This is a genomic window from Pseudomonas sp. WJP1 (assembly GCF_028471945.1).
In the GTDB taxonomy this organism is placed as follows: domain Bacteria; phylum Pseudomonadota; class Gammaproteobacteria; order Pseudomonadales; family Pseudomonadaceae; genus Aquipseudomonas.
In genome coordinates this window covers 5,693,385-5,749,033 of sequence record NZ_CP110128.1, presented here as the reverse complement: position 1 = coordinate 5,749,033, position 55,649 = coordinate 5,693,385, and the positions used below count along the sequence as shown (strand labels likewise).

At 59.9% G+C, this 55,649-nt stretch carries 55 protein-coding genes, 1 tRNA gene and 1 pseudogene (2 of these 57 cut by a window edge); 31 read left to right on the top strand and 26 right to left on the bottom strand.

Annotation, left to right across the window (positions count from 1 at the left end):
• The 3 genes in view from OH720_RS25825 to OH720_RS25815 are tightly spaced (each overlapping or abutting the next) and all read right to left on the bottom strand, a layout consistent with a single transcriptional unit that may run on beyond the window.
• A protein-coding gene (locus OH720_RS25825) for a DUF4129 domain-containing protein (protein ID WP_272603385.1) crosses the window boundary here: on the bottom strand, positions 1-326 show its 5' portion. It extends 1,222 nt beyond the left edge of the window; 326 of the gene's 1,548 nt are visible here — the first part of the coding sequence; it begins with the start codon at positions 324-326; the stop codon falls past the left edge of the window.
• On the bottom strand, positions 313-1,290 hold the full coding sequence (locus tag OH720_RS25820) for a stage II sporulation protein M (RefSeq protein ID WP_272603384.1): 978 nt from the start codon (positions 1,288-1,290) through the stop codon (positions 313-315). Before OH720_RS25820 ends, OH720_RS25825 begins: the two co-directional genes overlap by 14 nt.
• On the bottom strand, positions 1,287-2,012 hold the full coding sequence (locus tag OH720_RS25815; protein WP_272603383.1) for an RDD family protein: 726 nt from the start codon (positions 2,010-2,012) through the stop codon (positions 1,287-1,289). Before OH720_RS25815 ends, OH720_RS25820 begins: the two co-directional genes overlap by 4 nt.
• A 184-nt stretch (positions 2,013-2,196) precedes the next feature.
• Here OH720_RS25815 and sbcB point away from each other — a divergent pair, with 184 nt between their 5' ends.
• Positions 2,197-3,627, top strand: coding sequence for an exodeoxyribonuclease I (sbcB, locus tag OH720_RS25810; protein WP_272603382.1), 1,431 nt, complete (start codon positions 2,197-2,199; stop codon positions 3,625-3,627).
• 98 nt (positions 3,628-3,725) lie between these two features.
• On the opposite strand, the gene mvaT is transcribed toward sbcB, so the two are convergent.
• The gene (gene mvaT / locus OH720_RS25805; protein ID WP_008058684.1) at positions 3,726-4,103 is read right to left on the bottom strand and encodes a histone-like nucleoid-structuring protein MvaT; all 378 of its coding nucleotides are present in this window, start codon (positions 4,101-4,103) and stop codon (positions 3,726-3,728) included.
• A 338-nt stretch (positions 4,104-4,441) separates the two neighbouring features.
• Here mvaT and purU point away from each other — a divergent pair, with 338 nt between their 5' ends.
• The gene (gene purU, locus OH720_RS25800) at positions 4,442-5,290 is read left to right on the top strand and encodes a formyltetrahydrofolate deformylase (RefSeq protein ID WP_008058682.1); all 849 of its coding nucleotides are present in this window, start codon (positions 4,442-4,444) and stop codon (positions 5,288-5,290) included.
• Positions 5,291-5,376: 86 nt separating this feature from the next.
• Positions 5,377-5,556, top strand: coding sequence for a hypothetical protein (locus tag OH720_RS25795; RefSeq protein ID WP_272603381.1), 180 nt, complete (start codon positions 5,377-5,379; stop codon positions 5,554-5,556).
• Here OH720_RS25795 and OH720_RS25790 read toward each other — a convergent pair.
• The 5 genes and pseudogenes from OH720_RS25790 to OH720_RS31930 all read right to left on the bottom strand — a co-directional run.
• Positions 5,534-6,529: a lysylphosphatidylglycerol synthase transmembrane domain-containing protein gene (locus OH720_RS25790; RefSeq protein WP_272603380.1), complete on the bottom strand. Its 996-nt coding sequence runs from the start codon at positions 6,527-6,529 to the stop codon at positions 5,534-5,536. The two genes, OH720_RS25795 and OH720_RS25790, sit on opposite strands and share 23 nt — an antisense overlap.
• Positions 6,526-7,302 (bottom strand): polysaccharide deacetylase family protein, encoded by a 777-nt coding sequence (locus OH720_RS25785; RefSeq protein ID WP_272603379.1) that lies wholly within the window; start codon positions 7,300-7,302, stop codon positions 6,526-6,528. The genes OH720_RS25790 and OH720_RS25785 overlap by 4 nt, the downstream gene beginning before the upstream one ends.
• Positions 7,295-8,416 (bottom strand): glycosyltransferase family 4 protein, encoded by a 1,122-nt coding sequence (locus tag OH720_RS25780; protein WP_272603378.1) that lies wholly within the window; start codon positions 8,414-8,416, stop codon positions 7,295-7,297. The genes OH720_RS25785 and OH720_RS25780 overlap by 8 nt, the downstream gene beginning before the upstream one ends.
• A 134-nt stretch (positions 8,417-8,550) precedes the next feature.
• On the bottom strand, positions 8,551-9,315 hold the full coding sequence (locus tag OH720_RS31935) for a methyl-accepting chemotaxis protein (RefSeq protein ID WP_401313163.1): 765 nt from the start codon (positions 9,313-9,315) through the stop codon (positions 8,551-8,553).
• A gap of 141 nt (positions 9,316-9,456) precedes the next feature.
• Positions 9,457-10,296 (bottom strand): annotated as a pseudogene (locus tag OH720_RS31930) (cache domain-containing protein); the annotation flags it as partial.
• A gap of 333 nt (positions 10,297-10,629) precedes the next feature.
• Between OH720_RS31930 and OH720_RS25770 the strand changes: the two are divergent.
• Positions 10,630-12,117, top strand: a complete 1,488-nt coding sequence (locus OH720_RS25770) for a helicase HerA-like domain-containing protein (RefSeq protein ID WP_272603376.1) — start codon at positions 10,630-10,632, stop codon at positions 12,115-12,117.
• A gap of 125 nt (positions 12,118-12,242) precedes the next feature.
• Here OH720_RS25770 and OH720_RS25765 read toward each other — a convergent pair whose 3' ends face one another.
• Positions 12,243-12,698: a DUF721 domain-containing protein gene (locus OH720_RS25765; RefSeq protein WP_180205193.1), complete on the bottom strand. Its 456-nt coding sequence runs from the start codon at positions 12,696-12,698 to the stop codon at positions 12,243-12,245.
• A gap of 307 nt (positions 12,699-13,005) precedes the next feature.
• Between OH720_RS25765 and secA the strand changes: the two genes are divergently transcribed.
• The 4 genes from secA to OH720_RS25745 all read left to right on the top strand — a co-directional run bounded on the left by secA (position 13,006) and on the right by OH720_RS25745 (position 18,798).
• Positions 13,006-15,741 carry a preprotein translocase subunit SecA gene (secA, locus tag OH720_RS25760; protein WP_272603375.1) on the top strand — a complete coding sequence of 912 codons (2,736 nt, stop codon included), beginning with the start codon at positions 13,006-13,008 and terminating at the stop codon, positions 15,739-15,741.
• Between the two features lie 121 nt (positions 15,742-15,862).
• Entirely contained in the window at positions 15,863-17,080 is a 1,218-nt protein-coding gene (gene argJ / locus OH720_RS25755; RefSeq protein ID WP_008065491.1) for a bifunctional glutamate N-acetyltransferase/amino-acid acetyltransferase ArgJ, read from the top strand.
• 144 nt (positions 17,081-17,224) lie between these two features.
• A complete protein-coding gene (locus OH720_RS25750; protein ID WP_272603374.1) occupies positions 17,225-17,857 on the top strand; it encodes a glutathione S-transferase family protein in 633 nt (210 codons plus the stop codon).
• Positions 17,854-18,798 carry a Nudix family hydrolase gene (locus OH720_RS25745; protein ID WP_272603373.1) on the top strand — a complete coding sequence of 315 codons (945 nt, stop codon included), beginning with the start codon at positions 17,854-17,856 and terminating at the stop codon, positions 18,796-18,798. Before OH720_RS25750 ends, OH720_RS25745 begins: the two co-directional genes overlap by 4 nt.
• Positions 18,799-18,931: 133 nt before the next feature.
• Here the strand turns inward: OH720_RS25745 and OH720_RS25740 are convergent, their stop codons facing one another.
• From OH720_RS25740 to OH720_RS25730, 3 genes are read right to left on the bottom strand one after another with little or no spacing between them, the layout of a single operon-like run.
• Complete coding sequence (locus tag OH720_RS25740) at positions 18,932-19,513, bottom strand: cob(I)yrinic acid a,c-diamide adenosyltransferase (RefSeq protein ID WP_272603372.1); 582 nt, start codon at positions 19,511-19,513, stop codon at positions 18,932-18,934.
• A gap of 2 nt (positions 19,514-19,515) precedes the next feature.
• Positions 19,516-21,552 (bottom strand): sensor histidine kinase, encoded by a 2,037-nt coding sequence (locus OH720_RS25735; RefSeq protein WP_272603371.1) that lies wholly within the window; start codon positions 21,550-21,552, stop codon positions 19,516-19,518.
• A gap of 45 nt (positions 21,553-21,597) precedes the next feature.
• Complete coding sequence (locus OH720_RS25730) at positions 21,598-22,515, bottom strand: putative 2-dehydropantoate 2-reductase (protein WP_272603370.1); 918 nt, start codon at positions 22,513-22,515, stop codon at positions 21,598-21,600.
• 142 nt (positions 22,516-22,657) lie between these two features.
• Between OH720_RS25730 and OH720_RS25725 the strand changes: the two genes are divergently transcribed.
• Entirely contained in the window at positions 22,658-23,143 is a 486-nt protein-coding gene (locus tag OH720_RS25725; protein ID WP_007977344.1) for a YajQ family cyclic di-GMP-binding protein, read from the top strand.
• A gap of 140 nt (positions 23,144-23,283) precedes the next feature.
• Complete coding sequence (locus OH720_RS25720; protein ID WP_272603369.1) at positions 23,284-24,126, top strand: mechanosensitive ion channel family protein; 843 nt, start codon at positions 23,284-23,286, stop codon at positions 24,124-24,126.
• Positions 24,127-24,334: 208 nt separating this feature from the next.
• On the opposite strand, the gene OH720_RS25715 is transcribed toward OH720_RS25720, so the two are convergent.
• Positions 24,335-25,675, bottom strand: a complete 1,341-nt coding sequence (locus tag OH720_RS25715; protein ID WP_272603368.1) for an OprD family porin — start codon at positions 25,673-25,675, stop codon at positions 24,335-24,337.
• Positions 25,676-26,577: 902 nt separating this feature from the next.
• On the opposite strand from OH720_RS25715, the gene OH720_RS25710 reads away from it, so the two are divergent.
• Positions 26,578-27,003, top strand: coding sequence for an HIT domain-containing protein (locus OH720_RS25710; RefSeq protein WP_272606521.1), 426 nt, complete (start codon positions 26,578-26,580; stop codon positions 27,001-27,003).
• A gap of 3 nt (positions 27,004-27,006) precedes the next feature.
• Positions 27,007-27,213, top strand: coding sequence for a SlyX family protein (locus OH720_RS25705; RefSeq protein WP_007977339.1), 207 nt, complete (start codon positions 27,007-27,009; stop codon positions 27,211-27,213).
• Between the two features lie 76 nt (positions 27,214-27,289).
• Here OH720_RS25705 and OH720_RS25700 read toward each other — a convergent pair whose 3' ends face one another.
• Positions 27,290-27,892 (bottom strand): cold-shock protein, encoded by a 603-nt coding sequence (locus tag OH720_RS25700; protein WP_272603367.1) that lies wholly within the window; start codon positions 27,890-27,892, stop codon positions 27,290-27,292.
• Between the two features lie 294 nt (positions 27,893-28,186).
• Here OH720_RS25700 and OH720_RS25695 point away from each other — a divergent pair, with 294 nt between their 5' ends.
• From OH720_RS25695 to nadA, 19 genes are all read left to right on the top strand, one after another.
• Complete coding sequence (locus tag OH720_RS25695) at positions 28,187-28,657, top strand: Dps family protein (RefSeq protein WP_272603366.1); 471 nt, start codon at positions 28,187-28,189, stop codon at positions 28,655-28,657.
• Positions 28,658-28,914: 257 nt separating this feature from the next.
• A complete protein-coding gene (locus tag OH720_RS25690) occupies positions 28,915-29,253 on the top strand; it encodes a ribbon-helix-helix domain-containing protein (protein ID WP_272603365.1) in 339 nt (112 codons plus the stop codon).
• 136 nt (positions 29,254-29,389) lie between these two features.
• The gene (locus OH720_RS25685; RefSeq protein ID WP_007977333.1) at positions 29,390-29,611 is read left to right on the top strand and encodes an FmdB family zinc ribbon protein; all 222 of its coding nucleotides are present in this window, start codon (positions 29,390-29,392) and stop codon (positions 29,609-29,611) included.
• A 109-nt stretch (positions 29,612-29,720) separates the two neighbouring features.
• A complete protein-coding gene (gene aspS, locus OH720_RS25680; protein ID WP_272603364.1) occupies positions 29,721-31,496 on the top strand; it encodes an aspartate--tRNA ligase in 1,776 nt (591 codons plus the stop codon).
• Between the two features lie 129 nt (positions 31,497-31,625).
• A complete protein-coding gene (locus tag OH720_RS25675; RefSeq protein ID WP_272603363.1) occupies positions 31,626-32,372 on the top strand; it encodes a YebC/PmpR family DNA-binding transcriptional regulator in 747 nt (248 codons plus the stop codon).
• 158 nt (positions 32,373-32,530) lie between these two features.
• Positions 32,531-33,055, top strand: a complete 525-nt coding sequence (gene ruvC / locus OH720_RS25670) for a crossover junction endodeoxyribonuclease RuvC (RefSeq protein WP_020798460.1) — start codon at positions 32,531-32,533, stop codon at positions 33,053-33,055.
• Positions 33,056-33,169: 114 nt separating this feature from the next.
• A complete protein-coding gene (gene ruvA, locus OH720_RS25665; protein ID WP_180205179.1) occupies positions 33,170-33,778 on the top strand; it encodes a Holliday junction branch migration protein RuvA in 609 nt (202 codons plus the stop codon).
• Positions 33,779-34,840, top strand: coding sequence for a Holliday junction branch migration DNA helicase RuvB (gene ruvB / locus OH720_RS25660; protein WP_272603362.1), 1,062 nt, complete (start codon positions 33,779-33,781; stop codon positions 34,838-34,840). It begins immediately after the preceding gene.
• A gap of 127 nt (positions 34,841-34,967) precedes the next feature.
• Positions 34,968-35,435 carry a tol-pal system-associated acyl-CoA thioesterase gene (ybgC, locus tag OH720_RS25655; protein WP_272603361.1) on the top strand — a complete coding sequence of 156 codons (468 nt, stop codon included), beginning with the start codon at positions 34,968-34,970 and terminating at the stop codon, positions 35,433-35,435.
• On the top strand, positions 35,425-36,120 hold the full coding sequence (tolQ, locus tag OH720_RS25650; protein WP_007995636.1) for a protein TolQ: 696 nt from the start codon (positions 35,425-35,427) through the stop codon (positions 36,118-36,120). Before ybgC ends, tolQ begins: the two co-directional genes overlap by 11 nt.
• Before the next feature lie 23 nt (positions 36,121-36,143).
• A complete protein-coding gene (tolR, locus tag OH720_RS25645) occupies positions 36,144-36,596 on the top strand; it encodes a protein TolR (protein ID WP_162276380.1) in 453 nt (150 codons plus the stop codon).
• Positions 36,596-37,693: a cell envelope integrity protein TolA gene (tolA, locus tag OH720_RS25640; protein ID WP_272603360.1), complete on the top strand. Its 1,098-nt coding sequence runs from the start codon at positions 36,596-36,598 to the stop codon at positions 37,691-37,693. The genes tolR and tolA overlap by 1 nt, the downstream gene beginning before the upstream one ends.
• Positions 37,694-37,710: 17 nt before the next feature.
• Positions 37,711-38,991, top strand: coding sequence for a Tol-Pal system beta propeller repeat protein TolB (gene tolB / locus OH720_RS25635; RefSeq protein ID WP_177325088.1), 1,281 nt, complete (start codon positions 37,711-37,713; stop codon positions 38,989-38,991).
• Positions 38,992-39,043: 52 nt separating this feature from the next.
• The gene (gene pal / locus OH720_RS25630; protein WP_003178634.1) at positions 39,044-39,541 is read left to right on the top strand and encodes a peptidoglycan-associated lipoprotein Pal; all 498 of its coding nucleotides are present in this window, start codon (positions 39,044-39,046) and stop codon (positions 39,539-39,541) included.
• Between the two features lie 6 nt (positions 39,542-39,547).
• Positions 39,548-40,393 carry a tol-pal system protein YbgF gene (gene ybgF / locus OH720_RS25625; protein ID WP_180205175.1) on the top strand — a complete coding sequence of 282 codons (846 nt, stop codon included), beginning with the start codon at positions 39,548-39,550 and terminating at the stop codon, positions 40,391-40,393.
• A gap of 167 nt (positions 40,394-40,560) precedes the next feature.
• A complete protein-coding gene (gene queE, locus OH720_RS25620) occupies positions 40,561-41,208 on the top strand; it encodes a 7-carboxy-7-deazaguanine synthase QueE (RefSeq protein ID WP_007995628.1) in 648 nt (215 codons plus the stop codon).
• Position 41,209: 1 nt separating this feature from the next.
• Positions 41,210-41,902: a 7-cyano-7-deazaguanine synthase QueC gene (queC, locus tag OH720_RS25615; protein WP_272603359.1), complete on the top strand. Its 693-nt coding sequence runs from the start codon at positions 41,210-41,212 to the stop codon at positions 41,900-41,902.
• Between the two features lie 63 nt (positions 41,903-41,965).
• Positions 41,966-42,041: transfer RNA gene (locus OH720_RS25610), tRNA-Lys, on the top strand.
• Between the two features lie 271 nt (positions 42,042-42,312).
• On the top strand, positions 42,313-43,371 hold the full coding sequence (gene nadA, locus OH720_RS25605; RefSeq protein WP_008054654.1) for a quinolinate synthase NadA: 1,059 nt from the start codon (positions 42,313-42,315) through the stop codon (positions 43,369-43,371).
• Between the two features lie 134 nt (positions 43,372-43,505).
• On the opposite strand, the gene OH720_RS25600 is transcribed toward nadA, so the two are convergent.
• The 11 genes from OH720_RS25600 to arcA form a co-directional block, all read right to left on the bottom strand.
• The gene (locus OH720_RS25600; RefSeq protein ID WP_180205173.1) at positions 43,506-43,994 is read right to left on the bottom strand and encodes an RDD family protein; all 489 of its coding nucleotides are present in this window, start codon (positions 43,992-43,994) and stop codon (positions 43,506-43,508) included.
• 94 nt (positions 43,995-44,088) lie between these two features.
• Positions 44,089-44,301, bottom strand: a complete 213-nt coding sequence (locus tag OH720_RS25595; protein WP_007931076.1) for a cold-shock protein — start codon at positions 44,299-44,301, stop codon at positions 44,089-44,091.
• Between the two features lie 402 nt (positions 44,302-44,703).
• Positions 44,704-45,828: a glycine cleavage system aminomethyltransferase GcvT gene (gene gcvT, locus OH720_RS25590; protein ID WP_272603358.1), complete on the bottom strand. Its 1,125-nt coding sequence runs from the start codon at positions 45,826-45,828 to the stop codon at positions 44,704-44,706.
• Positions 45,829-45,864: 36 nt separating this feature from the next.
• The gene (locus OH720_RS25585) at positions 45,865-47,241 is read right to left on the bottom strand and encodes an L-serine ammonia-lyase (protein WP_272603357.1); all 1,377 of its coding nucleotides are present in this window, start codon (positions 47,239-47,241) and stop codon (positions 45,865-45,867) included.
• Positions 47,242-47,441: 200 nt separating this feature from the next.
• Positions 47,442-50,291, bottom strand: coding sequence for an aminomethyl-transferring glycine dehydrogenase (gcvP, locus tag OH720_RS25580; protein ID WP_272603356.1), 2,850 nt, complete (start codon positions 50,289-50,291; stop codon positions 47,442-47,444).
• Between the two features lie 10 nt (positions 50,292-50,301).
• Positions 50,302-50,685, bottom strand: coding sequence for a glycine cleavage system protein GcvH (gcvH, locus tag OH720_RS25575; RefSeq protein ID WP_272603355.1), 384 nt, complete (start codon positions 50,683-50,685; stop codon positions 50,302-50,304).
• A 443-nt stretch (positions 50,686-51,128) separates the two neighbouring features.
• A complete protein-coding gene (locus tag OH720_RS25570) occupies positions 51,129-52,637 on the bottom strand; it encodes a sigma-54-dependent transcriptional regulator (RefSeq protein WP_272603354.1) in 1,509 nt (502 codons plus the stop codon).
• A gap of 213 nt (positions 52,638-52,850) precedes the next feature.
• Positions 52,851-53,213, bottom strand: a complete 363-nt coding sequence (locus OH720_RS25565) for a DUF5064 family protein (protein WP_272603353.1) — start codon at positions 53,211-53,213, stop codon at positions 52,851-52,853.
• A gap of 12 nt (positions 53,214-53,225) precedes the next feature.
• On the bottom strand, positions 53,226-54,155 hold the full coding sequence (gene arcC / locus OH720_RS25560) for a carbamate kinase (RefSeq protein ID WP_008057964.1): 930 nt from the start codon (positions 54,153-54,155) through the stop codon (positions 53,226-53,228).
• A 152-nt stretch (positions 54,156-54,307) separates the two neighbouring features.
• Complete coding sequence (locus OH720_RS25555) at positions 54,308-55,318, bottom strand: ornithine carbamoyltransferase (protein ID WP_008057963.1); 1,011 nt, start codon at positions 55,316-55,318, stop codon at positions 54,308-54,310.
• 69 nt (positions 55,319-55,387) lie between these two features.
• Positions 55,388-55,649 carry the 3' portion of an arginine deiminase gene (gene arcA, locus OH720_RS25550; RefSeq protein ID WP_008057962.1) on the bottom strand. The gene runs 995 nt beyond the window's last position, so the window shows 262 of its 1,257 coding nt (coding positions 996-1,257); its start codon lies beyond the right edge, outside the window — the gene reads right to left on this strand; it ends in the stop codon at positions 55,388-55,390.

Here is a 55,649-nt window from a genome sequence, read left to right as displayed (position 1 = left end):
GTCAGGCTGGCCAGCAGTTGCGGCTTGAGCAACCGGGGCCACTGGCAAAGCGCCTGCTTGAGGGTGGGTGTTTCGCCAAAAATGGCTTTGGAAAGGATGTACAACGGCAAGCGCTCGAAGACCGGTTTCAGCCACCAGAAGATGAACACGGCCAGGGTCGGCGAATCCCACAGCAACCAGGTGAGCAGGGCGAAAACCGGCAGGGTGACAATCGCCCAACTGCTCATCAGCAGGCGCCGGTGGCGCTGGCTCAACAGCACGCCGAGGTCCATGGCTTCCCAGGTCGGCCTTGGGCGAATGACCACGGTGGTGTCACTCAGGCGCATGATGTGTCCGTCCGGCCAACAGCAGGTAAGTCGCCACCAGCACCCAGAGCGCCGCACCGACCAGGTATTTGGTCAGGGGCGCCGGGGTCGTCATCGACGACCAGTAGGCTTCGATGAATGCCGCAATCAGCAGGAACAACATGACGCCGCAAATGAGCAGCACGCTCTTGCGAGCCGCCAGACGCAAGGCTTCGGCACGGGGCAGGCGTCCCGGTGCTATCAACGCCCAGCCCAGTTGCAGGCCCGCGGCACCTGCCAGGGCTATGGCGGTCAATTCAAAGGCACCGTGGCCGACCACGAATGACCAGAAGCTTTGCCCGTAGCCAATATGCGTCAGGTGCCCGGCCACCGCGCCGATCATCAAACCGTTGAAAACCAGGAAAAACGCGCTGCCCAGGCCAAACAGCAATCCACTGGCGTAAGTCTGAAAGGCGATCCCGATGTTGTGCATGATGTAGTAGCCAAACATCGCCCAGTCTTCACTGGCAGCGCGCTCCATCGAGCGCCCCAGGTGACCGGCGTCGGGGTCGTACATGCTTTGCATGTCGCTGACCTGATCGGCCGGAATCAGGTTGTAGACCAGGTCCGGGAACAGATACACCAGGCCTGCAATCACGAAAAGGCTACCGAAAAACATCAGGCTGGCGGCGAGCACGAAGCGCCATTGTTCGCGTACCAGCCGGGGGAAACCGGCCAGGATGAAACCCAGCGCATGGCCCGCGAGCTGACTGCGATGTCGATAAAGCTGCTGATGCCCGCGCAACACCTGTTGCTGCAACGAGTCGATCAGGAAACTGCTGTAACCGCGCTCGCGGGCCAGCGCCAGGTGTTGGCAGATGCGCCGATAATCGGCTGGGAAATTGCCGGTCCCTTTGGCTTTGCTGTCGTGCTCCAGCCTGTCCAGCATGAGGGAAAACTGCTCCCATTCGGCCATGTGCCGATGTTCGAAAAGGCTCTGTTTCATGGCGGGCCCAACAAGCCGTGGGCGATGCCGTTGAGTTCGGCCATGGCGCGGGGCGGCGGAACCTGCAAGGGGCGCGCGAGGATGGAGGCGAGCTCATTGACCCGAGCATCGGACAGTCCGGCCTGGCGTTCGGCAAACCCGAGGATGGCGCGTTGCTCGGTCAGTGTCAGGGCAAAGGCTGGGCGACGGGGTTGCGAGGGTGGAAGCTGTGGACGGGTGAGCGGCTGCTCGCGGTAGACCACCAGCGTGCCGGCGGCCAGGTCACCGAGGCGCTTGAAGTTAGGGTGTTGCAGGCAACTGATCGCGCCGAGAAAGTAGCCGAACGGCAACATGTCCACAAATCGCAGCAGGTTACGCAACAGTGACGAGGACCAGCCAACGGGCGTGCCATCGTCCTGAATGACCCGCAGGCCCATCCATTGCTTGCCTGGTGAACGCCCCTGGTTGAAGACTTCGAACAGCACCATGTACCACCAGCTCACACCGAAGAGCAGGATCGAACCCAGTCCCGCACCGAGTTTTCCGAGCATCGCCAGGGCAATGAACAGAAGGCCCAGGATCAACCCGCGCAACACCAGGTCGATGGAAAACGCCAATGCGCGCACGATCAATCCGGCCGGGCGCAGTGGCAAGTCTATGCCCTCGGGCGTTTCGACCTGATATCGCGTGTCCAGTGGTGGGGGCAGCGTTGCTTTCCGTGGCAGTGCTGTGGCGTCGAGCATGGGCAACCTGATGGCGTGGCCTGATCGGTTTGTCTCTTCACGGGATGCTAGCAGCCTCGCCGGGAAAAACGACATAAGTATGTATTGCACATTGCGTGGCCAAGGATGATTCAATGGCACGATCGCTGGCCGGAGCGGGACGGGAACGCCTAGACTTCGCCAATCTTCAGTTCAGGAATAGCCCGTGACCTCCATCTTCTGGTACGACTACGAAACGACGGGTATCAATCCCCGTTGCGACCGCCCGCTGCAAATGGCGGGGTTGCGTACAGACTTCGAGCTCAATGAAATCGACGAGCCGGTCAACCTCTTTTGCCGGCCCAGTGACGACATCCTGCCGCATCCCGCGGCCTGCGCAATTACTGGCATTACGCCCGCCAGACTGGCCGAGGACGGGTTGAGCGAAGCCGACTTCATGACCCGCGTCCATGCCCAACTGGCGGCTCCGGGTACCTGCGGTGCCGGGTACAACACGCTGCGCTTCGACGATGAGATGACCCGCTACAGTCTGTACCGCAATTTTTTCGACCCTTATGCGCGGGAGTGGCAGGGCGGTAACAGTCGGTGGGACCTGATCGATGTCGTGCGTGCGGCCTATGCCTTGCGCCCCGATGGCCTTGTCTGGCCGACAGACGATGAGGGGCGGGTGACGCTCAAGCTCGAACGCCTGACCGCCGCCAACGGCCTCGATCATGGCAACGCCCACGAAGCGCTGTCGGACGTTCGCGCCACGATCGCCCTGGCGCGCCTGATCCGGGAAAAACAGCCGAAGTTGTATGACTGGTTGTTTCAGCTTCGCAGTAAGCAAAAGGTTCTGGACCAGGTGCGCTTGCTGCAACCCATGGTGCATGTTTCGGGGCGCTTTTCTGCGGCGCGCAACTATGTCGGCGTGGTGTTGCCCCTGGCCTGGCACCCACGCAACAAGAACGCACTGATTGTTTGCGACCTGCACCTCGACCCGCAGGGTTTGTTCGATCTCGATGCCGAATCCTTGCGCCAGCGCTTGTATACCCGCCGCGAAGACTTGGCAGAAGGTGAGTTGCCAGTACCGCTCAAGCTTATCCACATCAATAAATGCCCCGTAGTGGCGCCGTTATCGGTTCTTCGTCCTGAAGATCAGCTGCGCCTGGGAATGGATGTTGCGCTCTATCAGCAACGTGCACTGCGGCTAAGTGACGCGCAGCAAGATTGGCAAGCTAAAGTTCTGGCGATTTATGCCCGGGAAGATTTCTCCTCAAGTGAGGATCCTGAACAACAGTTATACGATGGATTTATCGGCGACCGTGACCGGCGTCTATGCGAGCAAGTCAGAACAGTCGACCCGCTGCAATTGGCGCAAGAGCAATGGCCTTTCGATGACGAACGTTTGCCAGAGCTATTGTTTCGATATCGAGCACGTAACTTTCCCGATACCTTGAGTCTCGACGAGCAAGAACGCTGGCGAATATTCTGTCAGAAACGTCTGTCAGTGCCTGAGTGGGGCGCGCCCAATACCCTGGATAGTTTCGCAGAGGCCGCAGCCCAGTTGGCCCTTACAGCGACATCGTCGCAGCAGGCGGTACTCAATGATTGGCAGGAATATGTTCAGGATTTACGCAAACGTTTGAATCTTTGAAATCGAAAATGTCCCGGGACTAAACTCCGGGCATAAAAAAACGCCAGCGTGTGCTGGCGTTTTTTGTGTCGCAATCGATCCGCGACAGGCGCGCAAGCTTAGCCCAGCAGGGTAGCCCAGCCTTCAACCACGTCACCGCCCCACTTGGCTTTCCACTCTTTCAGAGTTTTGTGGTTGCCACCTTTGGTTTCGATGACTTCGCCGTTGTGCGGGTTTTTGTATTGTTTAACTTTGCGAGCACGCTTGGTGCCAGTAGTTTTTACTGCGCCGCCACGTGGTGCTTTGGTTTTGGCTTCTGGATCCAGCAGCGCGATGATGTCGCGCAGGGATTTGGAGTATTCGCCCATCAGGGTGCGCAGTTTGCCTTCGAATTCCAGCTCGGTCTGCAGTTTGTCGTCTTGGGACAGATTCTTCAAACGGGCTTGCAGCTCTTTGATAGCTTCTTCGGTGGCGCGATATTCGTTGATCAAGGACATGATTACTACCTTATGTAGGGCGCTGGATGGCAGGTGACAGTGCGGCAATAATAGTCAGGCTGTTTCATCAAGTAAACATTAAACCTGAGTTTATTTAATTAAATTCCAGTGAATTCAGCATGCATTGGAAACGTAGTTAAATAATGTGCAGCCCGGAGCTACAGATATTTACAAACCAATGCTGGTCGATGCCCAAGTACAGCGTGCCGGGCGTCTCTCTGGTGCTGCGCGGACCTTTGGCGCGGGCCATCGGGGAAGGCAGCGCTTCATCAATACTGCAGTTTTGCTGCGCAATCGCTAGAATGGCCGCCTTTGCGAAGTTCTGGAGTTTCCCCCTCATGCGCACTTTTCGGCTGGTGATTTCTTGCCCGGACCGCGTCGGCATCGTTGCCAAAGTCAGTAACTTTCTGGCGTCACATAACGGCTGGATCACTGAAGCGAGCCACCACTCGGACAATCTGAGTGGCTGGTTCTTCATGCGTCACGAAATTCGTGCCGACTCGCTGCCTTTCGGGATCGACGCCTTGCGCGAAGCCTTTGCGCCGATTGCCGAAGAGTTCTCGATGGACTGGCGCATCACCGATACCGAGCAGAAAAAGCGCGTGGTGCTGATGGCCAGCCGCGAGTCTCACTGCCTCGCCGACTTGCTGCATCGCTGGCACAGCGATGAGCTCGATTGTGAAATCGCCTGCGTGATTTCCAACCACGACGACCTGCGCAGCATGGTCGAATGGCACGGCATTCCCTACTACCACGTACCGGTCAATCCCCAGGACAAGGAACCGGCATTTGCCGAGGTCTCGCGCCTGGTCAAGCAGCATGATGCCGAAGTGGTGGTATTGGCCCGCTACATGCAAATCCTGCCGCCTGAGTTGTGTCGTGAATATGCGCACAAGGTCATCAACATCCACCACAGCTTCCTGCCGTCGTTCGTCGGCGCCAAGCCGTACCACCAGGCTTCCCTGCGCGGGGTAAAGCTGATCGGCGCTACTTGCCACTATGTGACCGAAGAGCTGGACGCCGGCCCGATCATCGAGCAGGACGTGGTGCGCGTCAGCCACAGCGACAGCATCGAAGACATGGTGCGCTTCGGTCGTGATGTCGAAAAAATGGTACTGGCCCGTGGTCTGCGCTACCACCTGGAAGACCGGGTCCTGGTACACGGCAACAAAACCGTGGTGTTCTGATCGCTGTACGACAGGGTTGAAATTCGAAGGGCCTGGGCGTTCAATCGCTGCAGGCCCTTCGCCGTTTCTGTACCGAGGATTTGAACATGGCCGATCCACTGGACAAAGCCACTTCCAAGGCGCCCGCCACCCTGGGTGAGGGTTGCTTGAGCCGTTACGATCCTGATGAGCTGAGCCCTGAAGATGGCACGGAGTTTCCGGGGGCTGCCGAGTTGTGGGAAGAGTTGCAGCACGAAACAGCGCCTACGGATACACGTTCTTCATGAGCTTCTTGAGCAATGGCCGGCCCAGCATCAGCAAAAACACCGGCCCTCCCACCAGCAAATAGAAGTAATAGGTCACCGCCCGCCAGATCAGTATGGCGGCCGCCGCCGTGGATTTACCCACCATGGGGGCCAGCAGTGCCGCTGAAGTCAATTCAGCCGCCCCGGCGCCGCCTGGCAAAAGGCTGAACTGCCCCGCACTCAATGAAACCATCTGGATCAGAAAGCTCCAGGCCCACTGCAAGTCGGCGCCGAGCCCACGCAGCGCCAGGTACAACACGCTGTAACGCAAGATCCAATGCACGCACGTCAAGCCAAACACTGTGATCAGTGTCTGCGGGGGTAACTTCAGGGTGTCGGTGAAGGCCGCCAGAAAGTGCAGGAGTTTGCGTGCCCAGCGCATGCGGGTCGATGATTCGACGTTGAGGCGTGCCAGCAGTCGGCCTCCCAGGCGAATCACCAGGCGGTGATAACGCGCCATCACCACGCAACTGACCAGCCCACCGAACATCGAGAGGGCGCTGACGATCAGCAACCACGCCATGTGCTGGCTGAGATGCTGGAACAGCGCGTAAATCAGAATTCCGGTCAATGCGCAGAGGAAAAACAGCAGATCGCTCAGTTGGTCCATGGCAAACACGGCACTGCCCCGGGCCGGTCGTACGCCGTTGCGCGCCAGCAAGGCCATGATGGTCAGTGGCCCGCCGCTGCCACCCGGCGTGGCGCAATAGGCAAATTCGGCGGCCATCACCACGCCCAGGCTCTTGACCGGGCTGACCTTGTTGCGCTGATCTCCCAGCAGCAGGCGTAATCGCAGGGTGTTGACCACCCAGCACAGCAAGATCATGCCGAACATGACCAGCAAGCTGCTCAGTGGAAAGTCCTTGAGCCGCGACCAGGTTTCGCTGCCACCCAGGAGCCAGGGAATCAGCACCGCGGCGAGCAGGCCGACGCATAGCAGGATCGAGCGACTCATGCCGCACGCCCCATGCGCTCGCTGTGCAAGGCCAGCCAACGGGACTTGGTCATGGGCGCGCGGCCCTCATCGAGCAGGCGCTTGAGGGTTTGCAGCCAGTATGTACGCGAGAACTCATGACGCATGTCCACCGGGTGCAGGCCCAATCGAATCACCGGCGCCGTTCGCCAGCGCTGTTCGAGTTGCTGGCTGACCAGCTTCGATAAACCGCGCCGCCAGGCACTGCGCGCACTCCAGACCAGGCCGGGAGCATCGATCGCCGTGAACTCGGGCAAGCGAAAAAGATGGCGGGCGTCGCTGGTGTAATTCAGCGGCAATTGGCGCAAGGCCTGGCGTGTGCCTTCGCTCATCAACCAGGCCGGCGCGACGAAACCCTGCAACGGCCAATCGTAGTGCTGGAACATCTCAATGCCGGCGTGCAGGCGGGTGAGGGCGGCCTCGCGAGACAAACTGTAGAACTCGCCTTCATGGGTGTAGATCCTGCGCATGAACCAGTCGCGGGGAGTGCTCGCCTTCGGCGCGTCATCGCAATGAAAATAACCGTGCAGCACCAGTTCATCGCCACGCTCGAGCCGTGCACTGAGCTGATGACGAAATTGCGGGTGGGCTCGCAGGTTGTAGTGTTTGTGGAAGTCCGGCACCACCAGCCAGGTGATCGGCACGCTGCCAAGCGCATCGACGGCCTCGACAAAGGGCTGGTAATCGGCCCAGGTGAGTGGCGCGACATCGTGAAGTACCAGCAGCAGGCCGGGCGTATCCGTGGGTTCAAGCATTGGCGGCTCGCGGCCATTGGCTGCCGAGGACGGCGTGATAATGGCCGAGCAGACTGTTGACCACCGCGTCCCAGGCGTAATAGCGCTCGACATGACGTCGGGCTTGCTGGCCGAGGGCTGCGCTGCCCCGGCTGAACAGTTCGCGCACGGCGTTGGCCATGGCCAACGAATCGTTGGGTGTACACAACAGGCCACATTGGTCGGTGATGATTTCCTCAAAGGCGCCAGCGGCCACCGCCACCACCGGGATGCCGCAAGCCATGGCTTCAAGAGTCACCAGGCCAAAGGTTTCCTGGTCGCCGGCATGCAGCAAGGCGTCGGCACTGGCCATCAGGCGGGCGACTTGGGGGGCAGGGCAGAACCCGTCGATGACCGTGACATTACCCGGTACAGTGGTCGGCATCGACGAACCGACCAGCAGCAAGTGATAACGTCGGCCCAGGCGCTTCATGCATTCGAGCAGCACCGGCAGGTTCTTCTCCTTGGAACCGCGCCCGGCGAAGATCAATAGATGCGTGTTTTCGTCGAGGCCCAATTCGGCCCGAAGGCGGGTATCCCGTGCATCGGGATGAAACATCTGGAGATCAACCCCCAGGGGCTGCACGAAAACGTTCTTCACCCCAAGGCCAATGAGTTTGTCGGCCATGACCCGGCTCGGCGCCAGTACCCGGTCGAAGTTGCCGTAGAGCTTGCTGACATAGGCCTCGACGTTTGGCGTGACCCAGTTGCCCATTCGATTGCTAGCCAGCAGTGGCAGGTCGGAGTGATAAAAGCCGATGACCGGCACATCCAGTTGGCGACGGGCGTCCAGGGCCGCCCAGGCGGTGAGGTAGGGGTCGCCGACTTCGATCAGCTCCGGTTGCAGATCCTGCAGGACATTGCGCCAGGGTGCCAGGCGCAGAGGGAAGCGATAACCTTTGCCGAAGGGCAGGGCGGGAGCCGGAACCGTGTAGATGCCATCCTGTTCGCTGAGAACGGCCCCAGGTATCAGCAGACTGTGGCGGATACCGGGCCTGGTGCACAGGCGATGATGCTTGGCATCCAGATAAGTGCGCACGCCACCGCTGGCAGGGGCGTAGAACATGGTTATGTCAGCGATATGCACGATGAACATCCCTCCGGTCCGTTGTTCTCCTTGATTGACCTATATGAAGAATAGATGTTCGGTTGGGGTTTGGAGGGAGGTGCCTGGGTGATCGTCTTCGCGGGCGTTTCAGATCGCTGCCCGCGAAGTGTCCAAATCAAACGCTAGATGCGGAAGCTGCCCACCAGTTGCTTCAGTCGTGCTGCCTGCTGCTCAAGGTCCGTACAGGCGCGCAACGTCGATTGCAGGTTTTCCACACCCTCCTGGTTCAGGGTATTGATTTCGGTGATATCGACGTTGATCGACTCGACCACCGCCGTCTGTTCCTCGGTGGCGGTTGCCACCGACTGGTTCATGCCATCGATTTCGCCGATGCGTTGCGTCACGCTGCTCAGGCGCTCGCCGGCCAGGTTGGCGATTTCCACGCTGTCCTGGCTGTGGCGCTGGCTGTCGCTCATGGTACTGACCGACTCGCGGGCGCCAACCTGCAATTCTTCGATCATGGTCTGAACCTGCTGCGCCGATTCCTGGGTGCGATGCGCCAGGTTGCGCACTTCATCGGCCACCACGGCAAATCCACGCCCGGCTTCACCGGCCCGCGCCGCTTCAATGGCGGCGTTGAGCGCCAGCAGGTTGGTTTGCTGGGAAATGCTGGTAATCACCTCAAGAATCTGCCCGATGTTCACGGTTTTGCTGTTGAGCGATTCGATGTTGCTGCTCGAAGCGCTGAGCATGTTCGACAGTTGATTCATGGCGGCAATGCTGCGATCCACCACTTGCTGGCCATCCTCGGCCAGGTTGCGGGCATCGCTGGCCTGGCTCGACGCTTGCGCGGCATTGCGGGCGATCTCCTGGGCGGCGGCACCGAGCTGGTTGATCGCCGCTGCCACGCTGTTGGTGCGCGACGCTTGCTGGTCGGAGTTGTACATCGACGAGTTCGAGGCGGCGACCACGCGCAACGCCACTTCGTTGACCTGGCCGGTGGCCGAGGACACTTCGCGGATCGAACCGTGGATGCGCTCAACAAAACGGTTGAACGCGGTGCCGAGGTTGCCGAACTCGTCGTTATTCTGGATCACCAGGCGCTTGGTCAGGTCGCCTTCACCGTCGGCGATGTCGGCCATGGCCCGGGTCATGACGTGCAGCGGCTGAATCAGCAGGCGGATCAACATGCCCAGCAGGGCGATGATGATGGCGACGGCGATCACCGTGGCAAACAACGCCGAGGCGCGGAACTCGCTGAGCATCGAGAAGGCTTTGTCCTTGTCCACCGAGAGGCCGATGTACCAATTGACCGACGGCAGGCCTTTGATCGGGGTAAAGGTGACGATGCGGGTCTTGCCATCGACCACGATTTCACTGAGGTCGTGGCTGATGCGCGGGGTATTTTGCGGGTACGCCTCGCCCAGGGACTTCATGACCAGGGCTTTGTCCGGGTGGACCAGGATCTTCCCGTCGGCGCTGACCAGGAAGGCATAGCCCATGCCGTTGAAATCCCGGGCGCTGAGGGTGTCGATCAAGGTTTGCAGGCTGAGGTCGCCGCCCACCACGCCAACGGCTTGCCCGGCTTTTGTCGAGGCCATGGCCAGGGAAATAATGGTTTGCCCGGTCGCTGCATCGACATAGGGTTCGGTCAGGGTTGGCGTGCTGCTGTTTTGCGCTCCCTTGTACCAAGGGCGAACCCGTGGGTCGAAACCGTCCGGCATCTTCGCATCCGGACGAATGGTGAAGTGCCCGGTGGCGTCACCCAGGTAGGACGCCATGAACGTCGACGTCAGGGCTTTCTGTTCCAGCAGGGCGGCGACGTTGGCCTGTTCCGGGTTGATGGCAATGTTTTGCGAAAGGTTCTCAATCAGCAGGATACGGCCGCTCAGCCAGGTCTGGATGTTGTTGGCGGTGACGTCGCCCATCTCGTTCAGATAGTTGTCCAAGTCTTCGCGGATGGCATTGCGCTGTAAATAGTCGTTATACAGGGTGAATGAGGCGAAAGTGGCAATGACGATGAGGGCGGCGGCAAGCAGGATTTTATGGCTGAAACGCAGATTTTTGTTCATGGCTTGGGGTTCCGCTAAGGTCTTAATGCCCAGCGCGTGCTTTTATAAAGGAACGCACGATGGGCAATGTTGAAAGCAAGAGATATTTCCGACGCTCCTTAAGGGAAATGTCCGACAAATTTGTGTCTGTCTGCTTTGTCGATATTTCTATCGGCCGTGTAGGACCAAAGATTAACCATGGGTGACCAAATGCCTGATTCATTGCAACTTGTTATCGGCGCCGATCTCGCGGGGCAGCCGATCGCCCAGGCCATGCGCCTGGCGAACCGCCACGGATTGATCGCGGGCGCTACCGGGACCGGCAAGACCGTCACGTTGCAGCGCATGGCCGAAGCCTTCAGCGATGCCGGGGTGGCGGTGTTTGCCGCCGACATCAAGGGTGACCTGTGCGGCCTGGGCGCTGCCGGCAACCCCCAGGGCAAGGTCGCCGAGCGGATTGCCGGCATGCCATGGCTGAACCACAAGCCTGCGGCGTATCCGGTGACCTTGTGGGACATTCACGGTCAGTCCGGTCATCCGTTGCGCACGACGTTGAGCGAAATGGGGCCGCTACTCCTGGGCAGCCTGCTGGAATTGACCGATAGCCAGCAGTCAGCGCTGTATGCCGCGTTCAAGGTAGCCGACCGCGAAGGCCTGTTGCTGCTGGATCTGAAGGATCTCAAGGCACTGCTCAATCACCTCAAGGACAACCCCGAACTGCTGGGTGATGACGCGGCGCTGATGACCACCGGCTCCAGCCAGGCCCTGCTACGGCGCCTGGCAACCCTGGAGCAGCAGGGCGCGGAAGCGCTGTTTGGCGAACCGGCGCTGCAACTGGAGGACATTCTGCAACCGACCGCCGATGGCCGCGGACGCATTCACCTGCTCGACGCCAGTCGTCTGGTGCATGAAGCGCCGAAGGTCTACGCGACCTTCCTGTTGTGGCTGCTGGCCGAGCTGTTCGAGCAGCTGCCGGAACGCGGCGATGCGGAAAAACCGCTGCTGGCGCTGTTTTTCGACGAGGCGCATCTGTTGTTCGCCGGCACCCCCAAGGCGCTGCAGGATCGACTGGAGCAAGTGGTGCGGCTGATTCGCTCCAAAGGCGTGGGGGTGTATTTCGTCACCCAGTCGCCGGGCGACTTGCCCGACGACGTGCTGGCACAGCTGGGCCTGCGCATCCAGCACGGCTTGCGCGCGTTCACCGCCAAAGAGCAGAAATCCCTGCGGGCGGTGGCCGATGGCTTTCGCCCGAACCCGGCGTTCGACGCCCTGTCGGTGCTGACCGAGCTGGGCATTGGCGAGGCGCTGGTGGGTACCTTGCAGGACAAGGGCACACCGGCAATGGTCCAGCGCGTGCTGGTGGCTCCACCGCAATCACGCATCGGGCCGCTGAGCGAAACGGAGCGCACGCTGCTGATAGCCGGTTCGCCGTGCAAGGGGCGGTATGACAAACCGATCGATCGCGAATCGGCCTATGAAGTGCTGATGGGGCGCAAGGGGCTGGCCCCTGAACCTGAGGCGGCGCCGGCGAAACCGGCGGCGCAGGAGCCGAGCTTCACCGAGCAGGCCGGAGAGTTTCTCGGCACGGCGGCGGGGCAGGCACTGAAGTCGGCGATGCGACAGGCGGCGAATCAGCTGGGGCGGCAATTGGTGCGCGGGTTGATGGGGTCATTGCTGGGTGGCAGCAAACGCCGCTAAAAAATCGAATGGATGCAATCTCTGTAGGAGCGAGCGGGCGGCGATCCGACTTGCCCGCGAAGAGGCCCTCAAGGACGCCAAAAGCTTCGCGGGCAAGCCTCGCTCCTACTAAGGGTGCGGGGGCGTCAGGCCTTGGATTTGGCGTGCGCCGCCAGGCGCTCCAGCGCCGCCCGCAGATTCGGATCGCTGATCCCGTCGGCCGTGGCCTGAATGGTCGCGGCCGCATCATTGGATAAATCCATGGTATGCCCCGCCGCACCTTGCTGGACGGTGGGCGGTTGCACCTTGAACAGGATGCGCGTGAGGTTGGCGAACTCGTCGAACATCTGCAGTTGCCGTTGCAGGCGTTTTTGCTGGTAGCGCAGGCGGGTGGCCCAGTGACCGTCGGTGACAATCAGCAACAAACTGCCTTCGCGCCAGGACGCCACGTGGCAATGCGCGCGCGCGGCGGGCTGCAACTGGCTTTCGAGCAAGCGTTGCAAATGGCCCAGGCGTTGAGCGTGGCCGAGAATGGCCTTGAGCGGCTTGGCTTCGCGAAGCAGAACGGCGGGTGCTCTGGCCGTAAGAGGGCGAAATGCCATGATCAGACACCTGAAGTAACAGAGCCGCCATGGTAGCAGAAAGCACCGGATGCGCCCGACCCATTGCTTTGCGCGCGCTTTACCCATTAAATCAACAAGTAACTTCTGCCGTGAATGGCTTGAAGTTCAGCGATTTGCCCTTATTTTAAGTGAGCCCCGTTACAACGCTGTGCCAGCATCGTGGAATAACGCCACTTTCCTCACCACCGTTTCCGGGTAGAATGCTCGTTCGCATGCGGCCATGAGGGCTGCTCGGGCGACTCACGGGGCCGCCCTCCATCCCTTTAGTGTGGAAGATCCTGCCGATATGTTTGCGCCTTTGTTAAAGAAACTTTTTGGAAGCAAGAACGAGCGTGAAGTCAAACGCATGCTCAAGACGGTGCAATTCGTCAATGCCTTCGAAGAGCAAATGGTGGCCCTTTCGGACGATCAATTGCGTGCCAAGACCGATGAGTTCAAGGCCCGCTTCGCCAAAGGGGAAACCCTCGACAAGCTGTTGCCGGAAGCCTTCGCGGTCGCCCGTGAAGCCGGCAAGCGCGTCATGGGCATGCGCCACTTCGATGTCCAGCTGATCGGCGGCATGACCTTGCATGAAGGCAAGATCGCCGAGATGCGTACCGGTGAAGGCAAGACCCTGGTGGCCACACTGGGCGTTTACCTCAACGCATTGTCCGGCAAGGGCGTGCACGTTGTGACGGTGAACGACTACCTGGCCCGTCGTGACGCCAACTGGATGCGCCCGCTCTACGAATTCCTCGGCCTGACGGTCGGCGTGGTCACGCCATTCCAGCCGCCGGAAGAGAAGCGCCTGGCCTATGCCGCCGACATCACCTACGGTACCAACAACGAATTCGGTTTCGACTACCTGCGCGACAACATGGCGTTCAGCGTGGAAGAAAAATTCCAGCGCGAACTCAATTTTGCCGTGATCGACGAAGTTGACTCCATCCTCATCGACGAAGCCCGTACGCCGCTGATCATTTCCGGTCAGGCCGAGGACAGCTCCAAGCTGTACATCGAGATCAACAAACTGATCCCGCAGCTGGAATTGCACATCGAAGAAGTCGAAGGCGAAGTCACCAAGGCTGGCCACTACACCGTCGACGAGAAGACCCGCCAGGTTGAACTCAACGAAGCCGGTCACCAGTTCGTCGAAGACGCGCTGACCCGTCTCGGCCTGCTGGCGGAAGGCGAGAGCCTGTACTCGGCACACAACCTGGCCCTGCTGACGCACGTTTATGCCGGTCTGCGCGCACACAAGCTGTTCCATCGCAACGTTGAATACATCGTGCAGGACGGTCAGGTCGTGCTGGTCGACGAACACACCGGTCGTACCATGCCGGGTCGTCGCTTGTCCGAAGGCCTGCACCAGGCCATCGAAGCCAAGGAAAACCTGAACATCCAGGCTGAAAGCCAGACCCTGGCATCGACCACCTTCCAGAACTACTTCCGTCTGTACAACAAACTGTCCGGCATGACCGGTACGGCCGACACCGAAGCGTTCGAGTTCCATCAGATCTATGGCCTGCAGGTCATCGTCATTCCGACGAACAAGCCGCTGGCCCGTAAAGACTACAACGACCTGGTGTTCCTGACCGCCGACGAGAAATACGCGGCAATCGTCACCGACATCAAGGAAAGCATGGCCGCGGGCCGTCCGGTGCTGGTGGGTACGGCGACCATCGAAACCTCCGAGCGCATGTCCGACCTGCTCAACAAGGAAGGCATCGAGCACAAGGTCCTGAACGCCAAGTTCCACGAAAAAGAAGCCGAGATCATTGCCCAGGCCGGTCGCCCGGGTGCACTGACCATCGCCACCAACATGGCCGGTCGCGGTACCGACATCCTGTTGGGCGGCAACTGGGAAGTGGAAGTGGCCTCGCTGGAAAACCCGACCCCTGAGCAGATTGCCCAGATCAAGGCCGACTGGCAGAAGCGTCACCAGCAAGTGCTCGAGTCGGGCGGTTTGCAGGTGATCGCGTCCGAGCGTCACGAATCGCGCCGTATCGACAACCAGTTGCGTGGTCGTGCCGGTCGCCAGGGCGACGCCGGTTCCAGCCGTTTCTACCTGTCGCTGGAAGACAGCCTGATGCGCATCTTCGCCTCTGACCGGGTGAAGAACTTCATGAAGGCCCTGGGCATGCAGCCTGGCGAAGCGATCGAGCACCGCATGGTGACCAACGCCATCGAAAAGGCCCAGCGTAAGGTCGAAGGCCGCAACTTCGATATTCGCAAGCAATTGCTCGAGTTCGACGACGTCAACAACGAACAGCGTAAAGTGATCTATCACATGCGTAACACGTTGCTGGCCGCTGACAACATTGGTGAAACCATCGCCGACTTCCGTCAGGACGTACTCAACGCGACCGTCAGCGCACACATTCCACCACAATCGTTGCCAGAGCAGTGGGACGTGGCGGGTCTGGAAGCAGCGCTGGAAAGCGATTTCGGCGTGAAGCTGCCGATCCAGCAGTGGCTCGACGAAGACGATCACCTGTACGAGGAAACCCTGCGCGAGAAGCTGATGCAGGAGCTGATCGCCGCGTACAACGAGAAAGAAGACCAGGCGGGCGCCGAAGCGCTGCGCACCTTCGAGAAGCAAATCGTCCTGCGCGTGCTGGATGACCTGTGGAAAGACCACCTGTCGACCATGGATCACCTGCGTCACGGCATCCACCTGCGTGGTTATGCGCAGAAGAACCCGAAGCAAGAGTACAAGCGCGAGTCGTTCACGCTGTTCTCCGAGCTGCTGGATTCGATCAAGCGCGACTCGATCCGTGTGTTGTCGCACGTTCAGGTGCGTCGCGAAGATCCGGCCGAGGAAGAGGCGCGCCTGCGCCAGGAAGCCGAGGCACTGGCGGCGCGCATGCAGTTCCTGCATGAAGAGGCCCCTGGCCTGGAGCAGCCGGAGCAGTTGGGTGAAGAGGTCGACGTGGCCCTCGCCACCGCCCCGGTCCGCAACGAGCAGAAGCTGGGCCGTAACGAACTGTGCTACTGCGGTTCGGGCAAGAAGTTCAAGCATTGCCACGGGCAGATCCAGTAACCCCCGTTTCATACGCTGAAATACCCGCGCCGCGACCGGCTTCTGCCGTCGCGGCGTTTTGCCATTTTTACCATCGCTTTTGCTGAAGCGGTGCAGACATCATCTATAAAGGAGCGCATTCATGGCTGTTGGTCTTGGTCCTTTGCCAACGTTGCACCCGGTTGCCGGTTTTGAACTCGGTATCGCCTCGGCCGGTATCAAGCGCCCGGGGCGCAAGGATGTTGTGGTCATGCGTTGTGCCGAAGGCTCGACGGTGGCGGGTGTGTTCACCTTGAACGCCTTTTGCGCCGCCCCGGTGATCCTGGCCAAGCAACGCGTGCAAGGCCCGGTGCGTTACCTGCTGACCAATACCGGCAATGCCAACGCCGGTACCGGTGAACCGGGCCTGGCCGCGGCCGAGCGTACTTGCGCGAAGCTGGCGGAGTTGACCGGCGTCGATGCCAGCCTGGTGCTGCCGTACTCCACCGGCGTGATCGGCGAGCCACTGCCAGTCGAGAAAATCGAGGGCGCACTGCAAGCCGCCCTCGACGATCTGTCGGAGAACAACTGGGAAGCTGCCGCCACTGGCATCATGACCACCGATACCCTGCCAAAGGGTGCCAGCCGCCAGTTCCAGCACGATGGCGTGACCATCACCGTCACTGGTATCAGCAAAGGCGCGGGCATGATTCGCCCGAACATGGCGACCATGTTGGGTTATATCGCCACCGACGCCAAGGTTGCCCGCGATGTGCTGCAGAACCTGATGCTGGACGGCGCCAACAAGTCGTTCAACCGTATCACCATCGACGGCGACACCTCGACCAACGACTGCTGCATGCTGATCGCCACCGGTCAGGCGGCGCTGCCGGAAATTACCCGTGCCGAGGGCGAGTTGTTCGCCAAGCTCAAGCAAGCGGTGTTCGAAGTGTGCATGGACGTAGCCCAGGCGATCGTGCGTGATGGCGAAGGCGCAACCAAATTCGTTACCGTTGAAGTCAACGGCGGCGGCACTCACCAGGAGTGCCTGGACGTCGGCTACACCGTGGCCCACTCGCCATTGATCAAGACTGCACTGTTCGCTTCCGACCCGAACTGGGGCCGCATCCTCGCGGCTGTCGGTCGTGCCGGCGTACCGAACCTGGACGTGAGCAAGATCGATGTGTTCCTCGGTGAAGTGTGCATCGCCAGCCGTGGCGCCCGCGCTGCGACCTACACCGAAGCCCAGGGCGCGGCGGTGATGCAGCAGGAAGAAATCACCATCCGTATCGAGCTGGGTCGCGGCGATTGCAGCGAAACCATCTGGACCACCGACCTGTCCCACGAATACGTGAAGATCAACGCCGAGTACCGTACGTAAGATCGAGTCGACCCCATCGCGAGCAGGCTCGCTCCCACATTTTGATTTGAGTACATCAATCCACTGTGGGAGCGAGCCTGCTCGCGATGGCGGTTTGTCAGTCATTTACTAGACTGGCTGTCCCTACATCAAAAGGTCCCGAACATGAGCCTCCACCTGATCATCGGCGACAAACTGCTTTCCTCCTGGTCCCTGCGCGGCGCCCTGGCCCTCGATCTGACCGGCGCCTCCTACACCGAAGAACTGATCAAGCTGAACCAGCCGGACACCCGCGAGCGTCTGCTCAAGCATTCGCCGACCGGCAAAGTCCCACTGCTGAAGACCGGGCACGGCACCATCGCCGACTCCCTGGCGATTGCCGAGTACCTGGCGGAACAGTTCCCCGAAGCGGGCCTGTGGCCCAAAGACACCGCTGCCCGTGCCCAGGCCCGTTCGGCGTGCGCGCAGATGCACAGCGGATTCTTCGCCATGCGCGGCAACATGCCATTCGACCTGAGCCATGACGCGCCACTGGCGCCACTTCCGGCGGATGTACAGGCGGACATCGAGCGCATGTCGGCGTTGTGGGCTGAATGCCGCGCTGTCGCGGCCGAGCCTGGCCCGTACCTGTTCGGTCGCATAAGCCTTGCCGATGTGTTTTTCGCACCCATCGCCGTGCGCCTGCGGACCTATCAGGTCAAGCTGTCGGCAGCGGACGAAGCCTATGTTGAAACCCTCTACCAATGGCCTGCATTCAAGGCCTGGCAGAAGGCCGGCCTGGAGGAGATCGAGCGGTGAAACGAGTACACGTAGCGGCTGCCGTCATCCGTGACAGCAGTGGCAAGATCCTTATCGCCCGCCGTGCCGACACTCAGCACCAGGGCGGTCTTTGGGAGTTTCCCGGTGGCAAGGTCGAGGTCGACGAGTCGGTCGAAAGCGCCTTGGCCCGTGAGCTGCAGGAAGAGTTGGGTATCTTGGTCGGCGCGGCGCGCCCGTTGATCAAGGTCCGCCACGACTACCCAGACAAGCAGGTGTTGCTGGATGTCTGGGAAGTCTCGACGTTTACCGGCGAGCCTCATGGCGCCGAAGGTCAGCCATTGGCCTGGGTGACGGCGCGTGAGCTGTCGGGTTACGAGTTCCCCGAGGCCAACCGGCCAATCGTGGCGGCCGCGCGCTTACCCGAGCAGTACCTGATCACGCCTGAAGACCTGGAAACCCCGGCCCTGTTGCGAGGGATCCAGAAAGCCATTGCGGGCGGTATCAAGCTGATCCAGTTGCGCGCGCCAAACGGTTACGACCCCAAGTACCGCGATCTGGCAGTGGATGCAGTGGGCCTGTGTGCCGGCAAGGCGCAGTTGATGATCAAGGGACCGTTCGAGTGGCTGGGGGACTTCCCCTCCGCCGGTTGGCACATCACCTCGGCACAATTGCGCAAATACGCGGCTGCCGGTCGGCCGTTGCCAGCATCGCGCTGGTTGGCGGCGTCCTGCCATAACGCCGAGGAGTTGGCGCTGGCAGAGGAGATGGGCGTGGACTTCGTGACCTTGTCGCCCGTGCAGCCGACCCTGACACATCCGGGGGCTGAGCCGCTGGGTTGGGAGCAGGCTTCGACCTTGATCGAGGGGTTCAGCAGGCCGGTGTTTTTGCTCGGTGGCGTGGGGCCGGCAGAGGTTCAGAAAGCTTGGGCGGCGGGTGCTCAAGGTGTGGCAGGGATTCGGGCGTTTTGGCCTGAGGCATGATTGCGCGGTGATGCGTCTGACCTCATCGCGGGCAAGCCCGCTCCCACAGGTTCAGTGGCGTACACAAGCGTTGCGCTCGACGCGATCACTGTGGGAGCGGGCTTGCCCGCGATGAGGGCCTGACAGGCGCCGACTAGACTTCTGGTTTCGCCGCCGGCTGCCAAAGAATCTCGGCAATCCCTTGGCGCCGGGCAATCAACCTTGCCACCACAAACAACAAATCCGACAACCGATTGATATAAGCCAACCCCACCCCGGCCAGCGGCTCCACCGCATTCAAATGCTGGCAGCGGCGCTCCGCACTGCGGGCCAGGCTACGGCAGACATGGGCCTGGGCAATCAACGCCGAACCGCCCGGCAGTATGAAATTCTCCAGCGGCCCCAGCTCTTCATTCCACACATCGATTGCCGCTTCCAGGCGTTCAATCTCTGCGGCGTTCAACGCCTGATACTCCGGCATCGCCAGTTCGCCGCCCAGGTCAAACAACCTGTGCTGGCAAGGTGCCAAGACCTCGATCACCTCATTCAAACCTGAATACCGGGCACTTTCTGCCTCCAGTCCAGCCAGTAACACGCCGACCTGACTGTTCAACGCATCGACCTCGCCAATAGCCTCGATCCGTGGGTGGTCCTTGGGCACACGGCGACCGTCGCCCAGGCCGGTTTCGCCCTTGTCGCCGGTACGTGTGTAAATCTTCGACAGGCGAAAGCCCATGGTTACCTCGATAGCTGGTTGAGTTCTTGGGAGACGAGCGGGGTGCTCGCCAATGGCAGGCGCAGGGTGAAGCAAGTGCCTTGGCCGAGGGTCGATTGCACTTCCATCTGACCTTTGTGGTTGTTGGTAATGATGAAGTACGAGACCGACAGGCCAAGACCGGTGCCCTGGCCGATTTCCTTGGTGGTGAAAAACGGTTCGAAGGTACGCTTGCGCACGCTTTCGCTCATGCCGATGCCGTTGTCTTCGACCTGAATCTCCGCCCACGGCGGATTCAGTCTGGTACGCAGAATTATCCGCCCTGGTTCGCTGTCGTCTTCGCGCTGGTGAATGGCTTGCGCGGCGTTTTTCAGCAGGTTGAGCAGCACCTGTTCCAGCTCGTTGGCGGTGCCGGGTACCGGCCCCAGGGCCGGGTCGAACTGGCGAATGATCGCCTGGCCCTTGAAGTCGAAACCGATCGCCAGGTCGAAGTCGTTTCCGGCGATTTCCACCGCCTGGTCGATCAGCGCAGGCAGATCACACGGGGCCATCTGGCGGGTGCTGCGACGACTGAAACTGAGCATGTGCGTGACGATCTTCGCCGCCCGGGCGCCGGCCTGCTGGATGCCGTCGAGCAGCTGTGGCACTTCGCGCGCCTGCAGGTATTGGTTGACGGTCGACAGCTCGATGCCGATCTGCTCGGCCTGCTCCAGGTTCTTCGGCAGTTCGGGGGACAGCCGACGGCGGATATTCTGCACGTTGTGCAGGATCGCGCCGAGCGGGTTGTTGATTTCGTGGGCCATGCCCGCGGCGAGGCCACCGACAGAAAGCATTTTCTCCGACTGCACCATCATTTCTTCAAGGGACAGGCGCTGGGTGATGTCGTCGATGCGGATCACCACGCCACGCCCGGCGCCGCCCATCAGCGGATAGAAGGTCAGGGCATAGTGGCGGGGTTCATCGTCCTTGACCCAGGTCACGCGCTCGATCTTGGCCACCGTGTGCTGCTCGACGGTTTGCTTGAGCTGCGGCAGAAAGGGCTTGAGCGGTTCGAAGGCGAGGAAGATCGGCTGGTTCAGGGCTTCGTCCAGGCGCGTGCCGGAAAGGGCGCTGGCTTCCTGGTTCCACTGCGTCACGTAAAGCTGCTCGTCGAGGGCGATCAGCGCCGATGGCATGGAGTCGATGATGCTGTTGAGGTAATTCTGAAAACCCGTGAGTTTTTTCTCGATCTTGCTCCGCACCTGGACTTCGAGTTCCAGCTTGCGATTGGTGTGGCGGGTTTCTTCGGCCAGGCCCTGGGCCTGGGCGTACGCGGCCTGGGAGTCGTCACGGGCGCGCTTGAGTTGCTGCTCCCGGGCCTCGATCCGCGAGAGCATGGTGTTGAACGCTTCGGCCAGGCTGCCGATTTCATCGTGATTGCCCCGGGAGGCGCGCAGGGCATAGTTCTCCTCCCGGGTCACCTGCCGGGACAGTTCCTCCAGCTGATGAATTGGCCGGGTGATCAGGCGTTTGATCTGTCGTGCGATGACCAGCCACAGCAACACGCTGAAAATCAGGATCCCGAGGCTCGCGGTCAGGGTCCCGGTATAGAACGCCATGGGCAGCTCGCTGCTGGCCACCAGCAGCAGGTGGCCGGGGGCGGTGCCGGGGCGGGGCAGGGTGATGACCTGGTTGCTGCGAAATTCGGTGACTTGCCAGGATTCGATTCGCCGGTAGCGCTTGGGCAGGCTCAGGTGATCACCATGTTGCAACTGCGCCAGGCGCTCGCCCTTGCCGTCATACAGAGCCGCAGCGCGTAGCGGTGAATAACTGTCGAGCTCATCGAGCAAGCGTTGGGCGCTTTGCGGCGACTGCAGCGCCTCGGCCACCAGGCTCGGGTTGGAGATCAGTCGGCCGATGGTCTGCAGGGCCTGAGGCGCCATGCTTTCCTGGGAGATGTAGTAGGCGGCGCTGATGAAGGTCAGGTTGGCAACCAGCAGTACAGTGGTCAACAGCACCAACAGGGCGGCCAGCAGTTTCTGGCCGACAGGGAGGTTTTCAAGACGCTGGCGCAATGGCATCAGGTTTATCGCTGCAAAGGAACAAGTGGCCAGCGTAGCCGCTGCTCAGTCGCTGGGCAATCCAAGGCTGTGCAGGCGCGCGATCAACCTCGACTCAAGCTGATTGAGGTGCGGCAGGTTCAGTTGATGCCGTGCGGCGACTTTACAGGCATGGCCCAGCAGGTAACTGATTTCGGTGCGGCGCCGGTTGTTGACGTCCTGGTACATCGAGGAGTAGTTGGCAGCGGTGGCGTGGATCACCCGTTCAACTTCATGTTGCAGGTTTTGCGCAGCCGCCGGCTGGCCGCAACGTTCAAGCAGTTCGCTCAGTTCACCGCACAGCGTGGCGACTTCGCAGTGGTGCTCCTGCAGCCCGCCATTGCGGCAATCGTGCAGCACTGTCAACGGATTGATCGCGCAGTTGAGTGCCAGCTTGCGCCACAACCGGGTGAGGATGTCGGTGCTCCACTCATGGGGAATGCCCGCGGCATCGAGGTCGTCCAGCCAGATCGGTGCGACGGGGTGGCTGGCATCCCCCAGCCAGGTAAACCCGTGCCCGGCAAAGACGACACGCCAGTCACCGTCGCGAAAGGCGCCTTCAGTGCTTGACGCATAAATGCAGCGCGCCTGCGGTACTTGCGCCGCCACGGCGTCCTGGCTACCCAGGCCGTTCTGCAGCAGGATCAGTTCGGCGCCGGGCGACATTCGGTGCGCGAGCTGTGCCACGGCCTGTTCTGCATCGTAGGCCTTGCAGGCGACCAGTAGACGATGGATGGGCTCTTGGCTGTCGGGTGTTTCGGCGGGCACCGGGAAACGCAGTTCTGCACCCTGTTCGACCAGCGTCAGACCGCCAGCCGCCTGATACGCCTGCAGTCGCGTGGTATCGCGCAGGATCAGTCGCACTGGCACTGCGGCCCGCGCCAGGCGGGTGGCCCACAACGTGCCGAGGCTGCCGGCGCCGAGAACATGCCAGGTGGTGGACATCAGCTTTTTGCTCTGTTTAAGGCGCGCATGGGAGGCTCGCAGTGAATGATCGGAAAGACCCGTTATAATCAGCGCGGATTTTAACCGCAAGCCAGGCGTGCTCCATCGTGATCGAGCGCGCCCTATTTATTGGAGAGATTACATGCCGTCGTTCGACGTGGTATCCGAACTGGACAAACACGAAGTCACCAACGCGGTCGAGAACGCCGTCAAGGAGCTCGATCGTCGTTATGACCTGAAAGGCAAAGGCAGCTTCGAGTTCAAGGAAAAGGACCTGACCGTCAACCTGACCGCTGAAGCGGATTTCCAGCTCGAGGCGATGATCGAGATCCTCAAGCTGGCCCTGGTCAAGCGCAAGATCGATGTGCAGTGCCTTGAGGTCAAGGATGCATTCGCATCGGGCAAGCTGATGAAGCAGGAAGCCGTCCTCAAGGAAGGCATCGACAAAGAGCTGGCGAAGAAAATCGTCGCTCACGTCAAGGACGCCAAGCTGAAGGTGCAAGCCGCCATTCAGGGTGAGCAAGTGCGTATCACCGGCAAGAAACGTGACGACCTGCAGGAAGCCATTGCAGTGCTGCGTGCCAAGGAATTCGGCATGCCGCTGCAGTTCAACAACTTCCGCGATTAACGTATACGGCGGGAACCTCCAGGCGTTTTCGGCGTCCGAGGCCCAAGCAACGGCAGAAACGATCGATCCGGACAGGGTTGGTCTTTCTGCCGCTTTATTTTTCGCGTGCCGGGTAGCCGGAAAAATGCAGGAGAAAGCAGATGGACTTAAATGCTGAAGTAGACAACCTGGTCAGGGTGTCCCAATCCTGGATCCCGATGATAATGGAATATGGCAGCCGTGTGCTGTTGGCGGTCATCACCCTGGCTATCGGCTGGTGGTTGATCAACAAGGTCACGCAAAAGCTCGGTGGCCTGATTGCCCTGCGTAACGCCGACCTTGCGCTGCAAGGCTTTATCAGCAGCCTGGCGAACATCATTCTCAAGATCCTGCTGGTCGTCAGCGTGGCGTCGATGATCGGTGTGGAAACCACGTCGTTCGTGGCGGCGATCGGTGCGGCAGGCCTGGCCATCGGCCTGGCCTTGCAGGGCAGCCTGGCGAACTTCGCCGGCGGCGTGCTGATTCTGTTGTTCCGTCCGTTCCGTATCGGTGACTGGATCGAAGCCCAGGGTGTGGCGGGTACCGTCGACAGCATCCAGATTTTCCACACGGTGCTGCGCACCGGCGACAACAAAACCATCATCGTGCCTAACGGCAATCTGTCGAACGGCATCATCACCAACACCAACCGTCAACCGACCCGCAAGGTGGTGTTCGATGTGGGTGTCGATTACGAAGCGGACCTGCAAAAGGCCCGTGAAGTCTTGCTGGAACTGGCCAAGGATCCGCGCGTGCTGCTCGACCCGGCGCCGCAGGCAGTCATTTCGACCTTGGGTGACAGTTCGATCACTGTTTCCCTGCGTGTCTGGGTGAAGACAGCGGATTACTGGGACGTGATGTTCATGTTTAACGAACAGTCCCGTGACCGGTTGAAAACGGCAGGTATTGACATTCCATTTCCTCAGCGTGTAGTTCGCGTGGTTCAGGAAGCGGCAATACAGTAAGCCTGTTTGTTAGTTGTTACATGAACCCAGGAGGCGGATAGTCTCTTGGGTTTTTTTGTGACTGTTGATGAGTTCATTGAAAAAAGTATTAACGTTATGCGCGCAAGTTGCTTGCGGCAGTGTTTGCTGTGTGGCAGGCATAAAAAAACCGCCCACCTGAAGAGGTGGGCGGTTTCTTGATCTACAGACTACCAGTCTTACACCCTGATTACAGGATGTTCAGTGGGTACTCGATGATCAGACGGGTGTCGTAGTTGTCACGCGAATAAGCGGCGTACGCGCCGTTCGCGCGGTAGTTGGCGAAACGAGCACGGAAAGACAGGTCTTTGGCCGGGCCTTCTTGCACAACGTACTTGGACTCAATGTTCCACTCGTTTTCTTTACCTTCGCCAGCGTTTTCAACCTTGATGTTGTTACCCATTACGTAACGGGTCATGAAGCTCAAGCCCGGTACACCGTAGGTAGCCATGTTCAGGTCATAGCGAGCTTGATAGGATTTCTCCTCGCGGCCCACGAAGTCGGAGATCTGGATGGAGTTGGAAACGAAGATGGTGCTGTTGCCGTCAACGCCGTAGTAGTAAGCGTTGTCACCGCTGGACTGCTGGTAAGCCAGGGTGAATTTGTGGGCACCGATGCTGTAAGCAGCAGCCAGGGACCACAGGTTGTTGTCTACGCCTTGGTGGCCGTCGCCGCCGTCTTCGACAGAGCCGAGGGCCATAAACGAGTCACCACGTTTATCGCCGTTGGTTTTATAACCGTTCAGGTCGAAGTTCAGGGACTGCTCGTCATTGATCGGCAGGGTCCAGTTCAGGTTGACGTAGTACTTCTTGAAGTACTCTTCAGCATCCGACGCAGCGACGGCACCGGTGAAGTTGTCGGTGAAAGCGTAGCTGGCGCCGAAGATGTTGATGCCGCCGCTTATGCCTTCGCCGTGGTTTCCATTTTCATCTGAAATACCGCCAACGGTGTCATGACCCATACCGGTTTGGGCGCTCAGTGCGGTGAAGCGACCGGCGCTCAGTTCCAAGCCTTTGATTTCCTTGCTGGTCAGCAAGGTGCCTTCAGCAACTTCTGGCAGCATGCGGCTGTCATCGGTAGCGAACACAGGGCTGGCAACGAATTGGCGACCGTATTTCAGAACAGTGTCGGAGAGACGCAGTTTGACTGCACCGCCAACCTTGCCCTGGGATTTTTCAGGGTTGTTGTCGCTGTCGACTGCGAACAGGCCGTTACCACGGTGACCAGTACCGCCGTCGAGTTTGACCGAGCCCATCGCCATTGCGTCGAGGCCGAAACCTACGATGCCTTGAGTGAAGCCCGACTCGTAAGTCAGCAGTTGGCTGAGACCGGAGTCCTGGCGATAGCCGGAGGTTGCGTTGTTACTTGCACCGTTCTTGTAGTCGCGGTTCATGTACTCAAAACGGGTTTTGAGTTTCAGGCTCGAATCATCGATGAAACCCTTGGACTCGTCCTGGGACGACGCCACTGCGAACTGCGAGGTACCAGCTGCAACAGCCAGTGCGATCATGCTCCACTTCATCACGCGCATCGTGATTTGCTCCTTTGGTTTTTAGAAGAGTACTGCCGTCCCACCTGTTTTATTATCTGGGCGGCTCTTTCTTTTTGTGTCGGCGCAAACTTATATCACGCCGGCAATGTTGGCGATACTTGCGCATCTATCCTTTCAGCTTCTTTACGACCCTGTCGTAAACGGCTAGCTAGATGTCGCAAATTTACAGCCCCGATGCAACCGGACTGACAACTTTAGTGCTGTTTTTCTGGGCTGGCGCATCGATAAAAAGAGTCCCTGGTGAAACGTTTGAATCTCCATCGGGCTACCCTGCCACTGTTTTTGTTGGTCTTGAGACTGCCTGCTTCCCGCGGTGCCTCATAGACGATGTGGGTAACAATGCAACAAACGTGCACAAATCAGAACTCCACCGATTTTTTTTCTGTCTGGCTGCCTGGTGCGGTAAAAACCTCATAAAACCGGGGGTTCATGCTTCTTTACTTCGGGCTTGACGCCGTGGTTGGCATCGTGTCTCAGCCTCCTGCCTGTCCGCGTGACATGTAAAAGCGTTACCGGTTCACCCGCCATTGAGTAAATGGCGGATATGCGAAGCACTCAGCGTAGACGTACTGTGCGGTTTTGGTGCAAAAAATTTCAATGACTGTCTGATTTCAAACAGTCGGGCGTTTTTGCATTGCGTGAACAAGCTGTGGTTTTCTGGTCATTTCGGCGTTTTTTACCCTGCGCTGGTTTGGTATTGGTGCGTTTTCGCAGGAACTGTCTCATCTCGGGGCGCGCTTGTGCCATTTGTAGACCCCGACGGGCGCATGCAGTGGTTCGCTGTGAAGCTGGCAGGGTATGCTGCCGTTCAGTGGCCTGGCGTACGATCTATCCGGATGGACGCTAAGCTGAAAAATGAAGACCTGGCGGGAGTATGCGCAGTGTTCGCTTTAGATCCACGACTTCAACAAGACACACTACAGATCGGCGATTTCCCACTTTGTCGGTTGCTGTTGTCCAATGATTCGAACTACCCCTGGTTCATCCTTGTGCCACGCAGGGACGATATCAGCGAGATATTTCAGTTAAGTGGCGCCGATCAGCTGCAGCTATGGCAGGAAACGACTGCGTTGGCAGAGTTGCTCAAGGACTCGTTCGATGCCGACAAGCTGAACGTCGCTGCCCTGGGTAACGTGGTCAGTCAGTTGCACATGCATGTGATCGTGCGCAAGCATGAAGACGCGGCCTGGCCGGCACCGATCTGGGGCAAGCATCCGGCCAAGCCGTACAGTGCAGAGCAGGTCTCGGCGATTCGCGAACGGCTGCGCCTGGTGTTGACCGATGATTTCAAGTTTGTGGAGGGTTGAGCCATGAGCCTCGAAGAGCGCGTAACCGATCTTGAAAGCCGGCTGGCATTTCAGGATGACACCATCCAGGCGTTGAACGATGTCCTGGTGGCGCAGCAGCGGGTCGTCGAGCGCCTGCAGCTGCAAATGGCCGCGCTGCTCAAGCGGCAAGAGGAAATGGTCGGCCAGTTCGAGTCTTTCGAAGAAGAAGCGCCGCCACCGCATTACTAGTAGAAGCGCTTGTAAAAAAAAGTGCAGGCATAAAAAAACCGCGAACATGTTCGCGGTTTTTTTTTATTGCCTTTGATCAGCGTCGCGGCAGGGCGGCGATGACGTCTTCGGCTTGCAGGCCTTTGTCACGATTCATGACGGAGAACTCGACGCGCTGGCCTTCGACCAGGACGCGATGACCTTCACCGCGAATGGCCCGGAAGTGCACGAAAATATCGTCGCCGGAGTCGCGGGAAATAAAGCCGAAGCCTTTGGAGGTGTTGAACCACTTGACGGTCCCGGTATCGCGGTTGCTCATGTCGTAGCTAGGCGAAGCGGTGGCCGGTGACGATTTGTAGAAGCTGATGGCCAGGTGCAGGGCGACTGCGACCAGGGCTGCAACCAGGCTGAACAGCACGGCAGGCTGGCCGGCAATCACTGGCATTGGCGCGATCAGTGTCAGGGTTTGCAGGACGACAGCCAGCACCAGCAGGGCGCTGACCAGATTCTGCAGTTGATGGCGCGGGCCTTTGTTCCAGTAAGGGATAACCGGGGCAAGCGTCAGGTTGAGCAGGCCAAAAAAGGCCAGGTACAAGGCGTCGGGTTGTTGCAGGTAAGGCAGGGCTTCGGATCGCAGGCTAGGGATGAAGGACAGCAGCAAGGCCGCTGCGCCTATCAGCAGGTGGACGATTTTCAACATTTTGATTAACTCACGTTAAGACAGCTCACAAGGAAGAGCTGATGGCGCACGGTTCGCTTCGGGATAAATAGAGGCGTTGGACACGTACCCGGTATCAGCCTATGCGCAGCGCCCGAAAAAATAGGCACTGACGACACGCTGCCTATTTAACAGCAAAGCTGCAGCCTACTCAAATCAAGGAGTCCAGCGGTCTTGCGAGCGCCCGGCGGGGCGTCCGGGCTGCAGCCTGGCGGCAGGCTTGCTAGAGTGGTCCTGCACCTGTTGGATGAACTTCATCACCTTTAGGGGAAAAACATGGCAATCGATATCGGTATCAGTGAAGAGGACCGCAAGTCCATCGTCGAAGGACTTTCGCGCCTGCTGTCGGACACCTATGTGCTCTACCTGAAAACCCATAACTTCCATTGGAACGTCACCGGCCCGATGTTCCGCACCCTGCATTTGATGTTCGAGGAGCAATATAACGAGTTGGCCTTGGCGGTCGATTCGATTGCCGAGCGAATTCGCGCACTCGGATTCCCGGCGCCCGGCGCCTATTCCATTTACGCGCGGCTGTCGTCAATCAAGGAAGAAGAAGGCGTGCCGGCTGCCGAAGACATGATCAGGCAACTGGTGGCGGGGCAGGAGGCAGTCACGCGCACCGCCCGGGGGATTTTCCCGTTGCTCGATAAAGTCAGCGACGAACCTACGGCTGACTTGCTGACCCAGCGCATGCAGGTTCATGAGAAAACCGCGTGGATGCTCCGCGCGCTGCTGGACCAATGATAAGTCGGCGCGTGGATGACATTGCTGTTCGCGCGCCCCCCTTCCGTCAGAAGGGCGGCCTGTTGCTTGAGCGAATTTTCGCGCGTTGCTGTGGGGAAAGTGCCGGACTAGGACGCTCTCCCTGATCCGCCTTCCGTTGTTGGCTTATCCTACGCGGATGGTCATAAAGTCATCTGGCTATAACTTTGCCCTGGCGTTTTTATAAGCATTCAAATTGCTTTTATAGAAACCGCAAATGGCAAAGGAGTGTCAGCGATATGGAATATGAAGGCAGGAGAGATGAGGGGCGGGGCGGACAGGCCAGGGATATAAGGGTCGATCCATTTGTCAGTGAGTTCGACATGGGGCTGGCCCGGCCGTTGTCCCGATCGGTGCGATTGAATGGCTTTGCCACCTGCTTGCGGCTTGAGCAGGTGTATTGGGATATTTTGGCCGACATGGCCAGGGTCAATAGCTGTTCGGTCAGCGCGTTGCTGTCCCATGTCGATCGCCAGGTGCATTTGCGCCATGGCGGGGTGAGAAATTTCAGCGGGCTGGTGCGGGTGGTCTGTGTTGTCCACAGTCTCAAGGAGGGGCGTTGCCAGGTGGTGGCTTGAACCTGATGAATCAAAGGGCAGCGTGTCGATCTGTGCAGTCTTACGGCTGCACAGGCTGCATTTAATGGATATAATCCCGCTCTTTGCCGCAAAACCCAGCGTGCGCGGTAGCAATCTGATCGCCGAGACAACCCCCATGCCGATGTACGATTACCAATGTGCTTCCTGTGGTCATCAGTTGGAAGCCATTCAAAAGATCAGCGATGCACCGTTGGTCGACTGCCCTGCGTGCCAGGCGCCAGAGCTTAAGAAGATGCTGTCCATGCCAGGCTTCCGCCTCAGCGGCACCGGCTGGTACGAGACCGATTTCAAGACCGGTTCCAAGAAGAACCTGGCCGGCGGCGACAAAGCTGACTAGGGTCCGGGACCTGAGTTGAACCACACGCGCGAGCTCTTGCGTCATCCATCAGTGGAGCGACGCAAGGTCTGCAACCGAATGTCGAATTACGAGAAGTGAAACCACTACCATGATGCGCAGCCATTATTGCGGCCAACTGAACGAAAGCCTGGAAGGCCAGGAAGTTACCCTTTGCGGATGGGTCCACCGTCGCCGTGACCACGGTGGGGTGATTTTCCTCGATATCCGTGATCGTGACGGTCTGGCCCAGGTGGTGTTCGACCCGGACCGCGCTGAAACCTTCGCCGTTGCCGACCGTGTGCGCAGCGAATACGTGGTTAAGGTCACCGGCAAGGTTCGCCTGCGTCCGGCCGGCGCCACCAACGCCAACATGGCGTCGGGCATGATCGAAATCCTGGGCTATGAATTGGAAGTGCTGAACGAGTCGGAAACCCCGCCGTTCCCGCTGAACGAGTTCTCCGACGTTGGCGAAGAAACCCGCCTGCGCTATCGCTTCCTGGATCTGCGTCGTCCGGAAATGGCCGAGAAGCTGCGTCTGCGTTCGCGCATGACCACCAGCATCCGCCGCTTCCTCGACGAGAACGGCTTCCTCGACGTCGAAACGCCGATCCTGACTCGCGCCACCCCGGAAGGTGCGCGTGATTACCTGGTGCCAAGCCGTACCCACGCCGGTTCGTTCTTCGCCCTGCCGCAATCGCCACAGCTGTTCAAGCAACTGCTGATGGTGGCCGGCTTCGACCGCTACTACCAGATCGCCAAGTGCTTCCGTGACGAAGACCTGCGTGCTGACCGCCAGCCGGAATTCACCCAGATCGACATCGAGACCAGCTTCCTCGATGAAAAAGAGATCATGGGCCTGACCGAACAAATGATCCGCAACCTGTTCAAGGAAGTGCTGGGTCTGGAATTCGGCGAGTTCCCGCACATGACTTTCGAAGAAGCCATGCGCCGCTACGGTTCCGACAAGCCAGACCTGCGTAACCCGCTGGAACTGGTGGACGTTGCCGACCAGCTCAAGGAAGTCGACTTCAAGGTGTTCAGCGGCCCGGCCAACGACCCTAAATGCCGCATTGCCGCGCTGCGCGTTCCAGGCGGGGCAAGCATGCCGCGCAAGCAGATCGACGATTACACCAAGTTTGTCGGTATCTACGGTGCCAAGGGCCTGGCGTACATCAAGGTCAACGAGCGCGCCAAAGGCGTCGAAGGCCTGCAGTCGCCAATCGTGAAGAACATTCCTGAAGCCAACCTCAACGTGATCCTCGATCGCGTCGGTGCGGTCGATGGCGATATCGTGTTCTTCGGTGCCGATAAAGCCAAGATCGTCAGCGAAGCCCTGGGCGCGCTGCGGATCAAGCTCGGCCACGACCTGGAGCTGCTGACCTGCAAGTGGGCGCCGATGTGGGTCGTCGACTTCCCGATGTTCGAAGAGAACGACGACGGCAGCTTCACCGCGTTGCACCACCCGTTCACCGCGCCGAAATGCACCCCGGCAGAGCTGGAAGCCAACCCGGCTGGCGCCCTGTCCCGTGCCTACGACATGGTATTGAACGGTACCGAGCTGGGTGGCGGTTCGATCCGTATCCACCGTAAAGAGATGCAACAGTCGGTGTTCCGTCTGCTGGGTATCAACGAAGCGGAACAGGAAGAGAAGTTCGGCTTCCTGCTCGACGCCCTGAAATACGGCGCGCCGCCGCACGGTGGCCTGGCCTTCGGTCTGGACCGTCTGGTGATGTTGATGACCGGCGCCCAGTCGATCCGTGAAGTGATCGCCTTCCCGAAAACCCAGAGCGCGGCGGACGTCATGACTCAGGCACCGGGTCAGGTCGATGCCAAGGCATTGCGCGAACTGCACATTCGTCTGCGCGAAACGCCCAAGGCAGAGTAAGGCTCACCTGAAGGGCGCATCTTCGGATGCGCCCTTTCTGTATACGTAGAGCACCTCAAGATTTTTTGTTTGTCGGCCGGCGCGATGCAGCGTGGCGGGCAATGTGTCAAAGAGAATTCGGAGCGAGTTATGGCAGGTCATTCCAAGTGGGCGAACATCAAGCACCGCAAAGAACGTCAGGATGCCAAAAAGGGCAAGATATTCACCAAGTGGATTCGTGAGCTGACCGTCGCGGCCCGTCAAGGTGGTGGCGATCCAGGCTCCAACCCGCGCCTGCGCCTGGCGCTGGACAAGGCCCTTGGGGCGAACATGAGTCGCGACATCATCGACCGGGCGGTAGCCCGTGGTGCCGGTGCTGCCGATACCGACGACATGGTCGAGCTGACCTACGAAGGCTACGGCCCGGGTGGCGTGGCGGTGATGGTCGAGTGCATGACCGACAACCGCAATCGCACCGCGGCCGCGGTTCGTCACGCGTTCAGCAAGTGCGGCGGCAACCTCGGCACCGATGGTTCGGTGGCCTACCTGTTCGAGCGCAAGGGGCAGATTTCCTTCGCCCAGGGCGTCGACGAAGACGCACTGATGGAAGCGGCCATGGAAGCCGATGCCGATGACGTGGTGACCAATGAAGACGGTTCCATCGATGTCTTCACCTCGTTTGCCGGGTTCTATTCCGTGCGTAATGCGCTTGAAGCGGCCGGTTTCAAGGGTGATGACGCAGAAATCGTCATGCTGCCGACCACCAGTGCCGAACTGGACCTGGAAGGGGCGGAGAAAGTCCTCAAGCTGATCGATATGCTCGAAGACCTGGATGACGTGCAGAACGTCTACTCCAACGCGGACATTCCGGAGTCGGTCGCCGCACAGCTCGGTTAAGGGCAACCAGGATCCTTTGTGGGAGCGAGCCTGCTCGCGAATGCGGATTTTCAGGCAACATCGTTGCTGAATATGAAACCGCTTTCGCGAGCAGGCTCGCTCCCACATTTGTTATTCACTGTATTGAATATCGTGCTTTTACTGAATCCACAGGCGTTATGACTTTAATTCTTGGTATCGACCCCGGTTCGCGCATTACCGGCTATGGCGTGGTGCGCGATACCGGTCGTGGCTGTGAGTACGTGGCCTCCGGTTGCATCCGCACCGGTGCGGGCGAGCTGCATGAGCGCCTGCAGATCGTTTATCGCGGCGTACGGGAAATCATCCAGACCTACGGTCCCGTCACCATGGGCATCGAAAAAGTGTTCATGGCCCGTAATGCCGATTCCGCCCTGAAGCTGGGGCAGGCCCGTGGGGCGGCCATTGTGGCTGGCGCGGAAGAAAACCTGGAAATCGCCGAATACACGGCCACCCAGGTCAAGCAAGCTGTGGTCGGCACCGGTGCGGCGAATAAAGAGCAGGTGCAGATGATGGTCATGCACATGTTGAAGCTGACCAGTAAACCGCAAATCGACGCCTCCGATGCCCTGGCCATTGCGATTTGCCATGCGCACACCCGCTCCAGCCTGTTGCCCCATGGCCTGGGTGCGGCACGCAGTCGTGGCGGGCGCCTGCGTCTCTGATAGCATCAGCAATCAATTTTCTGGAATGAGGGGCATGCGCCTGGGTTGTCGGCGCAAAACCCTTGTTCTGTCAGTCGCTGGCCCAGGGCTGGCCAACGCTCAAGGATCTGTAACGTGATTGGACGCTTGCGCGGCACACTGGCTGAAAAACAGCCGCCGCACCTGATTCTGGATGTAAATGGCCTGGGGTATGAGCTTGAAGTGCCCATGACCACGCTTTATCGCCTGCCGCCGGTCGGTGAACCGCTGACACTGCACACCCATCTGGTCGTACGCGAAGACGCGCAGTTACTCTATGGCTTCGTCGGCAAGCGTGAGCGAGACTTTTTTCGCGAACTGATCCGTCTCAATGGTGTAGGGCCGAAACTGGCCCTGGCCTTGATGTCGAGCCTGGAAGTCGACGAGCTGGTGCGTTGCGTGCAGTCCCAGGACACCTCGGCCCTGACCAAGGTGCCGGGCGTGGGCAAGAAAACCGCCGAACGCCTGTTGGTGGAGCTCAAGGATCGCTTCAAGGCCTGGGAAACCGTACCGGCCATGTTTGCCCTGGTACCCAACCAGCCGGATGCCCCTGCGCCGGTCAATACTGCCGAAAACGACGCGGTCAGCGCGCTGATCTCCCTGGGCTACAAGCCGCAGGAAGCCAGCAAGGCGATTTCCGCGATCAAGGAGAAAGGCTTGAGCAGCGAAGACCTGATTCGTCGTGCCCTGAAGGGAATGATCTAAGTGATTGAAGCTGATCGTCTGATCGCCGCCACGGGTGCCCCCCGTGATCGCGAGGAAATCCAGGACCGGGCGATTCGCCCCGTCAGCCTGGCCGAGTACATTGGCCAGCCGACCGTTCGCGAGCAAATGGAGCTGTTCATCCAGGCTGCCCGCGGGCGTAGCGAGTCCCTGGACCACACCTTGATCTTCGGCCCGCCGGGTCTGGGCAAGACCACCCTGGCCAATATCATCGCCCAGGAAATGGGCGTGTCGATCAAGAGCACATCGGGGCCGGTCCTCGAGCGTCCGGGCGACCTGGCGGCGCTGCTGACCAACCTCGAGCCACACGACGTGCTGTTCATCGATGAAATCCATCGCTTGTCGCCGATTGTCGAGGAAGTGCTGTACCCGGCCATGGAGGACTTCCAGCTCGACATCATGATCGGCGAAGGGCCAGCCGCGCGGTCGATCAAGCTGGATCTGCCGCCGTTCACCCTGGTCGGCGCGACCACGCGGGCGGGGATGCTGACCAACCCGTTGCGTGACCGTTTCGGCATCGTCCAGCGCCTGGAGTTCTACAGCAACGCCGACCTGTCGACGATTGTCAGTCGCTCGGCGAACATCCTCGGCTTGCCACTGGACCCGGAGGGCGCCTTCGAAATCGCCCGGCGTGCCCGCGGTACGCCGCGTATCGCCAACCGCTTGCTGCGCCGGGTGCGGGACTTCGCGCAAGTGCGTGCCAAGGGCCATATCACCAAGCCGATCGCCGACCTGGCCCTGAACCTGCTGGACGTCGATGAACGTGGCTTCGATCACCAGGATCGACGCCTGCTGCTGACCATGATCGAGAAGTTCGATGGCGGGCCGGTGGGGGTGGACAGCCTGGCGGCGGCCATCAGCGAAGAGCGTCACACCATTGAAGACGTGCTGGAACCCTACCTGATCCAGCAGGGCTACATCATGCGTACACCGCGGGGGCGGGTGGTGACCCGGCATGCGTACCTGCACTTCGGCTTAAACATTCCGTCACGATTGGGCGAAATGCCCGTGGTAGACGAGTTCCTTGATGCCGTGGACGATTAATTAACATTGCGAGCTGATTTTTTCGGGCAAAGTGTGGTCCCAGCACCGTACTTTTGCGCGAAAGCCGCAGAACATTGAAAAACAGTTGCCTGGCCGGATTGGCAACCCGAGGAGTAAGCACTAGAGTATGCGCGCGCAAAACGGGCTTGAGCCTTTCGCACATCGTTGTCGCGTTTATTACGAGGACACCGATGCGGGCGGCATCGTGTATTACGTCAATTACCTCAAGTTTATGGAACGGGCTCGAACCGAGCGGCTACGAGAGCTGGGCTTTGCCCAATCGCAGCTTGCCGGAGAGGACCTGTTGTTCGTCGTGCATTCCAGCGAAGCGCGCTACCACGCGCCGGCGCGACTGGATGACGAGCTGCTGGTAAGCGCTGAAGTAGTCGAATTGAACCGTGCCAGCTTGCGCTTCAAGCAGCAGGTCAGGCGGGCCACGGATGATGTACTGCTCTGTGAGGGGCAGTTTCTGGTGGCCTGTGTGCGCACTGAAAGTTTAAAACCCCGGGCCATTCCCGAAGCTCTGCGAGCGGCCTTTGCCGCCGTGAGCGGCGCGGGTACACACTCAAAGCAGGAGATAAAGCGTGGAAGCTAACGTCGTCGACCATTCCTCCATGTGGAGCCTGGTCAGCAATGCCAGTATCGTGGTGCAACTGGTAATGCTGACCCTGGTAGCCGCATCGGTGACCTCATGGATCATGATCTTTCAGCGCAGCAACCTGCTGCGCGCCGGTCGACGCGCCCTGGAGAGCTTCGAAGAGCGCTTCTGGTCGGGTATCGACCTGTCCAAACTCTACCGTCAGGCGGGCAGCAACCCGGACCCGGATTCCGGTGTCGAGCAGATCTTCCGTGCCGGCTTCAAGGAATTCTCCCGTCTGCGCCAGCAGCCAGGCGTTGACCCGGAAGCGGTCATGGAAGGCGTGGCCCGTGCCATGCGCGTTGCCATTTCCCGCGAAGAAGAAAAGCTCGAGCAGAGCCTGCCGTTCCTCGCCACCGTCGGCTCCGTGAGCCCGTACATCGGTCTGTTCGGTACCGTCTGGGGCATCATGAACTCCTTCCGTGGCCTGGCGACTGCCCAGCAAGCCACCCTGGCCACCGTGGCACCCGGTATCGCCGAAGCCCTGATCGCCACCGCGATCGGTCTGTTCGCCGCCATTCCAGCCGTTATCGCTTACAACCGTTTTGCTGCCCGCAGCGAAACCTTGCTGGGCCGTTACTACACCTTCGCCGACGAATTCCAGGCGATCCTGCACCGCAAAGTGCACACCAGCGAAGAATAAGCAGGTAATTTCCAATGGCTTTAATCGCTCGAGCTCGCAAAAAGCGCAAGCCGGTCGCCGAGATGAACGTGGTGCCCTACATCGACGTGATGTTGGTGCTGCTGGTCATCTTCATGGTGACCGCGCCAATGCTCAATCAGGGCGTGAAAGTTGATCTGCCCAAGGTTTCCAGCGAAGCCTTGCCGCAGGACAACAACACCCAGGTCCTGACCATTTCGATCAAGGCTGACAAGACCTACTACTGGAACCTTGGCAGCGAAGTCGACACAGAGAAGCAACAAGACCGCGCCATGACCCTGCCGCAGATGACTGACGCGGTGACCAAGATCATTCGCGTCGGCAACGAAGGCGGCAAGCGTACCCAGGTCTTCATTCGTGGCGACAAGAGCGTCGACTACGGGTCTGTCATGGGCGCGATGGGCGGGTTGCAGAAAGCCGGCGTCGGTAATGTTGGCTTGATTACCGAGGCGCCCTGATGCAGCAACAGCGAGAGCCGTCCGCCTCGGAAAGCTACTTCTGGCCTAGTGTCTGGGCGATTGGCTTGCACGTGCTGGTGTTCGGCATGCTGTTTGTCAGTTTTGCCTTCACTCCGGAGTTGCCGCCGGCCAAGCCGATTGTCCAGGCGACCCTGTACCAGCTGAAATCGAAAAGTCAGGCAACCACCCAGACCAATCAGAAGATTGCGGGTGAGGCGAAGAAATCCGCCGCGCGCCAGACCGAAGTCGAGCAGCTGGAACAGAAGAAGGTCGAACAGGAAGCGGTGAAAGCTGCGGAACAAAAGAAAGAAGAAGCGGCTCAAAAGGCCGAGGAAGCCAAGAAGGCCGACGAGTCGAAGAAAGCGGAAGAGGCGAAAAAGGCTGACGAGGCCAAGAAGGCCGACGAAGCCAAGAAAGCCGATGAAGCGAAGAAGACCGCCGAAGCCAAGAAGGCAGAAGAGAAACAATTGGCTGATATAGCCAAGAAGAAAGCGGAAGAGGAAGCCAAGAAGGCTGCTGAAGAAGAGGCCAAGAAAGCGGCCGCTGAAGAAGCGAAGAAAAAGATCGTCGAAGACGCGAAGAAGAAAGCCGCCGAAGACGCCAAGAAGAAAGCTGAAGCTGAAGAGGCGAAGAAGAAAGTCGCCGAAGAAGCGAAGAAGAAAGCTGCTGCCGATGCTGCGAAGAAGAAAGCGCAGGATGCGGCGCGTAAATCCGCCGAAGACAAGAAGGCTCAGGCCTTGGCAGATTTGCTTTCCGACACGCCGCAGCGTCAGCAGGCCTTGGCCGATGAGCAGGGCGACGAAGTCGCCGGCAGCTTCGATGACCTGATTCGATTGCGTGCAGCGGAAGGCTGGGCTCGTCCACCTTCGGCCCGCAAAGGCATGACGGTTCAGCTGCAAATCGGCATGTTGCCGGACGGTACGGTGACCTCGGTCAAGGTGCTCAAGTCCAGTGGCGACGGTCCGTTTGACGCTTCAGCCGTAGCGGCAGTGAAGAATATTGGACGTTTGACAGAAATGCAGGGAATGAAGCCGAGCGATTTTGCTCCGTATCGTTCATTCAAGATGACATTCACACCTGAGGATCTAGCCCCGTGAGAAACCTCCTTCGAGGAATGCTCGTCGTGATCTGCTGCATGGCAGGGATCGCGATGGCAGATGAGAAAAACATCCTAGTCACCAGCGGCACCGATCGGGCTACCCCGATCGCCGTCGTGCCGTTCGGCAACCAGGGCGGCAGCGTGCTGCCGGACGACATGGCGGAAATCATCGGTAACGACCTGCGCAACTCGGGTTACTACTCGCCGATTCCAAAACAGAACATGATCAGCCAGCCGAGCCAGGCGAGCGAAATCATCTTCCGTGACTTCAAGGCGCTGGGCGCCCAGTACGTCATGGTCGGCAGCATTGCGCCAGCGGGCGGTCGCCTGCAGGTTCAGTACGCCCTGTTCAACGTCGCCACCGAGCAACAAGTGCTCACCGGCAGCGTGTCGGGCAGTGTCGATCAGTTGCGCGACATGTCGCACTACATCGCCGACCAGTCGTTCGAAAAACTCACCGGCATCAAGGGTGCGTTCTCGACTCGCCTGCTGTACGTGACGGCCGAGCGCTTCTCCGAAAAGAACACGCGTTACACGCTGCAACGTTCGGACTATGACGGTGCCCGTGCCGTGACCCTGCTGCAATCGCGCGAGCCGATCCTGTCGCCGCGTTTCGCTCCCGATGGCAAGCGTATCGCCTACGTCTCGTTCGAGCAGAAGCGTCCGCGCATCTTCATGCAGAACATCGACACCGGTCGCCGTGAGCAGATCACCAACTTCGAAGGCCTGAACGGCGCGCCAGCCTGGTCGCCGGATGGCAATCGCCTGGCATTCGTACTGTCGAAAGACGGTAACCCGGACATCTACGTGATGAACCTGGGTTCGCGCTCGATCAGTCGCGTCACCAACGGTCAGGGCATCAACACCGAACCGTTCTGGGGCAAGGATGGTTCGACCATCTACTTCACCTCCGACCGTGGCGGCAAGCCGCAGATCTACAAGACCAGCGCTGGTGGCGGTGGTGCCGAGCGCGTGACTTTCGTGGGTAACTACAACGCCAACCCTAAACTGTCGGCCGATGAAAAGACCCTGGTGATGATCCATCGTCAGGAAGGTTTCACCAATTTCAAGGTGGCGGCCCAGGATTTGCAGCGCGGTAGCGTAAAAATCCTCACTGATAGCACTCTGGACGAGTCGCCTACTGTCGCGCCCAACGGCACCATGGTAATCTACGCCACCCGCCAGCAGGGCCGGGGAGTCTTGATGCTCGTGTCTATCAATGGACGCGTAAGGCTCCCGCTTCCTACCGCTCAAGGCGAAGTCAGAGAACCTTCCTGGTCCCCTTACCTGAACTGACGCGGCGCTATACGTTGTACTTAACACACTGGGGTTCATTAGGAGTTTCACGATGGAAATGCTGAAGTTTGGTAAATTTGCTGCGCTGGCACTGGCCATGGCTGTAGCTGTAGGTTGCTCGTCCAAAGGCGGCGACAATGCCGGTGAAGGCGCGGTAGATCCAAACGCTGGTTACGGCGCAAACACTGGTGCAGTTGACGGCTCCCTGAGCGAAGAAGCTGCACTGCGCGCTATCACCACTTTCTACTTCGAATACGACAGTTCGGACCTGAAGCCAGAAGCCATGCGCGCTCTGGACGTTCACGCCAAAGACCTGAAAGCAAACGGCGCTCGCGTTGTTCTGGAAGGCAACACCGACGAACGTGGTACTCGTGAGTACAACATGGCACTGGGCGAGCGTCGTGCGAAAGCCGTTCAGCGCTACCTGGTACTGCAAGGTGTTTCCCCAGCTCAGCTGGAACTGGTTTCCTACGGCGAAGAGCGTCCAGTTGCTACCGGCAACGACGAGCAGTCCTGGGCTCAAAACCGTCGCGTCGAACTGCGTAAGTAATTCGTCATGCGAACGTGCCGTCGTGCTGTAACTGTTCTGGCTCTCAGCCTTGCGCCGCTTGCGGCGTGGGCTGCGGTTCCTGTGGTCGAAAATGACTCCGGCTATAACAATAGCGGGACCAGTTATCCGCCTGCAGGTTACGGTACGAACGGCGCCTATGCCGGGGGAGGGGTTTCGGCCCCTGTCTCGGCACAGGGCGAGCTGTTCAACCAACTGCAATCCATGCAGCAACAGATCGAGCGCCAGCAAGGTGCGATCGAGGTTCTGCAAAATGATGTAGCGCGCATGAAGCAGGAAAGCCTGGAGCGATACCAGGATCTTGATCGGCGCATAGGTAGCGGTGTTGCACCTGCCGCGACGCCTGAAAATTCTTCCACCGGTGGCGATTTGAATGCCCCCGGTGCAGCAGCTGGCGCAGCTGCAGGTGCAGGAGCGGCAGCCGCTCAAGCACCCGCCGCGGGTAGCGAGCCGGCGGATCCGGCGAAGGAAAAGCTCTATTACGATGCTGCCTTCGACCTGATCAAGGCCAAGGATTTCGACAAGGCCAGCCAGGCTTTTGCCGCTTTCCTGCGCAAATACCCGAACAGCCAGTACGCGGGCAATGCCCAGTACTGGTTGGGCGAAGTGAACCTGGCCAAAGGCGATCTGCAAGGTGCAGGTCAGGCATTTGCCAAGGTTTCGCAGCTGTACCCCAAGCACGCCAAAGTGCCTGACTCGCTGTACAAGCTCGCTGATGTAGAGCGCCGCCTGGGTCATCCCGACAAGGTAAAAGGCATTCTGCAACAGGTGGTGGCCCAGTATCCGGGCACTTCCGCCGCTCAGCTGGCCCAGCGTGACCTGCAGAAAATGTAAGGGCTGCTTGACCCGCTTTGAAGAAACCCGCGCTTGCCGCGGGTTTTTTCGTTAGAATTCACGCCCATTTTATGAAACACGCTTTTTGGGGCCTGCGCATTGCCGGGGTTCCTTGAAGTGCCTGACGGAGGCGGACAGCCTGTTTAGCTGTTACGCCCGTGGCGACTATGCAAGACACATTGAGAATTACCGAAGTTTTTTACTCGTTGCAGGGTGAAACGCGGACTGCTGGCCTGCCCACTGTTTTTGTGCGCCTGACCGGTTGCCCTCTGCGTTGCCAATACTGCGACAGCGCCTACGCATTCACCGGTGGGACGATTCGCACCCTCGACGATATTCTCGAGCAGGTAGCCGGCTTTCGGCCGCGTTACGTCTGCGTCACGGGTGGCGAACCCCTGGCCCAGCCCAATGCCATTCCATTGCTCAAGCGCTTGTGCGATGCCGGTTACGAAGTGTCACTGGAAACCAGTGGCTCTATCGATATCTCGGCGGTAGATTCCCGGGTCAGTCGCGTTGTCGACCTGAAAACCCCGGGTTCGAAGGAAGCGCACCGCAACCGCTACGAAAACATCGAGCTGCTGACGCCCAACGATCAGGTGAAGTTTGTCATCTGCTCGCGGGAAGACTACGACTGGTCCGTGTCCAAGCTGATCCAGTACGGTCTGGACCAGCGCGCCGGTGAAGTCCTGTTCTCGCCAAGCCATCACGATCTCAATGCTCGAGACCTGGCGGACTGGGTGGTGGCGGACAACCTGCCAGTGCGTTTGCAATTGCAGCTGCATAAATATCTTTGGAACGACGAGCCGGGGCGCTGAAATGACTGAACCACTGAACACTGCTGAAAAACGTGCGGTCATCCTGTTGTCCGGCGGCCTCGATTCGGCCACCGTCGTGGCCATGGCGCGTGCCGAAGGCTACAGCTGCTACACCATGAGCTTCGACTACGGCCAGCGCTCTCACTCTGAGCTGTACGCCGCCGAACGCGTCGCCCGCGACCTGGGTGTGGTCGAGCACAAGGTCATTGGCCTTAACCTGAACGGTATGGGTGGCTCGGCGCTGACCGACAGCAGCATCGATATTCCGGAAGAGTTGGGCGAAGGCATTCCGGTGACTTACGTGCCGGCGCGTAACACGGTGTTCCTGTCCCTGGCGCTGGGCTGGGCAGAAGTGCTCGGTGCGCGGGACATCTTCATCGGCGTCAACGCGGTGGATTACTCCGGTTACCCGGATTGCCGTCCCGAGTTCATCGAGTCTTTCGAGCGCATGGCCAATCTGGCGACCAAGGCCGGCGTGGAAGGCAATGGCTTCCGCATTCAGGCACCGCTGCAGAACCTCAGCAAGGCACAAATTGTCCAGGCAGGTGTAAAGCTTGGTGTGAACTACGGCCTGACCGTTTCCTGCTATCAGGCCGACGATGACGGCCGTGCCTGCGGCAAATGCGACAGCTGCCGTCTGCGTGCAGAAGGCTTTGCGGCGGCCGGAATCAGCGACCCAACACCTTATTTTTGAATTATTTTAAAATAGGTGTTGAATAGTCCTTAAAAATCAGTATTATACGCGCCACCACACAGCGGGTCGTTAGCTCAGTTGGTAGAGCAGTTGGCTTTTAACCAATTGGTCGTAGGTTCGAATCCCACACGACCCACCATTTTTGGCGGTTTAGAAAATCCGGAAGGCCCACGCAAGTGAGGATTTCCGGGTTTTTTTTTGCCTTCGATTTAACACCGCCCCATTGATGGGCTGCACTGCAGGGCGCAGGTCAGAATCATCTTTTGCATCCTCCCGATATTCTGTAGCCTTGCGCAGCTTCAACGCTGTCCGTGCCTGATCAATACTCACTTTCCCGGCGGTACCCTGATGGGTCCGGAGCCGGGTGTATACTCGACTTTCGCGCGAATGCGCCTGCAGGTCTTGCGAACATGACGCAGATTTCCGAACGCCTTCTGGTTCAAGCCCACCTCGACGCCAAGCAGCCCAAGCCGCTGACCGCCGACGAGGAAGCTTATTATCGTGCCGCCATCGCTGCCGAGCTCAAGGCTCAGGACGCGGTGCTGGTGGCGCACTTCTATTGCGATCCGGTGATTCAGGCCCTGGCCGAAGAGACCGGAGGCTGTGTCTCCGACTCGCTGGAGATGGCCCGCTTCGGCAACGCTCACCCAGCCAAGACGGTAGTGGTTGCCGGTGTGAAATTCATGGGCGAGACGGCCAAGATCCTCAACCCTGAAAAACGCATCCTGATGCCGACCCTGGAGGCGACGTGCTCGCTGGACCTAGGGTGCCCTGTCGATGAGTTTTCCGCGTTCTGCGACCAGCATCCGGAGCGTACGGTGGTGGTTTACGCCAATACCTCGGCGGCGGTCAAAGCCCGCGCAGACTGGGTGGTGACATCGAGCTGCGCGCTGGAAATCGTCGAAAGCCTGATGGATAACGGTGAAACCATCATCTGGGGGCCGGACAAGCACCTGGGCACCTACATTCAGCGTCAAACCGGTGCCGACATGCTGCTGTGGGACGGTGCCTGCATCGTTCACGAAGAGTTCAAGTCCAAGCAGCTCGAAGACATGAAGGCGCTGTATCCGGATGCAGCGATCCTGGTGCACCCGGAGTCGCCGACCTCGGTGATCGAGCTGGCGGATGCCGTCGGCTCCACCAGCCAGTTGATCGCGGCGGCACAGAGCCTGCCGAACAAGACCCTGATCGTCGCTACCGACCGCGGTATCTTCTACAAGATGCAGCAGCTGTGCCCGGACAAGGTCTTTATCGAAGCGCCTACGGCCGGTAACGGCGCGGCATGCCGCAGCTGCGCGCATTGCCCCTGGATGGCGATGAACACCCTTGAGCGCACGCTCAAGAGCTTGAAGGAGGGTACGAACGAGATCTTTGTTGATCCGGCGTTGATTCCGCAGGCGATTCGGCCGCTCAAGCGCATGCTGGATTTCACCCAGGCGGCGCGGATGAAATTGGCCGGTAACGCCTGAGATCTATCAGCTAGTCGCAAAAAACTGTAGGAGTGAGCCTGCTCGCGATAGCGGTCTGTCAGTCACATGCATGTTGACTGATACGCCGCTATCGCGAGCAGGCTCACTCCTACAATGATTTGTGCGATGCGAATTTATTTGGTCTTCTTGGGGATTCGTACCAGCTGGGTATTGGAGTAGATGTCATGCCAGCTGCGCTTCTGCTTGTCGAACAGCGACCAGAAGAACCCCAGGCCCACGCACAGCAAGGACGCGATCGACACCACAAAGCGCAACAGCGCCTGCCACAGGCTGATGGACGAGCCATCGGCGTTCTGCACGCGTACACACCACACCTGCATGCCCAAGGTCTGGCCCGAGTAGGTCCAGAACTTGGCGAAGAAGCCGAACAGCACGAACAGCAGCACCGTTGAAAGCAGTGGATCGCCGTCCAGCGCGCCTGCTTCGGTGAGGGTGCGCATCTTCTCTTCGCCGATGATCGCCATCTGGATCATCTTGTAGACGCCGCTGGTGACGATCAGCAGGGCGGTGCACAGCAGGAAGTCATAGAACATCGCTGCCAGGCGACGACCCAGGCCGACGGCAGGGAAGTCGCCCTGGGGTTTGAGCAGGTGTTTCGACATGGCAGCCTCTGGGCGCAAAAGAAGCCATTTTACGGATTTACGCGCACAAAAAAGCCCCTGATGTCAGCATCAGGGGCTTTTTCGTTACAGAAGATTAACCTTCTGCTTGTACTTCGTCAGCCTGCATGCCTTTCTGGCCCTGCACAGCGATGAAGGTCACTTTCTGGCCTTCTTTCAGGCTCTTGAAACCGTTGCCCTGGATGGCGCGGAAATGCACGAACAGATCCGGACCGCTTTCAGGTGTGATAAAACCAAAACCTTTCTCGTCGTTAAACCACTTGACGGTACCGCTCTGACGTTGGGACATTTCTTATTTCCTTTGACGCAAAAAAATTAATGACAGTCTCTTTCTCATGAAAGAGTACTGGGGCTGGTTGCAGGAGAGTAAGAAGACGTCGAACGGGATGTAGCTAACTTGTAGGCTACTGCCCAGGTCACGATTCCAAGCGACCCATGCAAACACAGTGAACAAACTCTACGCCAACTATGGGAGAAAAAACAAGCCCTGTGAAAGGCCCGGATTTGCTCAGGTTGCTGGCACCCCGACAACTAGCACGGGCTTATGCGCTGGCGGTGTTCAAATGTTTTCGATCGTTATAAGCAAAGTTCATAATCGAAGCTTAGAGCCAAACGATGCACTATTTTATGGCGGTTGCGTTACACATTAGTGCAGTGTAAACGCAACCGCGTTACTTATAGGAACAGTCAATCAGCCGCGATAGTAGCGTTGTGGAACAAATGGCATTTTGCTTACAAGCAAAGGCACCTTTTTCCCACGAACAATTGCCCATACTGGCGTATCGATGGCGATGTAGGCGCTGTCCAGGTAACCCATGGCCAATGGGCCACCCAGGGTCGGTCCGAACCCGCCGCTGCAAACGCTGCCGATGATTTCGCCGGCTTCGTTGACGATTTCCGCGCCTTCGCGAACCGGGGTGCGTTCCTGCGGTAGCAGGCCGACGCGCTTGCGGGTAACACCGGCTTGTTGCTGGGCGAACACGCTTTCTGCGCCAGGGAAGCCGCCGGCGCGCGCACCGTCGGCACGACGTGGCTTGGAGATGGCCCACAACAGGCTGGCTTCGATCGGGGTGGTGTCGGTGTTCATGTCATGGCCGTACAGGCACAGGCCGGCTTCCAGGCGCAGGGAGTCGCGTGCACCGAGGCCAATGGCCGCCACTTCAGGCTCGGCCAGCAGGGCGCGGGCCAGGGCTTCGGCGCTGGTGGCCGGTACCGAGATTTCGAAACCGTCTTCACCGGTGTAACCCGAGCGGCTGACAAAGCAGTCCACGCCCAGCAGTTTCACGGGGGCGAACTGCATGAAGGTCATCTTGGCCACTTCTGGCGCCAGACGTGCCAGCACGGTCACCGCGGCCGGACCTTGCAGGGCGAGCAGGGCGCGTTCTTCGAACAGGGGCTCGATGCTGCACTGCTCGCCAATGTATTTGCGCAGGTGGGCCAGGTCCTGGTCCTTGCAGGCGGCGTTGACCACCAGGAACAGTTCGTCGTTGCCCAGGTTGGCGACCATCAGGTCGTCAAGGATGCCGCCGGTCTCGTTGGTGAACATGGCGTAGCGCTGCATGCCCACCGGCAAGTCGACGATGTCCACCGGCACCAGGGTTTCCAGGGCCTTGGCGGCATTGGCGCCGGTCAGGCGGATCTGGCCCATGTGCGAGACATCGAACAGGCCGGCCTGCTCGCGGGTGTGCTGGTGTTCTTTCATCACACCCAGCGGGTACTGCACCGGCATGTCATAGCCGGCGAACGGCACCATGCGCGCGCCCAGTTCGATGTGCAGGGCGTGCAGCGGCGTTTTCAACAGTTGTTCGGTGGACATATTCAGCTCCTGGAGAAGTGTGAAGATGAGCGCGCATCAGCACTCGATAATGTTGACCGCCAAACCGCCACGGGCGGTTTCCTTGTATTTGCTTTTCATGTCGGCGCCGGTCTGGCGCATGGTGCGGATGACCTTGTCGAGGGACACGAAGTGCTGCCCGTCGCCGCGCATGGCCATGCGCACGGCATTGATGGCCTTGACCGAACCCATGGCGTTGCGCTCGATGCAAGGCACTTGCACCAGGCCGCCAATCGGGTCGCAGGTCAGCCCGAGGTTGTGTTCCATGCCGATTTCCGCGGCGTTTTCCACTTGTTGCACAGTGCCGCCAAGCACCTCGCACAGGGCGCCCGCCGCCATTGAACAGGCCACGCCGACTTCGCCCTGGCAGCCGACTTCGGCACCCGAGATCGATGCGTTTTCCTTGTACAGGATGCCGATGGCCGCGGCGGTCAGCAGAAAGCGCACCACCCCGTCATCGTTCGCGCCGGGAATGAAACGCATGTAGTAATGCAGTACCGCCGGGATGATCCCGGCAGCGCCGTTGGTCGGGGCTGTCACCACGCGTCCGCCGTTGGCGTTTTCTTCGTTGACCGCCAGGGCGTACAGGTTGACCCAGTCCAGAACCGACAGTGGATCGCGCAGTGACGATTCAGGGTTCTTGCACAGTTGCCGGTGCAGCGCGGCTGCCCGGCGCTTGACCTTCAAGCCACCAGGCAGGATGCCTTCGTTGCGGCAACCGGCGGCGACGCAGTCCTGCATCACCTGCCAGATTTTCAACAGGCCGGCGCGGGTTTCCGCTTCCGGGCGCCAGGCACTTTCGTTGGTCAGCATCACCTGGCTGATGGACAAGCCGTAGGTGGTGCAGTGAGCAAGCAGATCCTTGGCGCTTTTGAACGGGAAGGTCAGGGGGGTGGCGTCTTCGACGATGCGGTCGGCGCCGGCGGCGTCTTCATCGACGACAAAACCACCGCCAACCGAATAGTACTCGCGGCTGCGGATTTGCAGGCCAGCGGCGTCGAAGGCGCGAAAGATCATGCCGTTGGGGTGATAGGCCAAGGGCTTGCGAATCATCGCCAGGTGTTCTTTCTCATTGAACGCAATGCTGTGTTCGCCGAGCAGGTTCAAACGGCCACTGCCGCGAATGTCATGCAGGCGGGCGGCTACGGTTTCGGTGTCCACGGTGTCCGGGTGTTCGCCTTCCAGGCCGAGCAACACAGCCTTGTCGCTGCCGTGGCCTTTACCGGTGGCGCCGAGTGAGCCGTACAGCTCGACTTTGACGCAAGCGGTGGCTGCGAGCAGCCCTTCACGGCGCAAACCTTCGGCGAAACGTGCGGCAGCGCGCATCGGGCCGACGGTGTGGGAGCTGGAGGGGCCGATGCCAATCTTGAACAGGTCGAACACGCTTAACGACATGGTTGTTCTCCGGTTTCTTGTTATAGGAATTCACGGATTTGGGGCAGGGTGCAGTCCTCTGTAGGAGCGAGCCTGCTCGCGATAGCGGTCTATCAGTCGACATATGTGGAGAATGTCAGTCCGTTATCGCGAGCAGGCTCGCTCCTACAAGGGGCTGGTGTTCTGGAATGAGGGGGCGGATTAACCGCCCCCTCATTGGTTTAAGCGTAGCTTTCGATCGACGGGCAGGCGCAAACCAGGTTGCGATCGCCGAAGACGTTGTCGACACGGCCGACCGGCGGCCAGTACTTGCCTTCGATCAGCGAGGCAACCGGATAAACCGCCTGCTCACGGCTGTACGGGTGCGACCACTCGCCGACCAACTCCGCCGCGGTGTGCGGGGCGTTTTTCAGTGGGTTGTCGTCCTTGTCCAGGGTGCCGTTTTCCACCGCGCGGATTTCTTCGCGGATGCGGATCATGGCGTCGCAGAAGCGGTCCAGTTCTTCCTTGGATTCGCTTTCGGTCGGCTCGATCATCAAGGTGCCAGCGACCGGGAACGACATGGTCGGTGCGTGGAAGCCGAAGTCGATCAGGCGCTTGGCCACGTCGTCGACGCTGATGCCGCTGCTGTCTTTCAGCGGGCGCAGGTCGAGGATGCATTCATGCGCCACCAGGCCGTTGCTGCCGGTGTACAGCACGGGATAGTGCTCTTCGAGGCGGCGGGAAATGTAGTTGGCGTTGAGGATCGCCAGCTGCGACGCGCGTTTCAGGCCGGCGCCGCCCATCATGCGGATGTACATCCAGGTGATCGGCAAAATGCTCGCGCTGCCGAACGGGGCGGCGCAGACTGCGCCTTCCTTGCGGGCCATGTGCGCGTGGCCTGGCAGGAACGGCGCCAGGTGCGATTTCACGCCGATCGGGCCAACGCCCGGGCCGCCACCGCCGTGGGGAATGCAGAAGGTCTTGTGCAGGTTCAGGTGCGACACGTCGCCGCCGAACTTGCCCGGGGCGCAGAGGCCGACCATGGCGTTCATGTTGGCGCCGTCGATGTACACCTGGCCGCCGTGGTCGTGGATGATGCCGCAGATTTCGCGGATGCCTTCCTCGAACACACCGTGGGTCGACGGGTAGGTGATCATCAGCGCGGCGAGGTGCTCGCGGTGCTCGATGGCCTTGGCGCGCAGGTCTTCGATGTCGACGTTGCCGCGGGCGTCGCAGGCGGTGACCACTACGCGCATGCCGGCCATCTGGGCGGTGGCCGGGTTGGTGCCGTGGGCCGAGGACGGGATCAGGCAGATGTCGCGACGGTCTTCGCCACGGCTCTGGTGGTAGGCGCGGATCGCCAGCAGACCGGCGTATTCACCCTGGGAACCGGCGTTCGGCTGCAGCGAGATCGAGTCGTAACCGGTGGCGGCGCAGAGCATCGCTTCCAGTTCATCGGTCAGTTGCTGGTAGCCGGCGCTCTGCTCGGCCGGAGCGAACGGGTGCAGGGCGCCGAATTCGGCCCAGGTCACCGGGATCATTTCGCTGGCGGCGTTGAGCTTCATGGTGCACGAGCCCAGCGGGATCATGGTGCGGTCCAGCGCCAGGTCCTTGTCCGCCAGTTTGCGCAGGTAGCGCATCAGCTCGGTTTCCGAGTGGTAGCGGTTGAATACCGGGTGGCTGAGGATTGGCGACTGGCGTACCAGGGCGGCCGGGATGGTGCCCTGTACCGAGGCGGAGAGGGCGGTGAAGTCCGGCAGGCTCTGGCCAGCGGCGAACAGGGCCCACAGGGTTTCCACGTCGGCCTGGGTGCTGGTTTCGTCGAGGGACAGGCCCAGACGCTCGGCGTCCACTACGCGCAGGTTGATTTGCTGAGCATGCGCCTGGTCGTGCAGTTTTGCGGTGTCAGCGCCGGTCTTGATCGACAGGGTGTCGAAGAAGCTGTCCTGCTCAACCTTCAGGCCCAGTGCGCTCAAGCCTTTGGCCAGGATCGCGGTCAGCTGGTGCACGCGCTGGGCGATCTGCGTCAGGCCTTTCGGACCGTGGTACACGGCGTACATGCTGGCGATGTTGGCCAGCAGTACCTGTGCGGTGCAGATGTTCGAGGTGGCCTTCTCGCGACGGATGTGCTGCTCGCGGGTCTGCATCGCCAGGCGCAGGGCCGGCTTGCCGAAACGGTCTACCGAAACACCGACCAGACGGCCCGGCATGTCGCGCTTGAACGCATCCTTGGTGGAGAAGTAGGCGGCGTGCGGGCCACCGAAACCCAGCGGCACGCCGAAGCGTTGCGCGGAACCAATGGCGACGTCGGCGCCGAATTCGCCCGGCGCGGTCAGCAGGGTCAGGGCCAACAGGTCGGCGGCCACGGCCACCAACGCGTTGGCAGCGTGGAAACGCTCGGTCAGTTCGCGGTAGTCGAAGACGTCACCGTTGCTCGCCGGGTATTGCAGCAGGGCACCGAAGAACGGCGTCACGTCGCTCAGTTCACGCTCGTCACCGACCACCACCTCGATGCCCAAAGGCTCGGCACGGGTGCGCAGCACGTCGAGGGTCTGCGGGTGGCAATGCACGGAAGCGAAGAACTGGTGGCTGCCCTTGTTCTTGCTCAGGCGCTTGCAGAAGGTCATGGCTTCGGCAGCGGCGGTGGCTTCGTCGAGCAGCGAGGCGTTGGCGATCGGCAGGCCGGTGAGGTCGCTGATCAGGGTCTGGAAGTTCAGCAGGGCTTCGAGGCGGCCCTGGGAGATTTCCGGCTGGTACGGGGTGTAGGCGGTGTACCAGGCCGGGTTTTCCAGGAGGTTGCGCAGGATCGGCGACGGCGTGTGGGTGCCGTAGTAGCCCTGGCCGATGAAGGTCTTGAACAGCTGGTTCTTACCGGCGATGCCTTTGATCATCGCCAGGGCGTCGGCTTCGCTCAGGCCGTCTTCGAGGCCGAGCACGCTGGTGCCCTTGATGCTGTCGGGAATGACGCTGGCGCCCAGGGCTTCGAGGGAGTCGAAACCGAGGGTGTTGAGCATGGCTTGCTCGTCACCGGCGCGGGGGCCGATGTGGCGGGCGATGAATTCGTTGGCGGTGCTGAGATTGATAGTCATGGCGGATTCCTCAGGCTTCGGCTTGGGCTTTGATCAGGCGGTCGTAGGCGTCCTGATCCAGCAGTTGGCCGACCGCGGCAGCGTCAGCAGGTTTGAAACGGAAGAACCAGCCTTCGCCCAGCGGATCTTCGTTGACCAGTTCAGGAGAACCGTCCAGTGCCGGGTTCACTTCCAGCACTTCTCCGTCCAGCGGCATGTACACGCCGCTGGCGGCTTTTACCGATTCCACGGTGGCGGCTTCAGCGCCTTTGTCGTAGGACTGCAGCTCTGGCAGTTGTACGAAAACCACGTCGCCCAGTGCGTTCTGCGCGAAAGCGGTGATGCCGACTGTGACGCTGCCGTCAGCTTCGGTGCGCAGCCATTCGTGATCTTCAGTAAAACGCAACTCGCTCATGGAAACTCCTAAGGGGGCCAGACTCGTCTGGTGGACGCGATTGAATGCTTGGGCAATGCCCTGGTTTATGAGGGGTTACTAAGCAAAAAGGCGGCCAATGTTTAATTATTGTTATAAATCAATGAGTTAAGTTGTTTTTAGGCAAAGCTGTTTATGCAGGCTGTAGCGAAATCGCTACAGTCGCAGCAGGAGAAAAAAGCTGAAGTGGATCAAAGCCTTGCGCAGGGCTGGTTGGAGAGGGGTGTAGCGATATCGTTCCGCTGTAGCGCTTTCAGTACAGGTGGAGGTCGCTTTTGGCACGGTTTCCGGGTGACGGAAAACCTGTGGGAGCGGGCTTGCCCGCGATAGCGGTGGGTCAGTCGCCATCAATGGTGCATCTGCCGACGCCATCGCGGGCAAGCCCGCTCCCACAGGGATCTGTGGTGGATTCGAGAGAGGAGGGCTCAACCCTTGCTCGGAATGCCGTACTTGCGCAACCGATGGGCGATGGCGGTGTGGGAGGTTTGCAGGCGGCTGGCCAGTTGGCGGGTCGAGGGGTAGCTGACGTAGAGCTTTTCCAGCAAGGTTTTCTCGTATTCGTCCATGGCCTGCTCCAGGCTGTCGATATCCTGATCGCTCTGGCGCGCCACCGAGGTACCCGCGATGTCGAGGTCGCCAATGTCTACCAGACTGCTTTCACAAATGGCCGCGGCACGGAAGATCACGTTTTGCAGTTGCCGCACGTTGCCCGGCCAGCGGTTGCCGAGCAGGGCTGGGTAAGTGCCCGGCGCCAGGCGACAGACCGGGCGCTGGATCTGTGCGCAGGCCTGCTGCATGAAGTATCGGGCCAGGAGCAGGATGTCCTGGCCGCGTTCACGCAGCGGCGGGACTTCGACATTGAGGACGTTGAGGCGGTAGAACAGGTCTTCGCGGAACAGGCCTTCGCTGACCATTTTTTCCAGGTCGCGGTGGGTCGCGCTGAGGATCCGCACATTGACCTTGACCTCACGATCGCCGCCCACCCGACGGAAGCTGCCATCGTTGAGGAAGCGCAGCAACTTGGCTTGCAGATACGGTGACATCTCGCCGATTTCGTCGAGAAACACCGTGCCCTGGTTGGCCAGTTCCATCAGCCCCGGCTTGCCGCCCCGTTGCGCACCGGTGAAGGCGCCGGGGGCGTAGCCGAACAGTTCGCTTTCGGCGAGGTTCTCTGGCAATGCCGCGCAATTCAGTGCCAGGAACGGTGAGTTGTGGCGGGCACTGATGGCGTGGCAAGCCCGCGCCACCAGTTCCTTGCCGGTGCCGGTTTCGCCCTGGATCAACAGCGGTGCATCAAGGGCCGCCACCCGTTGCGCGCGAACCTTGAGCGTGCGAATGACCGGCGATTCGCCCAGCAATGCATCGAAGCCTTCGGCGTGATCATGGTGCAGTGCGGACAGGCGCTCACCGATGCGGTTGGGTTGATAGAGGGTGAGCAGGGCGCCGGCGTCGGTGATCGGCGTGGCGTCGAGCAGCAGCGTCTGGCCGTTGACGGTGATTTCCCGCAGCGGCAGGCGAAAGCCGTGTTCGAGCAACGCATCGAGCAGCGCCGGGTCGGCAAACAGGTCGGCGACACTTTCGTCGGCCGGCTCGCGACCGTACAAGGCAATCAACGCAGGGTTGGCCAGCAGCACCTTGCCGTCGCTGTCCAGCGCCAGCACCGGGTCCGTCATCGCCGCGAGCAGCGCATCGAGCTGCAAGTGTCGACGCTGGCCGGGCAGGATGTCGACCACGGTCATCGCCTGCACGCCGCGCACGCTCAGCAACGCATCGCGCAACTCTTCGAGCACTTGCGGGCTCAGGGTCGGCGCGTCGATGTAGACGTTGGGCGGGACCATTTCCACCGCATCCAGGTTGAGGTTACGTCCACCGAGCAAGGCCAGGACTTCCTGGGTGATGCCGACGCGATCGATGAAGCTGACGTGGATACGCATGGTGCGGTTTTGGGTTCTGGCGTGCGGAGGGTGGCAAGTATGCCTTGGGGCGGGCTAATGGTGAAATCTGGTGCGGGATTTGTGGACAACGACAACCCCCTGTAGGAGCGAGCCTGCTCGCGATGGTCGTTAACGATAACGCGGGAAGTCTGGCTCCCCACGGCGTTCTCGGGTTCATCGCGAGCAGGCTCGCTCCTACAGTTGGTGAGGGGGTTACTCGAAGTGTTCGGGGTTCACCGGGTCGCCGGACTTCATATTCAGCTGCTCCCGGATGTCTTCGAACATCAAATCGTAATGCTTGTGGATCGAGCCGATCTGGCTGTGTGTTTTCGGAATTCCGTACTTCTCGGCAATTCTCGTCACATCCCTGGCGAAGTTGTAGGCCTCCTCCTTGGGCAGGAAGAAGGTCTCTGACATGTCCTTGCCCTGAATGCTGCCATGCATGGTGAACTGGATGCCTTTTTCACCTTTGTCATTCTTGCTGACTGCATAGTCGAGCTTCACGTTGTAGCTGACATCATCCGGTGTCAGCGCATGACGCTCGATGTGCAAGTGACCTGGCTCAAACTGTGCCATGGACTTCTCTCCTTACAAGTAAGTAATGCCAGGTGTCGCCGTGCTGATGCGCGTGCCAGCCTTGCCCTGGACGATCGCCTCGATGTCCGCCAGAGAGCCGATCACCGCGACCTTTCCAGTATGGCGCGCGAATTCGCAGGCTGCCTGCACCTTCGGTCCCATGGAGCCGGCGGCGAAGCCGAGTTTTTCCATTTCGTCGGGGTGCGCCTGGGCAATGCTTTTCTGGGTCGGTTTGCCGAAGTCGATAAAGGCGGCATTGACGTCGGTGGCGATCACCAGCAGGTCCGCTTCCAGCTGTTCGGCCAGCAGCGCCGAGCACAGGTCTTTGTCGATGACCGCTTCGACGCCTTCCAGTTTGCCGGGCGAGGTGTACATGGTCGGGATGCCGCCACCACCGGCGCAGATCACGATGCTGCTTTTTTCCAGCAGCCATTTGATCGGGCGGATTTCGAAGATGCGCTTGGGTTTGGGGCTGGCGACCACGCGGCGGTATTTGTCGCCATCGGGGGCAATGGCCCAGCCTTTTTCGGCCGCGAGTTTTTCCGCCTCGGCCTTGGTGTACACCGGGCCGATGGGTTTGGTGGGGTTCTTGAAGGCCGGGTCGTTGGCATCGACTTCGACCTGGGTCAGCAAGGTGGCGAAAGGCACCTCGAAGTCCAGCAGGTTGCCCAGTTCCTGTTCGATGATGTAGCCGATCATGCCTTCGGTTTCGGCGCCGAGGACGTCCAGCGGGTACGGCGACACCGAGGTGTACGCCGCCGCTTGCAGCGATAGCAGGCCGACTTGCGGGCCATTGCCGTGGGCGATGACCAGTTGGTTGCCGGGATGGATCTTGGCGATCTGCTCGGTGGCGATCCGGATATTGGCGCGCTGGTTGTCCGCGGTCATGGGTTCACCCCGGCGGAGCAGGGCGTTACCGCCCAGAGCAACGACGATACGCATGGTGCATGTCCTTCTAAACAGAGTAGTCACAAGCAACCCGGTCTTTTGTAGGAGTGAGCCTGCTCGCGATTGCAGTGCAACAGACGACAAAAATGTCGACTGAAATGGCGCTATCGCGAGCAGGCTCACTCCTACATCGACCGGTGCGGGTCTTAGAGATCAGCCAGCGTCGACACCAGAATCGCCTTGATCGTGTGCATGCGATTCTCCGCTTGCTCGAAGGCGATGCAGGCCGGCGACTCGAACACGTCATCGGTCACTTCGATGCCGTTCTTCAGGTGCGGGTACTGTTCGGCAATCTGTTTGCCGACCTTGGTGTCGCTGTTGTGGAAGGCCGGCAGGCAGTGCATGAACTTGGTGCGTGGGTTGCCGCTGGCTTTCATCAGTTCGGCATTCACCTGGTACGGCAGCAGTTGCTGGATACGTTCGGCCCAGGCTTCTACCGGCTCGCCCATGGAAACCCAGACGTCGGTGTGGATGAAGTCCACGCCCTTGACCGCCGCTTTCGGGTCTTCGGTGAGGGTGATGCGTGCACCGCTTTCTTCACCGTATTTTTTGCAGCGGGCCACCAGGTCATCCGCCGGCCACAGCGCTTTCGGCGCGCAGATGCGCACATCCATGCCCAGCTTGGCGCCGATCAGTAGCAAGGAGTTGCCCATGTTGTTACGCGCATCCCCAAGGTACGCGTAGCTGATCTCGTGGATCGGTTTGTCGGCGTGTTCACGCATGGTCAGCACGTCGGCGATCATTTGCGTCGGGTGATATTCATCGGTCAGGCCGTTGAACACCGGCACGCCGGCAAACTTGGCCAGCTCCTCGACGATTTCCTGTTTGAAGCCACGGTACTCGATGGCGTCGTACATGCGCCCGAGCACGCGGGCGGTGTCCTTCATGCTTTCCTTGTGGCCGATCTGCGAGGAGTTCGGGTCGATGTAAGTGACGTTGGCACCCTGGTCATAGGCGGCGACTTCGAACGCACAGCGGGTGCGGGTCGAGGTTTTTTCGAAGATCAGCGCGATGTTGTTGCCCTTGAGGTGTTGCTGTTCGGTGCCGGTATATTTGGCCCGTTTCAGGTCGCGGGACAGGTCGAGCAGGTAGCGCAATTCGCGAGGGGTGTGGTGTTCCAGGCTCAGCAGATTGCGGTTATGGATATTGAACGCCATTTTGGATCTCCTAAGGTGTCGGTTATCCCGTTGGCCCGCGCTCGGTCGGCGCGGGCCAAGGCTGTAAGGTTAGTAGTCGATCGGGTCGCGGATGATCGGGCAGGTCATGCAGTGGCCGCCGCCGCGACCGCGTCCGAGTTCGCCGGCGCTGATGGTGATGACTTCCACACCGGCCTTGCGCAGCAGCGTGTTGGTGTAGGTGTTGCGGTCGTAGCCGATGACCACGCCGGGCTCCACGGCGACCACGTTGTTGCCGTCGTCCCATTGCTCGCGTTCGGCGGCGAAGCTGTTGCCGCCGGTCTGTACCACGCGCAGGGCCTTGAGGTTCAGG

What these genes read in the sequence shown, in the direction of transcription:
- OH720_RS25820 (WP_272603384.1), bottom strand. Translation starts at nt 1,290, where the DNA reads ATGAAACAGAGCCTTTTCGAACATCGGCACATGGCCGAATGGGAGCAG.
- OH720_RS25815 (WP_272603383.1), bottom strand. Translation starts at nt 2,012, where the DNA reads ATGCTCGACGCCACAGCACTGCCACGGAAAGCAACGCTGCCCCCACCA.
- mvaT (WP_008058684.1), bottom strand. Translation starts at nt 4,103, where the DNA reads ATGTCCTTGATCAACGAATATCGCGCCACCGAAGAAGCTATCAAAGAG.
- purU (WP_008058682.1), top strand. Translation starts at nt 4,442, where the DNA reads ATGCGCACTTTTCGGCTGGTGATTTCTTGCCCGGACCGCGTCGGCATC.
- OH720_RS25795 (WP_272603381.1), top strand. Translation starts at nt 5,377, where the DNA reads ATGGCCGATCCACTGGACAAAGCCACTTCCAAGGCGCCCGCCACCCTG.
- OH720_RS25790 (WP_272603380.1), bottom strand. Translation starts at nt 6,529, where the DNA reads ATGAGTCGCTCGATCCTGCTATGCGTCGGCCTGCTCGCCGCGGTGCTG.
- OH720_RS25785 (WP_272603379.1), bottom strand. Translation starts at nt 7,302, where the DNA reads ATGCTTGAACCCACGGATACGCCCGGCCTGCTGCTGGTACTTCACGAT.
- OH720_RS25780 (WP_272603378.1), bottom strand. Translation starts at nt 8,416, where the DNA reads ATGTTCATCGTGCATATCGCTGACATAACCATGTTCTACGCCCCTGCC.
- OH720_RS31935 (WP_401313163.1), bottom strand. Translation starts at nt 9,315, where the DNA reads ATGTACAACTCCGACCAGCAAGCGTCGCGCACCAACAGCGTGGCAGCG.
- OH720_RS25770 (WP_272603376.1), top strand. Translation starts at nt 10,630, where the DNA reads ATGCCTGATTCATTGCAACTTGTTATCGGCGCCGATCTCGCGGGGCAG.
- OH720_RS25765 (WP_180205193.1), bottom strand. Translation starts at nt 12,698, where the DNA reads ATGGCATTTCGCCCTCTTACGGCCAGAGCACCCGCCGTTCTGCTTCGC.
- secA (WP_272603375.1), top strand. Translation starts at nt 13,006, where the DNA reads ATGTTTGCGCCTTTGTTAAAGAAACTTTTTGGAAGCAAGAACGAGCGT.
- argJ (WP_008065491.1), top strand. Translation starts at nt 15,863, where the DNA reads ATGGCTGTTGGTCTTGGTCCTTTGCCAACGTTGCACCCGGTTGCCGGT.
- OH720_RS25750 (WP_272603374.1), top strand. Translation starts at nt 17,225, where the DNA reads ATGAGCCTCCACCTGATCATCGGCGACAAACTGCTTTCCTCCTGGTCC.
- OH720_RS25740 (WP_272603372.1), bottom strand. Translation starts at nt 19,513, where the DNA reads ATGGGCTTTCGCCTGTCGAAGATTTACACACGTACCGGCGACAAGGGC.
- OH720_RS25735 (WP_272603371.1), bottom strand. Translation starts at nt 21,552, where the DNA reads ATGCCATTGCGCCAGCGTCTTGAAAACCTCCCTGTCGGCCAGAAACTG.
- OH720_RS25730 (WP_272603370.1), bottom strand. Translation starts at nt 22,515, where the DNA reads ATGTCCACCACCTGGCATGTTCTCGGCGCCGGCAGCCTCGGCACGTTG.
- OH720_RS25725 (WP_007977344.1), top strand. Translation starts at nt 22,658, where the DNA reads ATGCCGTCGTTCGACGTGGTATCCGAACTGGACAAACACGAAGTCACC.
- OH720_RS25720 (WP_272603369.1), top strand. Translation starts at nt 23,284, where the DNA reads ATGGACTTAAATGCTGAAGTAGACAACCTGGTCAGGGTGTCCCAATCC.
- OH720_RS25715 (WP_272603368.1), bottom strand. Translation starts at nt 25,675, where the DNA reads ATGCGCGTGATGAAGTGGAGCATGATCGCACTGGCTGTTGCAGCTGGT.
- OH720_RS25705 (WP_007977339.1), top strand. Translation starts at nt 27,007, where the DNA reads ATGAGCCTCGAAGAGCGCGTAACCGATCTTGAAAGCCGGCTGGCATTT.
- OH720_RS25700 (WP_272603367.1), bottom strand. Translation starts at nt 27,892, where the DNA reads ATGTTGAAAATCGTCCACCTGCTGATAGGCGCAGCGGCCTTGCTGCTG.
- OH720_RS25695 (WP_272603366.1), top strand. Translation starts at nt 28,187, where the DNA reads ATGGCAATCGATATCGGTATCAGTGAAGAGGACCGCAAGTCCATCGTC.
- OH720_RS25690 (WP_272603365.1), top strand. Translation starts at nt 28,915, where the DNA reads ATGGAATATGAAGGCAGGAGAGATGAGGGGCGGGGCGGACAGGCCAGG.
- OH720_RS25685 (WP_007977333.1), top strand. Translation starts at nt 29,390, where the DNA reads ATGCCGATGTACGATTACCAATGTGCTTCCTGTGGTCATCAGTTGGAA.
- aspS (WP_272603364.1), top strand. Translation starts at nt 29,721, where the DNA reads ATGATGCGCAGCCATTATTGCGGCCAACTGAACGAAAGCCTGGAAGGC.
- OH720_RS25675 (WP_272603363.1), top strand. Translation starts at nt 31,626, where the DNA reads ATGGCAGGTCATTCCAAGTGGGCGAACATCAAGCACCGCAAAGAACGT.
- ruvC (WP_020798460.1), top strand. Translation starts at nt 32,531, where the DNA reads ATGACTTTAATTCTTGGTATCGACCCCGGTTCGCGCATTACCGGCTAT.
- ybgC (WP_272603361.1), top strand. Translation starts at nt 34,968, where the DNA reads ATGCGCGCGCAAAACGGGCTTGAGCCTTTCGCACATCGTTGTCGCGTT.
- tolA (WP_272603360.1), top strand. Translation starts at nt 36,596, where the DNA reads ATGCAGCAACAGCGAGAGCCGTCCGCCTCGGAAAGCTACTTCTGGCCT.
- tolB (WP_177325088.1), top strand. Translation starts at nt 37,711, where the DNA reads ATGCTCGTCGTGATCTGCTGCATGGCAGGGATCGCGATGGCAGATGAG.
- pal (WP_003178634.1), top strand. Translation starts at nt 39,044, where the DNA reads ATGGAAATGCTGAAGTTTGGTAAATTTGCTGCGCTGGCACTGGCCATG.
- ybgF (WP_180205175.1), top strand. Translation starts at nt 39,548, where the DNA reads ATGCGAACGTGCCGTCGTGCTGTAACTGTTCTGGCTCTCAGCCTTGCG.
- queE (WP_007995628.1), top strand. Translation starts at nt 40,561, where the DNA reads ATGCAAGACACATTGAGAATTACCGAAGTTTTTTACTCGTTGCAGGGT.
- queC (WP_272603359.1), top strand. Translation starts at nt 41,210, where the DNA reads ATGACTGAACCACTGAACACTGCTGAAAAACGTGCGGTCATCCTGTTG.
- nadA (WP_008054654.1), top strand. Translation starts at nt 42,313, where the DNA reads ATGACGCAGATTTCCGAACGCCTTCTGGTTCAAGCCCACCTCGACGCC.
- OH720_RS25600 (WP_180205173.1), bottom strand. Translation starts at nt 43,994, where the DNA reads ATGTCGAAACACCTGCTCAAACCCCAGGGCGACTTCCCTGCCGTCGGC.
- OH720_RS25595 (WP_007931076.1), bottom strand. Translation starts at nt 44,301, where the DNA reads ATGTCCCAACGTCAGAGCGGTACCGTCAAGTGGTTTAACGACGAGAAA.
- gcvT (WP_272603358.1), bottom strand. Translation starts at nt 45,828, where the DNA reads ATGTCCACCGAACAACTGTTGAAAACGCCGCTGCACGCCCTGCACATC.
- OH720_RS25585 (WP_272603357.1), bottom strand. Translation starts at nt 47,241, where the DNA reads ATGTCGTTAAGCGTGTTCGACCTGTTCAAGATTGGCATCGGCCCCTCC.
- gcvP (WP_272603356.1), bottom strand. Translation starts at nt 50,291, where the DNA reads ATGACTATCAATCTCAGCACCGCCAACGAATTCATCGCCCGCCACATC.
- gcvH (WP_272603355.1), bottom strand. Translation starts at nt 50,685, where the DNA reads ATGAGCGAGTTGCGTTTTACTGAAGATCACGAATGGCTGCGCACCGAA.
- OH720_RS25570 (WP_272603354.1), bottom strand. Translation starts at nt 52,637, where the DNA reads ATGCGTATCCACGTCAGCTTCATCGATCGCGTCGGCATCACCCAGGAA.
- OH720_RS25565 (WP_272603353.1), bottom strand. Translation starts at nt 53,213, where the DNA reads ATGGCACAGTTTGAGCCAGGTCACTTGCACATCGAGCGTCATGCGCTG.
- arcC (WP_008057964.1), bottom strand. Translation starts at nt 54,155, where the DNA reads ATGCGTATCGTCGTTGCTCTGGGCGGTAACGCCCTGCTCCGCCGGGGT.
- OH720_RS25555 (WP_008057963.1), bottom strand. Translation starts at nt 55,318, where the DNA reads ATGGCGTTCAATATCCATAACCGCAATCTGCTGAGCCTGGAACACCAC.